This is a genomic window from Streptomyces sp. LBL (assembly GCF_029893585.1).
Classification (GTDB): domain Bacteria; phylum Actinomycetota; class Actinomycetes; order Streptomycetales; family Streptomycetaceae; genus Streptomyces.
This window is the reverse complement of sequence record NZ_JARXYX010000021.1, coordinates 1-57,671: the sequence shown is the minus strand read 5'-3', so window position 1 is coordinate 57,671 and position 57,671 is coordinate 1. Positions and strand designations below refer to the sequence as shown.

Genomic DNA, 57,671 nt, shown 5'->3' with positions numbered 1-57,671 from the left:
CAGCGCGCTGAGCGAGATGTTGCGGTTGATGGTGTCGATGAGGTTGAGGCCGTAGTGCTTGCGGTCCTCGGTGACGTACGCGATGCCGTGCTTGATCGCCTCGGGGACGGACTTCGTACGGATCTCCGTGCCGTCCTTGAGGACCTGGCCCCCCGTGTACCGGCCGTAGGTCCGGCCGAAGACGCTCATCGCGAGTTCGGTGCGGCCGGCGCCCATCAGGCCCGCGATACCGACGATCTCTCCGCGCTTGACGTCGATCGACACGTCGTCGACCACCTTGCGCAGCTGGTCGATCGGGTGGTGCACGGACCAGTTGCGGATCTCGAGAGCCGGTGCCGAGCCCACCTCCCCTTCGTACGCGGTCCGCTCGGGGAAGCGGTGGTCGAGGTCGCGGCCCACCATGCCGGAGATGATCCGGTCCTCGGTGGTGTCCGCCGCCTTCACGTCGAGGGTCTCGATGGTCTGCCCGTCCCGCAGGATCGTCACCGAATCGGCGACCTTGCGGATCTCGTTCAGCTTGTGGGAGATGATGATCGAGGTGATGCCCTGCTTCTTCAACTCAAGGATTAGATCCATGAGTTTGCCGCTGTCCTCGTCGTTCAGAGCCGCGGTCGGCTCGTCGAGGATGAGCAGCTTCACCTTCTTCGACAGCGCCTTCGCGATCTCCACCAGCTGCTGCTTGCCCACGCCGATGTCGGCGACGCGGGTCTCCGGGTGGTCGGAGAGACCGACCCGGCGCAGCAGTTCACTGGCGTGCTTGAGCGTGTCGCTCCAGTTGATGAGCCCGCGGGTGGCGTGCTCGTTGCCGAGGAAGATGTTCTCCGCGAGGGAGAGATAGGGCACCAGGGCCAGTTCCTGGTGAATGATCACGATGCCGCGCTGCTCGCTGGCCCTGATGTCCTTGAACTCGCAGACGTCTCCATCGAAGAGGATCTCGCCCTCGTACGTGCCGTGCGGGTGAACGCCGGAGAGGACCTTCATCAGGGTCGACTTTCCGGCCCCGTTCTCCCCGCAGATGGCATGGACCTCGCCCTGTCGGACGGTCAGCGTGACGTCCGACAGCGCCTTGACGCCGGGAAAGGTCTTGACGATCGAGCGCATTTCCAGGACGGGTCCCGCCATGGTCGTGCCTTCCAATCTGTTGCTGCCAGTGGGCGCCGTCGGTTACTTGAGGTCGCCGGCCTGGTAGTAGCCGGAGTCGACGATCTCCTTCTGCCAGTTGCCCTTGTCGACGCTCACCGGCTGCAGCAGGTACGCGGGCACGACCTTCACACCGTTGTCGTACGTCTTCTCGTCGTTGACCTCGGGCTTCTTGCCGTTGAGCACCGAGTCGACCATGTTCGTGGCGACCTTGGCGAGCTTACGGATGTCCTTGAAGACGGTCTGCGTCTGCTGGCCCGACTTGATCGACTTTACCGAGGCTTTCTCGGCGTCCTGGCCAGTGATGACGGGCAGCGGCTTGCTCCCCGAGCCGTAGCCGTCCGACTTCAGCGCCGAGATGATGCCGATCGAGATGCCGTCGTACGGCGAGAGGACCGCGTCGACCCGGCCGCTCTTGTAGGTGCCGGTCAGGATGTCGTCCATGCGCCGCTGGGCGGTGGCGCCGTCCCAGCGCAGCGTGGTGACCTGGGTGAGCTCGGTCTGGCCGGACTTGATCACCAGCTTCTTGCTGTCGATGTACGGCTGGAGCACCTTCATCGCACCGCCGAAGAAGTACTTGGTGTTGTTGTCGTCGTTGGAGCCGGCGAAGAGCTCGATGTTGAACGGGCCCTTCTTGGAGCCGTCCTTCAGGCCGAGCTTCTCGGCGATGTAGCTGCCCTGGAGCTCGCCGACCTTCTCGTTGTCGAAGGACGCGTAGTAGTCGACGTTCTTCGTGCCGAGGATCAGGCGGTCGTAGGAGATCACCGGGATGTTGGCGTCCTTGGCCTGCTGGACGACGTTGTTGAGCGACTTGTTGTCGATCGACGCGATGATCAGCGCCTTGACGCCCTGCGTGATCATGTTCTCGATCTGCGAGACCTGCTGGTCGGGCTCGTCCTCGGCGTAGACCAGCTTGGTCTTGTAGCCCTTGGCCTCCAGATCCTTGACGACGTTCTTGCCGTCGGCGATCCAGCGCTCGGAGGACTTGGTGGGCATGGAGATGCCGATGGTCGCGCCCTTGTTGCTGGTGCCCCCCTTCTCGTCGCTGCCGCCCTCGCTGCTCTGGCCGCAGGCGGACAGAGTCATGGCGAGTGAGGCGGAGGCGGCTATCGCGGCGAGTGCGGCTCGACGGGTACGCATGATCATCATCCTTGATGTCGGGACGGGCTCGGTCCGGCGCCACGGGCACGCTCCGTGGCGCCGATGGCTAGGAAGACCGAGAGAAAGGGTGTGTGGGATTGTGTGCGCCCACGTCGCCTTTTGTGAAGGGGCTTTGTCCGGAACGTTATGAGGGAGTTTCGAACCTGTGCAGCGCGCCCGGCAGTCGAGAGCCGAGCGGCGCCATGTCGCCGTCCGCTCCGTGCCGTTGGAGCAGGTCCAGAGCGAGCCGCCCGCGCCGCACCCGTTCCCGGGCGCTGGACAGCGTCACATCGCGCATGTGGTGCCCGTACGGGTAGATCGCCGGGGCCTTCGACAGGCCGAACTTCAGGTAGAGCGGCGCACCGCGCCGGATCAACTCGGCGACCTCGTACATCCGCACATAACCGCCGAGATCGTCAGGTGCCTCAATGTACATGTCCATGGGAGCGGCGGACACCCGCCGGATCTCGGTGAGGTGATCGAGCGTCAGATCGCTGGGCACGTTGACCGAGTCGGCGCCCAGGTTCTCGTAGACCGCGTACGCGGCCGGGTTGACGGGCCCGATGAGGGCGCTCACCTTGAGGGTCGTGTCGGCCGGGATGATCCCGGCCAGACGCGCCCGGTGCAGCGTCCACAGCACGCCCTCGTCGGCGACGAGGAGGCACTTGACGCCCAACTCCGTTGCCCGGACGGCGTCTTCGACACAGCCGGCGACCGCGTCGTGGCCGCGGGCCCGCAGACCCCCACCGCGTGAGTCGGTCCGGGTCGAGCCGCCGATGTCCCAGGTGCCGCGGGGGCCGGTGAACAGGCAGAGCTCGATGTCGCGTTCGGTGGTGGCCTCGACCATCTCGGTGATCTCGGCGTCGGTCAGCATCCACACGCCGCTGCCCTGGCTGATCCGGTGGATCGGCACGTCGAGGCGCGAGGACTCCTTGAGGATGACGGCCAGCGCCTCGGGACCCTCGCACGAGGGGATCTCGGTGCGCCAGCGGCCGCCACCGGGGAAGGTGTGCGGCGAGGCGTCGGCGGGGTCGAGGGCGGGCGCACCCAGCCCGAGGGCGATGAGCGCCTGCTCACCGGGCCTACGGGCCGCTGTGGTGGAAGCGTCGGTCACAAGCTGTCCTTAGGGTTCGGTAGGTCGGACGAAGTTCGCGGCTCGGGTTACGGAAAAGCTGGTGGTACGCCGGTCCGGGGGCCGTCAGGTACCCCACGGACCGGCGCACGTCTTGGAGTGCGGGAGCACCCTGTCCAGGGCGCAGCCGCATCCCGTCCACGGGCGCGGGAGCACCCTGTCCAGGGCGCAGCCGCATCCCGTCCACGGGCGCGGGAGCACCCTGTCCAGGGCGCAGCCGCATCCCGTCCAGGGGTGCAGCAGCGCTCCGTCCACGGGCGCGCTCCGCACCCCGTCTACGGGCGCAGGAGCACGCCGTTCAGGGGCGCAGCCGCACCGTCCGGGGGCGCAACAGCACCCGCCTAGGGGCGCAGCACCACCCGTCTAAGGGCGCAACAGCACCTTCCCGACCTTCGGATCACCGGACCCGACCAGCTCGATGGCGCGCGGGAACTCGGCCAGCGGCAGCTCGTGCGTGACCAGCGGCAGCGGATCGAGAAGTCCGGCCCCGAACACCCGTACCGTGTGCGCCCAGGCGTCCGGCGGTGCCCCGAAGACGGTGTGCACCTCAAGCTGCCGTACGACCAGGTCCGTCGGGTCGAGACCCTCGGCGCCCGGCGCCGGGATGCCCGTCAGGACCAGGCGACCGCCGCGCCGGAGCAGAGCGGCGGCGGTGCGTGCGGCGGACGCGGACCCGGCGGTCTCGATGACGACGTCGAAGTCGTCGGGGAGTTCCTGGTCCTTCGTGCGGAAGTCCGTGGCGCCGAACTGGCGTGACAGCGCCGCACGGTCGTCCCGGGTGCCCACCACCAGCAGCTCGGCCGGCGAGCCGGCCTTGAGGAACTGCACGGCGAACATCCCCAGCGTGCCGGTGCCGACCACGGCCACCCGCTCGCCCGGCAGCGCGTTCGCCTTGATCGCGGCGGCCGCGATGCAGGCGGCGGGCTCCAGCAGGGCAGCCGCCGTCAGGTCGGCATCCGCCGGCAGGGCGTGCAGGAGACGCGCCGGGAGAGTGAGCGTGGCGGCCATCGCGCCCGGCTGGGTGAACCCGGTCTCCTCGTACCCCGCCGTGCACAGCGTCGTCTCGCCCGCATGGCAGCGGTCGCACACCTGGCAGTTGCGGAAGCCCTCCCCGACGACCTTGCGGCCGGCCAGGGACGCGGGCACCCCGGCGCCCACGGCTTCAACGGTCCCGGACCACTCGTGGCCGGGCGTGAGCGGGTAACGCACGTACCCCTCGGGCCGGTTGCCCTGGTACACCTCGCGGTCGCTGCCGCAGATGCCCACCGCGTGAACGCGTACCAGCGCCTCGCCGGCCTCCGGCTGCCGGGGCGTGTGCCCGGTGAGCCGATGCTCACCGGGTGCCTCGATGACGACGGCGGCGGGGGTGCTCACTTCTGGGCGCCCTTCGGCTTGCGCTGCTCCCAGCCCTCGGCCCACAGGTCGAAGCGGGCCTGCTGCTGCGGGAACTCGGCGGCGGCGTCGACGTCCAGCTCGACCCCGAGACCGGGCTTGTCGGACAGGTGGAAGTACCCGTCGATCACCTCGGGCGCGCCCTTGACGACCTTCTTGATCTCCGCGTCGGCGAAGTCGTTGAAGTGCTCCAGGATCTTGAAGTTCGGCGAGGAGAAGCCGACCTGGAGGGAGGCGGCGGTGAGCACCGGGCCGCCGACGTTGTGCGGGGCGACCAGCACGTAGTGGGTCTCGGCGGTGGCGGCCAGCTTCCGGGTCTCCCAGATGCCGCCGATGTGGCCGACGTCCGGCTGGATGATGTCGACGGCCTGGCTCTCGAACAGCTCACGGAACTCGATGCGATCGTGAATCCGCTCACCGGTGGCGACCGGGATGTCGACCTTCGCGGCGACCTTCTCCAGCGCCTTCAGGTTCTCCGGCGGAACCGGCTCCTCCAGCCACGCGGGCTTGAAGGGCGCGAGGTCCTTGGCCAGCCGGACGGCGGTGGCGGGGGAGAAGCGGCCGTGCATCTCCAGCATCAACTCGGCGTCCGGACCGATCGCGTCGCGCACGGCCTCGATGAGGGAGACGGCGTACAGGCTCTGCTCGTGGTCGAGCTCGAAGTGCCCGGTGCCGAACGGGTCGATCTTGAGGGCCTTGTACCCGCGCTCCATCACGCCCTGTGCGGCCTTGTGGTAGGCCTCGGGGGTGCGCTCGGTGGTGTACCAGCCGTTGGCGTACGCCTTCACCTTGTCGGTGACCTTGCCGCCGAGCAACTGCCACACCGGCACGCCGAGGGCCTTGCCCTTGATGTCCCAGCAGGCCATCTCGATCACGGCGATCCCGGACATCACGATCTCGCCGGCCCGCCCGTAGTCGCCGTACTTCATACGGCGCACCAGGTCTTCCGTCGCGAACGGGTCGGAGCCCACGATGTGGTTGGCCGCGGCCTCCCGCAGATAGCCGATCAGCGCGTCGGTGTGGCCCAGCATCCGGGTCTCGCCGACTCCGGTGAGTCCCTCGTCGGTGTGCACCTGGACGTACGTCAGGTTGCGCCACGGCGTCCCGACCACGTGTGTGCTGATTCCGGTGATGCGCACGACAGTTGCCCCTTGCTGCGTCGTCTGCTGCTTCGTCTTTTTCGTCTGCTGCGTCGACTCGATGGTGTCTGTTCGAGATTTCGTCACGCGTTCGAAATGCTGGCGTGACAGTAAGGACGATGTGAGGGGGGTGTCAATGGGTCCAGCGCATAACGGTTTCGATACCCCTTTCGGCACGGCTTTCGACACGGCTTCCGGTGGCGGCTCAGCGGCGGCTCGGGTGGCGGCTCCGGGGGCGGTTTCGGCGCCATGTCCGGCCCTGTCCGGCCTGACCACGCGTGACCGCACGTGATCGCGCCGGAACGCTCGGTTCCCTACACAACATTCACAGCTGCGACTAGGAACGTCGCCTGAGCGGCACTTAATCTTCCCGCGTCATGGATTACTGCCACCCGTGCCGCAGGCACCTCAACGGCGCCCTCGCCTGCCCGGGATGTGGCGCCCTGGTTGACCATCTCCGCGCATCCGCGACGCAGACACCTGCGGTCGCGTACGAGGCCGGCGGGGCGTACGAGGGCGGGTACGAGGGCGTCTCCCAGGGGGGCGACTCCCGGTCCTACAGAGGCGAGTCCGGGTCCTATGGTGACGGGCCCGGGTCCTACCGTGACGGCGCGACGTCCTACGTTGATGGGCCGGCGTCCTACGGCGGCGAGTCCGCCTCTCACGGTGACGGGCCGGCGTCCTACGGCGGCGAGTCCGCCTCTCACGGTGACGGGCCGGCGTCCTACGGCGGCGAGTCCGCCCCTCACGGCGGCGAGCCCGCCTCGCACGGGAATGAGCCCGCCGCGCACGGGAACGACCGCGAGGGGGACGGTGAGGGCCCGGCAGAGCCCCTGGGGGGGCGGCCGGGCGGCGCGCAGGCGGGCGCGCGGGCGCGGCGGCCGGGTGGCCGACGCACCCCGGGAGCCCGCGGGCCTCGACGACGCCGGGCACCACGAGGACTCCGCCGACCACCACGAGGACTCCGCGGACCGCTACGACGACGCCGAGGGCGACCTCGACGGACCGGCGGCCGGTGCGAGCCGCCGCGATCGCAAAGCCGCCGCGCACCGACGCCGACGGCGCCGGACTCTGCTGATCACCGCGGGCTTCCTGCTGGCGGCCGGCGGGCTCAGCCTCGCGGAACTCGGCATGGACGCACCGAGCTCGTCCCCGAAACCGGCCGTGGCCGGCGACGAGGCGGCCGACGTCGCGGCCTCTCCGGAGGTGGGCGGGACGGCGAACCCGTCGAACGGCACCCCGGGCACCGGAAGCGGAGCCGCGAACTCGCCCTCCCCGGACTCCTCGGCGTCACCCTCGGCCTCCGACTCGAAGGACGAGGGTGACGATAAGGACAACAAAGACGACAAGTCCGATAAAGAAAAAGACGCCGACGCGCCCACCAAGGACCCCCGGTCGACGCCGACCGGTACCGCGCCGGTCGCCTCCCCGACGCCCCCGCGGCAGTCGACGCCGACCCGGAACCCGACCCCCACGGCCGACCCGACAACGTCGAACCCGAGCCCGGATCCGACGCCGTCCCAGCCGTGTGACCGGTTCCTGTGGTGGTGCACGTAAACGGTTCGCTATAGCGAATTAGTCCATCTGTCCATCGGTCCGTCAGGTCATCAACCGATTCTGTTCCGGGCCTCGGTGTCGGCGGTGAGCACGCGGCGCAGCAGATGCCGCAGCGACTCGCGTTCGTCGTGGGAGAGGCCGGCCAGGGGCTCCCGGGCGAAACGCAGGCCCTCCCGTAGTTCGCGGGCCACGCGGCGGCCCTCTTCCGTGGCCGCCGCCAGCTTCACCCGGCGGTCCCCGGGGTCCGTGCGCCGCTCCACCAGGCCCCGTGACTCCAGCCGGTCCACGATCCCGGTCACGTTGGACGGTTCGCACTTCAGCCTCTGCGCCAGTTTCCGCATCGGCAGCGGCTCCAGAGACAGCAGGCTGAGCAGTCGCGCCTGCGCCCCGGTCAGCGCGTGCTCGGCCGCGGCGTCCTCGTAGTCCTCGTGGAAACGGGCCACGACGTCACCGATCAGCTCGACCACCTCCATGGTCTGGGCGTCGAGACGGCGGGTCTTCTCGGGTGCGGCCATGAGATGCAGGGTACCCCGTTACTTGACAGCCTGAAATATTCAAGGGCATGGTTGTTTCAGATACTGAAGCATTCGCGAGGAAAGGCCACAACCCCATGACCGACGCCCCCACCCCCACCCTCCCCTCAGTGGGCCGCGAATGGCGTCTGCTCAGCCGTCCCGTCGGCTGGCCCGAGCCTGAGAACTTCGAGCTGGCCGAGGCGGAGGTCAGGCAGCCGGGTCCCGGTCAGGTGCTGGTGCGCAACGAGTACCTCTCCGTCGACCCGTACATGCGCGGCCGCATGAGCGCCGCCAAGTCGTACATCGCCCCCTTCGAGCTGGGCAAGGCCATGCAGGGCGGCGCGGTCGGCGAGGTCATCGCCTCCGCGGCCGAGGGCATCGCCGTGGGCGACCGGGTGCTGCACTTCGGCGGCTGGCGCGAGTACGCGACCTTCGACGCCAAGCAGGCCGTCAAGGTCGACCCCGAGGCCGCCCCGCTCTCCACCTACCTCGGCGTCCTCGGCATGACCGGCCTCACCGCCTACGCCGGCCTGCTGCGCACCGCCTCCTTCAAGGAGGGCGACGCGGTGTTCGTCTCCGGCGCGGCCGGTGCCGTCGGCAGCCAGGTCGGCCAGATCGCCAAGCTCAAGGGCGCCTCCCGGGTCATCGGCTCGGCCGGCTCCGACGAGAAGGTCAAGATCCTCGTCGAGGAGTACGGCTTCGACGCGGCCTTCAACTACAAGAACGGCCCGGTGAGCGAGCAGCTGCGCGAGGCCGCGCCGGACGGCATCGACGTCTACTTCGACAACGTCGGCGGGGACCACCTGGAGGCCGCCCTCGGGTCGCTGAACCAGGGCGGCCGGATCGCGGTCTGCGGGATGATCTCGGTCTACAACAGCACCGAGCCCGTCCCCGGTCCGAAGAACCTCGCCCGCCTCATCGCGACCCGCGGCCGTATCGAGGGCTTGGTTGTCAGCGACCACTACGACCTCCAGCCTGAGTTCGTCCAGGAGGTCGGCCCCTTGGTCGCCTCGGGCGCGCTGAAGTACCGCGAGACGGTCGTCGAGGGCATCGAGAACAACCTGGAGGCCTTCCTCGGCGTCCTGCGCGGCGAGAACACCGGGAAGATGATCGTCAAGCTGTGACCGTCTCGGTCGTGAACGACCGAAAGGGAACGGCCGTGACCTTGCTCCCTGAGTGAGCGGCCGGCCAGGCGGCGCCGGGCTGATCGGGTGCTCTTCTTCCGCAGTTCGGCGCGTTTGCGGGCTTGCCGTCGGCGATGTCGTGAGAGGCGCCGCCGGCTGCCCGGCCAGGAGGTCGACCTGTGCGTCGCCTCGGCACGATCCCCGCCGACCGCCTGGGGCTGGAGATGCTCCGGCTGTTCGACGAGCCGGTGGTGTCGGCCGTGCCGCTCGGCCGTCCACTGGCCGGTCGCGCCTCGTCGACCACGGCGAAAACAGTTGGACACGTCGTGGAAGCTCCACGACCATCGCGCTGTGACAGACAAAGTTGAGAACCTGGCCCCGGCACCCACGAACCCGAAGTCCGTGCGATGTGTCGAGTTGTCGAGCACGGCCATGAGCGCCTTGCTGAAGGACGACCTGGATCGTGCCAGTGCCGTGGCAGGTGTCGCTCTCACCGAGTACTTCGTCACCGACAAGGCAAAGTGGGTCTGGCAGTATCGGGTCAATCAGCTGGCCTCGAACCCAGGTTGCGCCGGATGGCTCACTCAGATCGTGGTAGCCGAGCCGGAAGGGGCCGTCGTGGGGTACGCGGGGTTCCATGGGCCGCCGGATGAGGCGGGCATGGTGGAGCTCGGTTACTCGGTGGTCCCCGTCCACCGTCGTCAGGGCTACGCCAGGGCGATGCTGACCGCGTTGGTGCAGCGGGCCGTTGCCGAAGCCGGAGTCAGGACCGTGCGGGTGACGATCAGTCCTGACAACGCCGCATCCCTGGCCACGATTTCCGGGTTCGGCTTCGTGAAGGTCGGAGAGCAGTGGGACGAGGAAGACGGCCTCGAACTCATATTTGAAATTCCTGTCTGATCAGACTGCTGCTGGAAGCGGCCGGCCTCCCCAGCGGATGCCCTTCAGGGTCCTTTGTCATTGGTTGTCGCGTCGCCGCCGGGTTCAGGTCGCCGCCGGTTCAGTTCCCCAGGGCGGCTGCGTGCAGCGCCTTCACCAACCGCTCGTTCTCCGGTGCCGCCCCGCCCGGGAAGACCATCCGGCGGCGGGTGTAGCCGTAGGCCAGGCCGCTGCGCGGGTCCGCGAAGGCCTGGGAGCCGCCCGCGCCGCTGTGGCCGAAGGAGCCGACGCCCAGGAACGGGTACCAGGTGTCCGCCGTCGCCTGGAAACCCAGGCCGTACGACTTGTGGGCCCGGGCCACCAGGTCGTACCCGACGGAGTGGATCTGTCCGACCTCGGCGACGGTGTCCGGCTTCAGCAGCGGCCCGCGTCCGTCCACGTCGCTGATCGCCGCCGCGTACATCCCGGCGAGTCCGCGCGCGGCGGCGACCCCGCCCGCCGACGCCGGCCCCTTCGCGCGCACGGCACGGGAGTTGACGTACTCCTCCGGACTCCCGGGCTCGGGTACATGCGTGTTGAACGCGATCGACGACAGCGTGTGCGGCCCCCTCGGTACCGCGTCGAGCACGACCTGCTGCGCCGCCGTCGGAGCCAGCGGCTGCGCGGAGCGGTACCGGGGCTCCAGCGCCGCGGGCAGCCCGAGGAAGAAGTCCAGCCTGTGCGGCACGCGGATCCGCTCCTCGTACACCTCCTGGAGCCTGCGGCCGGTGGCCCGCCGTACGACCTCACCGGTGAGCGCGCCGATGACGAGGGCGTGGTAGCCGAAGGCCGTGCCGGGGCGCCAGAACGGCCGCTGGTCCGCGAGGCGTTCGGCCATCGTCCGGTCGTCCGCCAACTCCTGCTGCGAGAACCCCGCGTCCAGCCCGACCAGACCCGCCCGGTGCGCGAGTAGATCGCGCAGCGTCAGGGCGCCCTTGTCCTCCGCCCCGAACTCCGGCCAGTAGTAGGTGACTTTGCGGTCCAGCTCCAGCGTGCCGTCCTGCACCAGGAGCGCGGTCACCAGATGGGCCGCCCCCGTGGTCGACGAGAACACCCCGTAGAGGGAGCCGCCGTCGACCCCGTCACCGGCCCACAGGTCGACGACTTTGCGGCCGTGTACGTACGCGCACACCTGGCCCTCGTAGTCCGGGAGTTCCCCCGCGACGAAGGCCACGAACTCCTCACGTACCGCCTCGAAGCCGTCCGCTACGGTGCCGTGGATCTCCTGCGTCATCCGCTCTCCTCACCTGAACCGCTGCCCACGTGTCCCACAGTGGACAACGCGCGTGCGACCTGCGCGAACTCCCCCTCGGGGTGGCCCCGGAAGAGGGGGTCGGTGCCGAACAGGACGGGTCCCGGTCTTGCAGGAACGGTTCTTCTGCTGCGCACACGTACCTCCTGAGGGGCTTCCTGAGATCGGTACGGCGAGAGGTACCTGTTCGACTCATCCGCAACAAGAGGGACTGCGTGCCGCGATGCCCCGGACGGCACCTCCCGACGGGGCCGGACCGGGCATCCCAAGACTGCCGGGCCAGGCATGCCAAGGGTGACGTGGCCCTCGGTAGAGTCTTCCCATGCGCGATCTTGGGGCGGGATTCAAGTACCTCCTGAAGGGCCAACGCTGGGTGGCCCGGCACGGGAAGCAGTACGGCTTCGGTCTGCTCCCGGGCCTGATCACCCTCGTCCTCTACGCGGCGGCACTGGTCGCGCTGGCCCTGTGGGGCGAGGACTTCGTCGCCTGGGCCACCCCCTTCGCCGACGACTGGTCCAGCCCCTGGCTCGGCCTCTTCCGCGGCTTCCTCACCGCGGTCCTGTTCGCCCTCGGCCTGCTCCTGTCCGTGGTCACCTTCACCGCGGTCACGCTCCTCGTCGGCCAGCCGTTCTACGAGAACCTCTCCGAGAGGACCGACCGGGACGTCTCCCCGGACGGCACCGCCCCCGAGTCGGGGCTGCCGCTCTGGCGCGAGCTGTGGATCTCGGCCCGCGACAGCCTCCGTATCGTCGTACGTGCCGCCCTGTGGGGTGTCTTCCTCTTCGCCTTCGGCTTCGTCCCGTTCGTCGGGCAGACGGTCGTCCCGGTGATCGGCTTCTTCGTCACCGGGTTCTTCCTCACCGAGGAACTCACCGCGGTCGCCCTGCAGCGCCGCCGCGTCGAACTCCGCGACCGTCTCGCCCTCCTGCGCACCCGCAAGACCCTCGTCTGGGGCTTCGGCACCCCGCTGGCGGTGGCCTTCCTGGTGCCGTTCGTCGCCGTCTTTCTGATGCCGGGAGCGGTCGCGGGCGCCACGCTGATGGCCCGCGACCTGCTCGGCGAGGAGATCACCGACGGTCAGCACGACGATGACGAGAACACCGCCGAGGGCGTCACTCCGCTTTAAGTACGCACAGCAAAAGCGTTCCCTTGCCTACTTCCGGTCGACGAGGGGAGTGAACTCATCGACGTAGATCTTCGGTACCTGCGGAACCGGACCCATGCCTTCCGAGCCGATCACCGCGTCATCCCGCCTGGTTTTTCCCGGAGGGACGTCCTGAAGCCAGAACCGGTTGTGCGCGGTCCAGCCCTCGCCGTCAGCGATGCTGATCTGGACCGGGTACGTCGCTTTCCGCTGGTAGGTATTGGCCACCTCGATCTCGGTACGCACACCGCTGCTCTCCGGTGTGGCGCGCACGATCAGGTCTCCGTACTCCAGGACACGTGTACGGCCTTCGGAGTGCACCGAAGCCACAGGTGATGGACGCACGTGCGGACTGCTCTGCTCCGCGCTCGGAGTCGGCGACCGCCGCGACGCGGGGGTGTTGTCAGCGGCGTCGTCCGTACATCCGGCGGCCAGCACACACGCCGCCATCAGGCACAGCGCCCGGACCATGAACGGTCCGGGCACCACCACGTCAACCCTCACTGGACGGAAGCTGCCAGCTGCTTGCGCGCGGCGGCGATTTCCTTGCCATGCTGCATCCTTGATGCTGGTCGGCCGGCTGTTGTTGTCGGCGATCTGTCCGTCCTGGATCACAGACTCCACATCGGACCAGATCTTTACCAGATCCGTCTGCTTTTTGCAGTCGATGTCGTCGACCGCCAGAGCGATGGACTCCTGCGACGGCTCCTCATCGTTCGTGACACCCTGGTCCATCGCCTTGTACGGATCGGCAAGTCCCGCGTGTCCCTTGCCGTCGATACACGAAGACCACGCAGCAAGGGCCTTGATGACCTTGTCTTCCTTCATCGACTGCACCAGGCTGTCCCCGGCGAGCTGCGCCACGAAGGTCGGGTCGACTTCCTTCACACCGAGTTGATCCTTGAACCAGCCGACACAGCCCCCCGTCTTCAACTTCTTCCCGTTGTACTCCGCCCGAGCGGGCTTGGTGCCCTGACTTCCTCGGGAGTCTTGGGCGGTTCGGGCTTTGTGTGGCCGGTCAGGACCTCCACCTCGACACCGGACAGATCACGCAGGGTCTGTTCGGTGTGTTCCTGCAGCGCCGGGGGGATTTGGTAGCCGTACTTCTCGGCAGGGAGGAGCAGGCACTGACCAGGAGAGCTGAAGCGGTCAAGACTACTAGATGATCAATTCCAAGGGGTGCCCGCGGAAACGAGAGCGAGGGTGTTCAAGATCGTTGTGTGACGAACATGTAGGTCCGCAATCGGAATGTCCTGTTCCAGCGTGGTGACCTGCACTTCATCCGTCGTCTCATTCGAGGGACACGGCACTTCCGTCTCACGATCTTGTCCCTTGGCTTGTTGGCCCCTCAGTCGGACCGGCGCTGATCATCCGGGACCTGCTCCTGCACGGCCGTCCGCCGTCCGCCGTCCGCCCGGAAGATCCGCGAGCGCATCGTGCCCCTCATACTCGCCAGGCGTGAGCCGGACGCGCCTGGCGGCGGTGGCTGTGCTGTGAGTGGTTCACTGAGCGGGAATGGCGGAGCCGGTCAGGGGTCAGAGCCTGGCCAGGGTGCCACAGCTCTCGCCCCGCTACACGGCATGTCAGTCCCATGAGGCCGTGGTCTGCTCTCTGTGCCGTCCACGGCGCACATTCGCGCAGTCGTGACGGTGGTGTAGGAAGACCAAGGCGGTTGGAGTGTCGGGACTGCGATAGCGTGCCGATCTGAGCAGGGAGGGAGATTCCATGTCTCATGCGGATGTTGTCAGGTCGTCGTGGATCAGGATCGTCCGGTGGTTGGAGGAGAACGCCCCCGCCAGTGCGCAGGCGCTCAATCCCCCGGCCACCGAGGCCGATGTCCGAGAACTGCGCGATTCCCTGGGATTCCAGGTCCCCGAGGTATTGGAAACGTGGCTGCGGCTCAACAACGGCAGCACCGCGAAGGATTCCAGAATCTCGCTTCCGGCCGCCCGTCCCGCGGGTACCAGTCGGCGAAGTCCTCGTCGCACCACAGCCCGTCCAGCCGGTCCGCACCCGTATCGCCGTCGTACCACCCGGATTGCTCGCCCGCGCGACCTGTGCAGTCAGAGGCGGAACCTGCTCACCGGAACGCGGGCGGAGGGACAACGGGCACCTCGACAACTACAGCATCGGTCAACGGAACTACCCGAGCATGCCCGTTGGCCAGGCTGCCGCGCCGCGAAACTCCAAGATCCCCGACAGAATCAAGCTCAGTGCGCCGAGAAGAGCTGGTGGAGTGGCACCACCGCCAGCGCCCCGGCCGGCACCGCGTCGATCAGCCAGGTGGTGCCCCCGGCATAGCGGCATTCGAGGCCGTGAGCGGCCGGGTCGTGGACCGACAGCAGTACGGCGGGACCGTGTCGCCGTCCGGCGAGGATCGCCGTTCGTGGATCGGTGGTGAGGTGGACGGTCTTGCGTGCCATCGGCCGTAGGCCTTGCCGGAGTTGGAAGATGTCGTGCAGGTTCACCGACGCCGTAGCATGGTACAGCACTCCGTCCGGTGTCCCGACTGCGTGGTCGTCGGGTGCGGACCTGGTGTGGCCGTAGCGAGCGCGGATCAGGTCGTCCCAGACCTCGAAGCGCGGCTCATCCAAGGCCTGGGCGACGGCCAGCACCTCTGCGGACGACGCGGGCTGCCCGGCCTCCGAGAGTGCGGACAGGAGGTCGTCGAGCCGCGCCCAGCCCTGCGGGTCCGTTGTCAGGTTCGGGTTGTGACGCAGTTGGTAGGCAAGGGCCTTACTGATTCGCCGCTTGCGTCCGAGGTTGAGCTCCTGCAATGGCGCGCCCCCTGGGGCGCCGCGCCGCTCGGCCCAGGCGTCGCGCAGGGTGACGGCCACCTCGTGGACGGAGCCCCACTCCGGGTGGGTACTGATTTCGTCCAGCATGGCCTCGCCGTGCCGGCGGAGCGAGGGGTCGCCGGTTCGATCCGTCAGACACCGCACCGCCCTGACGACCAGTGAGGCGCGGTAGACGGCCCAGATCCGTTCGACCTCCGCGTCGTCATACGGTTCACCGGTGCACTCGCGCAGCGCTTCGACGTACCTTTCGAACACCTCACGGCGAAGGTCCCAGGACCCGGGTGATAGGGCCGGCACGTCGTCCGTCAGCTGGGCCAGTTCACACCCGACCGGTTCGTGGCCCGTCGCCTCCAGGTCGATGGCGACGATCCTTCCGTCGTCGGTGATGAGCCAGTTGAACGCGTGAGCGTCCCGGCGGGGAAGCGTCGGTGCGTCGGCCAGCAGCGTCCACCAGCTGTCGAAGGCCTGGTCGACCAGTTTGCCGGCGCCCTTGGGGAAGATGTCGCGGAGCCACATCCGCACCCGACCGCGCACCTTGGCGCGGACCTTGGTGGGCATGGCATCGCCTGGCCGGGGAGCGGCGTGGATGTAGGCGAGGAAGGCGGCCGCCTGCTTGAGCAGGTCCGCGGAGGCGTCTTCCGTTTCGGGGGAGAGCAGCTCGGCGAGGACCGTTCCGTGCTCGAACCGTCGGACAGTGATCACGTTCACGTTGGACGCGAGGCCCGAACGGCTGCTCAGCTCGTTTGCGTCCAGGGTGGTGATCAGGTCACTGGTGCGGAAGCGGATGTCGGCGCTCATGCGGGCGAGAGTGGTCTGCACGGCCTGCGCGGTACGGGTGTCGCGTTCGACGTTGTCCGTGTGCGTGGGCTTGAACACCAGGGTCGACGAGGCGAAGCCCAGGTGGTCCTCGACGGTGACCACGTTGCTGCGGCCGCCGAGGTTGCGCCGGGTCACGTCCGGACTGGTCATCGCGCGGGTGGCCGCCCGAGTGTAGTAGAAGCCCGCGTCGCCGTCGGCGAGTGCCCGGGCCCAGGAAGCGGGATCCGGGACGAGGCTGGCCAGCCGGGCTTCCAGCGTGGCGCGGTCGGCAGGACTGACGCTCCGCCCGAGTTCGGCCTCCCGACCCAGAACGACCAGGGGGACACACGTCGACGGGTCGTAGGCAGCCTCCTGCACGAGCCGTACCACTCCCTCGGTCCAGTGCTGGGGCGAGACGCCCAGCGCGGCCACGTGGAGCAGGTCGTCGGCGTACCGCATCCGGCTCGGTGTGTCCGTCAGAGCGTTGCCTGCCGTGCCGCCCCCGAGGAGGTCGAGGACCGTACGGCGCAGTTCGAGCCGGGTCGGGGTCGGATACTCGACGAACTGTGCGCACGCCCGGTGCCAGTCGGCGAGAAGGCGCCTGACTAGCGGCTCCCCTGAGCCCTTGAACCGCTCGTTCAGGGCTCCGAGGACCAGATCCGGGAGCGACGACGCCGGGGCCCCAGCGCCGACGAACCGCTGCACCTGCTGGTCGAACCCGAACTGGCTCGGCAGACCGCGCAGCGTGAGCCGGACGGTCGCGGACTCGGGAACCGTGCGTGCCTGGGTGACAACGGTTAGCAGGAGCGTGTGGCGCACCGCCTCACCACTGACGAAGTTTCGGATGGTGTCGAGGGTGGTGGCAGCCTGATCGAGGTAGTGAGCGGTCCTTGCGTCCATCGGGCGCCCGTCGGCCAGCCGCAGCCACGCCTCGGCGATGTGCAGTCGCCAGGTGGTGCTCTTCTCGGCGTCGGCGAACTCCCGGTGCGCCTCGATGATCTGGCCCAGGTACCTGCGGTCGCCGGTGCTGTCGTGCAGGCGCAGGAAGCCCTCCAGCAGGTACGGCACGGCGTCGGTGACCTTGTTGCCGTCCTCTATCGAGCGTCGGATCAGCCCGGCGGACCGTGACAGCTCAGCCGTGCTGACCGACTCGAACCTGCTGACCAGCACCGGGCCTTGGCCGAGCCGTCCGCTGAACTGGTGACGAGCGTTCACGCTGGTCAACTCGCTGTCGCTCACCACGGCGTCCAGGTACACCTCGGCCAGGCGCAGTGCCCGGGAGAACACCGTGGGCCGCTGCCAGGTCACGTCGAGCGCGTGCTGGTGCAGCTTGGTGGCGATCCGCTGTCGGACCACGTGAAGCGTCTTCGCGAAGTGCATTCCGGGTGGAAGTCTCTGCGTCGTCGCGGCCGGCTGACAGAAGACGTACTCGAACACCAGTAGCTCCAGCAGCGGGCGGCTGTCATCGCCGAGGAACTCCTGCCAGAGTCCGAAAATACGGCGGGCCGGCGTCTGCGGGTTCACTACGGTCGATACCCACGGTGCTCCGCGGAGTCGGATCCACTCGGAGAAGGTTTCGTCGAGCGAGCACCCGAGCCAGTGCAGCAGGCTGACGAGCTCGGGACAGTGCTCCTCCACCGCGAGGCGGATCTCCACCTCGGAGAAGCCGGACACCGGAGGCGGCGTCCGGCGCGCAAGATCCAGCGGCGTGACTTTCCGATCCGCGTTCACCCCGGTGAGTCTAAACGCTGCCCCTGACAGTTCGTCGGATGGGCAGCGTGCCCGCCGCCAGTGAGAGCGTCAGCGGGCAACAGCGTGGATCCGGCGGCATGTTGACGGCGTGGGCCGGTCGGTGAAGCTTGGGGAATCCGTCGATCCGGCAAAAGGGCGTCCTGGTATACGCGTAGGGTTACGTCCGACCTCGTACGCGTGAGCTCCGGGCTGCTTCCGGGCAGGGCAGGGCTGATTCAAAGTCGCGGTGATCTTGTTGGCGTCAGCTGATGCCCAGGAGCTTGAGCGGTCGGGTGAATGGTTCGCAGGACGCCTCGCGGAGTCCAGCGGCGCGGCAGAGGCGGGCGCCCGCCCGGCCCGCTAACTCCTTGACCACGGAGTTCAGTTGGTTGGTCAGGCGGTTGGTGCGGCGCTGGTAGCGCTCCACGACGCCGGGGACCTGCTCGCGGAACGTCTGCCGCGGGCAGTCGAGAACCGGGCACACCAGGCGGCGGACCCGCACCGAGACGACGATCCGCCGTCCGTCCACCGGCAAGTCTGCGAGCACCCGCCCATGAAACCCGTGCACCCGCGCTGTTCGCGTCCCGCACGCGGGGCACGGCACCGGATCGTCCCGGGTCCGCGCCGACACCCGGATGACCTCACCCTCGCCCGTCACCCCCTCGATGACCAGGGCCGACAATCCTGAAAACACCACCGCCACAAGCTCATTGACATCGCGCACACCATGCCAACGACAACCGTCACCCTTCGTTACCACCGATTACGGGCCAGAGCCCTTCCCGGGTCAGCACCAGATTGGGGTCCACGTCCAATCCACACCGCGTCAACAGATCAGCCGCGCTCAGTCCTCGCGCGAACAGCACCCAATATCCGAGATCCACTTCTTCTGTTGTCGCCAGCCATCGAATCCCGTCCAACGTCTCGCCGTCATCGCAAGTGGACCGCAGAGCGCATGCAGCGCAGCGGACGCCAACGATGTCGCCTCCGCCGCGCGTATGCATAACTACCCCAGGCCCCGCCCCTTGGCCGCCACCGTCAGGATCGACCGCACCTGGGCGATGATGTCCAGCCGGTTGCGTACGAACCCCGGGTCGGTCACCGTTCCGGTCGCCGGGTTCGTGTTGCCGGTTCCGAACTGCAGTACGGGCGTGTGCACGTGCCCGCCCGGCAGCACGTCGTGCAGCCCCAGCCGGTCCCGCAGCAAGGTGGCCCGATAGGCGATCTCGTTGGACAGATAGTTCCCGCCGCCGCCCGCGCGGGCGATCGACCCGGGCGTCGGCCCGTCCGGCCGGACGACCGGCGTGGTGCCGCCCGCCGGGATCTCGGTCACCTGTGTGTTGTCGTACACGGGGAACCGTCCGGTGTCCGCGGCGACGATCTCCGCGTACGGCAGGGTCGTCGTCGTCCACTGCGGCTGCGAGGCCGGGTCGCGGACCGGGACGGTCCCGGTCACGCCGATGGCGTCGTTGTCCCCGGAACCGCCCCGCCAGGCCCCGTTGGTCCGCTCCACGTCGAAGCGGCCCACCCGCCCCTGGCTCACGGTGGTGAAGAGGTCCACCTTCCTCAGATACGGCCGCAGCGCCCGCTCCACCGTCCCGTCCGTGAAGTCCTTCCAGCGCACCGGGAAGACGACGGTCTCGATCCGCGCCGGCCCGTCCGCCGTCTCGATCACCGTGCCGTCGAGCGCGAGCGCGGTGGCCCCGGACGGGTTGGAGATGCGGATGTCCTGGTCCAGCGTGAACGGATCGAACCCGGTGACCAGGATCCGCTTCAGCTTCCTGCCGTGCGGATAGTGGACGGTGGTCTGCCCGCGCGAGGTCCGCTCCAACGTGTCGACCAGCGCGGCCCGTCGGGTGTCGGACAGTCCGAAGCCCGGCGTCCAGGTGCGCGCCTGACGGGTCATCGTCAGCCGCGCCCAGTACAACGGCCGATCGTCGTCCCGGCTGAGGTCCCCTCCCTGGGGCCCCCGCCCCTGCGCCCGCTCCACGGCCCGTCGCCACAGCGCCGAACCCTCGCGTAGGACGAGCCGGCGGGCCTCGGCGTACGAGCCCGCCGAGCCCAGTTCCCGCGCGAACTCCGCAGTCAGGGCGTCGAACCCGGACCGCCGGAGGATCTCCTGCGGCACCGCCCCGTCGAGCCGCCGCTCCTCGACGGTGGGGGAGGACGAGGCGGAAAGCGAGGGGGTGAGCGCGGCCCCGGTCGCCGGGTCGGTTGCCGCGTCGGCCGTGGGGGCGGCCAGGCCCGCCAGGAGGGTCAGCGTGAGGACGCCGATCCGAACACGTAGAGAAGTCAAGGCAGTTCAGGCCCTTCTGTCACCGTGGGGGAAGCGTTGCTCCCGAACCGCCGCAGTATCCCGTGACAGAAGTGGTCTGCGCCATGTGTGCGCCATGGGGCGTGACTCCGGCGGCGGAAATCGTCAGCGGGCGCCGGAGTGTTCATCCCTGATGCACGATGGACGCACCGCACGGACGCGTCAATGAGGAGGCACCGCCATGGCGGCACCCTTGCGCACCACCCCCGTCGACGAGACCCGCGAGGCCGCCGTCGAGGCCGCCCTCCGCACGCTCGACCTGGACGCCAAGACCCGCCTCCTGGCCGGCCAGGACATGTGGTCCCTGCCCGCCCTCCCGGAGATCGGCCTGCCGTCCCTGGTCATGTCGGACGGCCCCATCGGCGTCCGGGGGGTGCGCTGGACCGCCGACGACCCGTCGGTCGCGCTGCCCTCGCCGACCGCACTGGCCGCCACCTGGGACCCCTCACTCGCCCGCCGGGCAGGGGTGCTGCTCGCCCAGGAGGCCCGCCGCAAGGGCGTCCACGTGCTGCTCGCACCCACCGTCAACCTGCACCGCTCCCCGCTCGGCGGCCGTCACTTCGAGGCCTACAGCGAGGACCCGTACCTGACCGGACGGATCGGCGCGGCCTATGTGACCGGCGTCCAGTCCGGCGGCGTCGGCACCACCGTCAAGCACTTCGTCGTTAACGACGCCGAGACCGACCGGTTCACCGTGAACAACCGGGTCTCCGAGCGCGCCCTGCGCGAGCTGTATCTCGCCCCCTTCGAGGCGATCGTCGAGAACGCCCACCCCTGGGGCATCATGACCGCCTACAACTCGGTCAACGGCCCCACGATGACCGAGCACCACCACCTGGTGAACGAGATCCTGCGCGGCGAATGGGGCTTCGACGGCTTCAACGTCTCCGACTGGACCGCCGCCCGGGCCACCGTCGGCGCCATCGAGGGCGGCCTCGACGTCGCCATGCCCGGCCCGCAGACCGTGTACGGCGAGGCCCTCGCCCGGGCCGTCCGGGACGGCGAGGTGGCCGAGGCCAAGGTCGACACGGCTGTCCGCAACGTCCTGCGGCTCGCCGCCCGCCTCGGCATCCTCGCGGGCGCCGATCCGGTCGTCACCGAACTGCCCCGGACCGTCGACGGTGAGTCGCTGGCCCGAGAGATCGCCCGCCGCTCCTTCGTCCTCGTACGCAACGAAGCGCGCAACGAAGCGCGCAACGAAGCGCCCGGCGGGGGGCGGGACAGGAAGCGTGACGGGGAGCCTGCGGGGGAGCGTGTCCTGCCGCTGAAGCCGAACGGGACCGTCGCCCTCATCGGAGCCGCCGCCCGCGACGCACGCGTCCTCGGCGGCGGCTCCGCCACCGTCTTCCCGGCGCACATCGTCTCCCCGCTCGACGGCCTCACCGCCGCCCTGCCCGACGGCTCCCTCACCTACGGCGTCGGCGCCGACCCGAACACCGAACTCGCCGTCGCCGACAAGGGCTTCGAGCTGCACGCGGTCTGCCGCGACACCGCCGGCACGGTCATCGGCACCGGCCCGGCACCGAACGGCCACGTCCAGTGGATGGGTGACGACCTGCCCGAGGGCGTCACCCACGCCGCCCTCCACACCGTCGAACTCACCGGCACCTTCACCCCGCGCGAGTCCGGCCCGCACACCTTCGGCATCAAGGGCCTCGGCGCCTTCACCCTGCGCGTCGACGGCACCACCCACTACGACGACGTCCAGCGCCCCACCTCGGACGACCCGTTCCTCACCTTCTTCGGCGCCCCGGAACCCCGCGCCCAGGTCGAACTCACCGCGGGGCGCCCGGTCGAGGTCTCCCTCACCCACGTCGTCCGGCTCCCCGAGGGCCTCCCGCTGAGGGTCGTCTCCTTCACCCTCGCCCACCAGGAGCCCCAGCGCGATCCCGACGAGCTGATCGCCGAGGCCGTGGCCGCCGCCCGCGCCGCCGACACGGCCGTCGTCGTGGTCGCCACCACCGAACGCGTCGAGTCGGAGGGCTTCGACCGCACCGACCTCACCCTCCCCGGCCGCCAGGACGACCTGGTCCACGCGGTCGCCGCCGCCAACCCCAACACCGTGGTGGTCGTCAACTCCGGCTCCCCGGTGGAACTCCCGTGGCGCGACGAGGTCGCCGCCGTCCTGCTGAGCTGGTTCCCCGGCCAGGAGGGGGGCGCCGCCCTCGCGGACGTCCTCACCGGCGCTGACGAGCCCGGCGGCCGGCTGCCCACCACCTGGGGCTCCCTGACCGACGCCCCGGTCACCCAGGTCGTCCCCGACAACGGGGAACTCCCGTACTCCGAGGGCGTCTTCATCGGCTACAGTGCCTGGGAGAAGGAGGGGAGGACCCCCTCGTACCCCTTCGGCCACGGTCTCGGCTACACCGACTGGACCTACGAGTCCGTCGAGGTGCGCGGCACGAGCGTGACGGTCCGCGTCCGCAACTCCGGTACCCGCCCCGGTCGTGAGGTCGTCCAGGTCTACCTGGCCCCCGTCGAGCCCGACGCCGAGCGCCCGGCCCGCCGTCTGGCCGGATTCGCGGGAGTGGAGGCCGCGCCCGGCGAGATCGTCGAGACCACCGTGGAACTGCCCCGCCGCGCCTTCGAGATCTGGAACGAGAAGACCGGTTCGTGGTCATATGTGAAGGGTTCGTACGACATCCAGGCGGGCCGCTCGATCTCCGACCGCCGGCTCACCGCGACGATTGACGTCTGACGCACCGTGACGATTGACGTCTGACGCACCGCGACGATCACCGTCTGATCCGGGAACCTCTCCCACAAGCAGCCCCGGCCCGGAACCTGACCCCCGGGCCGGGGCTTTCACGTTCGCCGGGCGAGGCGCGGCTCGGTCACGCCCTCTTCCCCGTGACCGTCCGATAGGCGATCTCCGCCAGCCGCGCCTGGCCGTTCACGCTCGGGTGGAACCAGTCCCAGTGGCTCAGCTGGCCGGTGCCGAAGCGGTAGTCGTACACCGCGCCTCCGTCGAAACGGCAGTGGCGGTCCTTGGCGCAGACCGACTCCAGCACCTTGTTGTAGTCCTCGACCCGCTTCTCCACGGTGTCCCGCCGCCCGGTGGCCGCCGCGTCCAGGGCGTCCGCGTCGCCCAGCATCGACGGGCAGATGCCCAGCTTCCACACCTGCTTGCCCAGCGGGTTCGTCCGCCCCTCGGACCACAGCCGCTTCAGGCTCGGCACGCTCGCCACGTACACCTGCGCCTTGGGCGCCGCCCTGCGCAGCGTGCTCATCGCGTCCTCGAAGTCGGCACGGAAGCCCGTCACCGAGGTCATCGCCGCCGTGCTGGCCCGGCAGGCGTCGTTCGCCCCCACCATCACCGCCACCAGGTCCGGCCTACGCGCCGCCGCCTGGCCCATCTGGCCGGGCAGGTCCGCCATCCGCGCCCCGGTCACGGCGTAGTTCCAGCTCCGCTCGGCCGCCTTCGCCCGCCCCAGCAGCCGTACGGCGAGACTGTCGACCTCGGCGCTGCCACCGGTCGCCCAGGACACCTCGGGGCAGTCCGTCAGCACCGCGCACGCGTCGAAGCCGCGGGTGATGGAGTCGCCGACGGCCGCGACGGAGGCCGGACTGCTGTCCCACGTCGGCGTCGGGGACGGCTTCGCCTTCTGTGCGCCGGCGCCGCTCGGGCCCGGCGCGTCACCACCGACGGCATCACAGCCGGCGACCCCCAGAACGGCCACCGCCGCAGCGGCGAGAACGGTACGCGAGCGATGGCCCAGCTTCCGCATCCGGTGGTGATCCCCTCGGTCGACGGTCACGGCGGCGACGGATTCCCCCATCCTGATCCCCCACTGCCCTTCCCCCATAACAACGCGCGCGAGTTCCCGACCACGCTCCGTCGAACGTTTCCCACCCGTACTGGCGTCCTGTCGGGTGAATGGTGGGCGTTTCGGGGCAACGGGACCGACGGTACGTCACACTCCTCGCCCCGCCGCACGGTAGCCTCGCCATCAACGCGGCTGCCCGCCACCGCCGCCGTGCCAGCCTGCAAGACTGTCCCGCTCTGCCCGGAGGTCCCGGTGACGACACGTGGAGTTCTGTACGTGCACTCCGCGCCGCGCGCGCTGTGCCCGCACGTCGAGTGGGCCGTCGCCGGGGTGCTCGGCACACGCGTCAACCTCGACTGGATCCGGCAGCCCGCCGCGCCCGGCACCTGGCGCTCCGAGTTCTCCTGGCAGGCCGAGGCCGGCACCGCCTCCCAACTGGCCTCGGCGCTGAGGGGCTGGCAGCTCATCCGCTTCGAGGTCACCGCCGAGCCCTGCCCCAGGGCCGAGGGCGAGCGCTACAGCTGCACCCCCGACCTCGGTATCTTCCACGCCGTCACCGGCATCCACGGCGACATCCTCATCCCCGAGGACCGCATCCGCGCGGCTCTGCAGCGCTCCCAGCGGGGCGAGACCGACCTGGAGGCCGAACTCGCCAAGCTCCTGGGCAAACCCTGGGACGACGAGCTGGAACCGTTCAGGTACGCGGGCGAGGGAGCGCCGGTCCGCTGGCTGCACCAAGTGGTGTGAGTCCATGGCTGGTGTGAGTCCACGGGACGCGAAGCCCCCGACAGACGTGAAGGGTCCCCACCAGCCGGCGGGGACCCTTCACGCTCGTACGGACGCTACGGACTCTACGGACGCTTCTCAGACCGAACGGAACGCCAACACCACGTTGTGACCGCCGAACCCGAACGAGTCGTTCAACGCGGCGATCCGGCCCTCGACGGGCAGCTTGCGCGCCTCGCCGCGCACGACATCCGCGTTGGCCTCGGCCTCGGGGTCGAGGTTCTCCACGTTGATGGTCGGCGGAGCCACCCGGTAGTACAGGGCGAGGATCGTCGCCACCGACTCCACACCGCCGGCGCCGCCGAGGAGGTGACCGGTCATCGACTTGGTGGCGGAGACCGCCATGTGGTCGGCGTCGTCGCCGAACACCTTGCGCAGGGCCTTCAGCTCGGCCACGTCACCGGCCGGCGTCGACGTCGCGTGCGCGTTGACGTGCACGATCTCCGCCGGGTCCAGGTCGGTGCGGTCCAGCAGGTTCTGCAGGGCGTGCGAGATGCCCCGCCCCTCCGGCTCCGGCTGCACGATGTCGTGGCTGTCGGCGGAGATGCCCTGCCCGACCGCCTCGGCGTACACCCGCGCCCCGCGCTTGGCGGCGTGCTCGGCGGACTCCAGGACGATCACGCCGGCGCCCTCGCCCAGGACGAAGCCGTCGCGGCCGGTGTCGTAGGGACGCGAGGCGCCCTCGGGGTCGTCGTTGTTCTTGGACATCGCCATCATGTTGCCGAACGCGGCGATCGGCAGCGGATGGATCGCCGCCTCCGTGCCGCCCGCGACGACGACGTCGGCGCGGCCCGTGCGGATCATCTCGATGGCGTAGCCGATGGCCTCGGCGCCCGACGCGCACGCGGAGACCGGCGTGTGCACGCCCGCCCGGGCGCCCACGAGCAGGCCCACGTTGGCCGAGGGGCTGTTCGGCATCAGCATGGGGACGGTGTGCGGGGAGACGCGGCGGACGCCCTTCTCCTTCAGCACGTCGTACTGGTCGAGCAGGGTCGTCACGCCCCCGATGCCGGAGGCGATGACCGTACCGAGCCGGTCGGGGTCGACGATCCCGTCGGACCCGACCTCCCCGGCCTTGCCGGTGAAACCGGCGTCCTTCCATGCTTCCATGGCCGCGACCAGCGCGAACTGCGCCGAACGGTCCAGGCGGCGGGCCTGCGGCCGCGGAATGACCTCGGTCGGTTCCACGGCGATCTGAGCGGCGATGCGGACCGCCTGCGCGGCGGCCCACTCCTGCTTCAACGGCGTGACGCCGGACTTGCCGGCGATCAGGCCCTCCCAGGTAGAGGCTGCGTCGCCACCCAGCGGTGTGGTTGCGCCGATACCGGTGACGACCACGGTGCGATTGGTCGAGCTCACGGGAATTCTTTCTCCAACGGATCGGGATTCAGGATTCAGCGGCGCCACCGCCGGGTGGCGGGGCCAGGCAGCCGGCCTGAGCGGTGGCTCAGGCCTGGTTCTTGAGGATGTAGCTGGTCGCGTCGCCGACGGTCTTGAGGTTCTTGACGTCCTCGTCGGGGATCTTGACGTCGAAGCGCTCCTCGGCGGCGACGACGACCTCGACCATGGACAGCGAGTCGACGTCCAGGTCGTCGGTGAAGGACTTGTCCGGCTGGACGTCCTCGACCGGGATGCCGGCGATCTCGTTCACGATGTCGGCGAGACCGGCGACGATCTCTTCCTGAGTGGCGGCCATGTCAGGCGCTCCTTCGTAGTAATCCACAGGGTGTGGCGGTGTTTCGTGTTCCGCACCGGATCCGATGATGATCCGGCACGGCGTGCCTAGGGGAGGGTAACGACCGTCGCGGCGTACACGAGACCCGCCCCGAAGCCGATGACGAGCGCGGTGTCGCCGCTCTTCGCCTCGCCGGTCGCCAGCAACCGCTCCATGGCGAGCGGAATCGAGGCAGCCGAGGTGTTGCCGGTGGTGCGTACGTCACGCGCGACCGTGACGTGCTCCGGCAGTTTCAACGTCTTCACCATCGAGTCGATGATCCGCTCGTTGGCCTGGTGGGGAATGAAGACGTCCAGGTCGTCCGGGGTGATCCCGGCCGCGTCCAGCGCCTGCTGGGCGACCTTCGCCATCTCGAACACGGCCCAGCGGAACACCGCCTGGCCCTCCTGCGTGATAGCAGGGAACTTGATGTTGCCCTTGCTGTCGAGCGGGAGCTTGGAGACATCGCCGGCGTGGAACTCGGTCCACGGCACGGTCTGCTTGATCGTCTCGGACTTGTCGCCCTCGGAACCCCACACGGTCGGACCGATGTGCGGCTCCGCGGAGGGGCCGACCACGACCGCGCCGGCGCCGTCGCCGAACAGGAAGGCCGTGGCCCGGTCCTCCAGGTCGGTCAGGTCGCTCAGCCGCTCCACGCCGATGACGAGGACGTACTCCGCCGAACCCTCGACGATCATGCCCTTGGCGAGGGTGAGGCCGTAGCCGAAACCGGCGCAGCCCGCCGAGACGTCGAAGGCGGCGGCCTTGTTCGTGCCGAGCTTGTCGGCGATCTCGGTGGCGACGGCGGGGGTCTGCTTGAAGTGCGAGACGGTCGCCACGATGACGCCGCCGATCTGCTCGGCGGAGATCCCGGCGTCGGCGATCGCCTTGCCGGACGCCTCGATCGACATCGCGGCGACGGTCTCCTCGTCGTTCGCCCAGTGCCGCGTCTCGATGCCGGAGCGCGAGCGGATCCACTCGTCGGACGAGTCGATCGTCTCGAGGATCACCTCGTTCGGCACGACCCGGGTGGGGCGGTAGCCGCCGACACCGAGGATCCGCGCGTACGGGGCGCCCTTGCTGGGCTTGATCTTCGACATGCTCTCCAGGCTCCTTGTCAGGCGCCCGCCGCGTCAGCGGCAGGTGCAGCAGTCGCTGCGATGAGTTCGCGAGCAGCGTCGAGGTCGTCGGGGGTCTTGAGCGCCAGCGTCCGCACGCCGGGCAGCGCCCGCTTGGCGAGACCGGTCAGCGTGCCGCCGGGGCACACCTCGATCAGCGCGGTCACGCCGAGCTCCTTGAAGGTCTCCATGCACCGGTCCCAGCGCACCGGGTTGGCCACCTGGCCGACCAGCCGCGTCAGGACCTCGGCGCCGGTGGCGACGGTCTGTCCGTCCTTGTTCGAGACGTAGGCGAGCTTCGGGTCGGCGGGTGTCAGGGACTCGGCGGCCTTCGACAGCGCGTCGACCGCGGGGGCCATGTGGTGCGTGTGGAAGGCGCCGGCCACCTTCAGCGGGACGACCTTGCGGACACCCTCGGGCTTGTCCTCGTTCAGCGCGGCGAGCTGCTCCAGCGTGCCCGCGGCCACGATCTGGCCGGCGCCGTTGACGTTGGCCGGGGTCAGGCCCAGCTTCTCCAGGTGCGCGACCGTCACCTCGGGGTCACCGCCGAGCAGCGCCGACATACCGGTCTCGGTGACGGCGGCCGCCTCGGCCATGGCCAGGCCACGGGTGCGCACCAGCCGGAGGGTCTCCTCCTCGGGGAGCACCCCGGCGAGCGCGGCCGCGGTCAGTTCGCCGACGCTGTGCCCGGCGATCGCGCCGACCTTGCGGGGCAGGTCCGCCGGGTCGTCGAAGAGCGTGTACGCGCAGGCCAGTCCGGCCGCGACCAGCAGCGGTTGCGCCACCGCGGTGTCGCGGATCTCCTCCGCGTCCCCGTCGGTGCCGTAGCGGATCAGGTCGAGCTGCACGGCGTCGGACCACGCCTCGAGGGCGCCGCGGACACCGGGGAGTTCGAGCCAGGGAGTCAGGAAGCCGGGCGTCTGGGCGCCTTGGCCGGGAGCGACGAGTACGAGCACTCTCACACTCTCTCTTGTGGACGGCCACCGCCGCCCGTGGGGACAGGGACGAAGAACGGGAGGGGGTTTTGTGGACCCCCGACAAAAGCCTAGGACTGGGGATCGCCGTCGGCCAGCCGCCCCAGGATGAGCGCGATACGCAACGTGAACGCCGAACGCACATCGGAGGGCGACCAGCCGGTGACGTCAGTCACACGTCGGAGCCGGTAGCGCACGGTGTTGGGATGAACGAAGAGCATACGCGCGGCGCCCTCCAGACTGCTCGCCTGTTCAAGATAGACGGAGAGTGTCTCCAGGAGCGCCGACCCGGCCTCTTCCAGTGGTCTGTAGATCTCCTCCACCAACTGCTCACGCGCGCCCGGGTCACCGGCCATCGCGCGCTCCGGCAGCAGATCGTCGGCCAGCACCGGCCGCGGGGCGTCCTGCCAGGCGGAACACGCCTTGAGCCCGGCGGCGGCGGCCTGCGCGGACCGGATCGCGGCGAGCAGATCGGGCACGACGGGCCCCGCGACGACCGGCCCCGCCGCATAAGGGCCGATCAGCGACTTGGCCACGGCGAGGGGGTTGTCGCTGCCGCCGGCGATGACGACGAGCCGGGTACCGAGCACCCCGGTCAGGACCTGGAGCTTGGCGTGCCGGGCGGCCCGCCGGATGGCTTCGACGGTCAGCTCGCTGTCACCGTCGGGCGCCGTCCCCAACACCACGCACACATGCTCGGGCGAGTTCCAACCCAGCGCGGCGGCCCGGGACACGGCCCCCTCGTCGGCCTCGCCGCTCAGCACGGCGTTCACCACGAGCGACTCCAGCCGGGCGTCCCAGGCGCCGCGTGCCTCGGCGGCCTGGGCGTACACCTGGGCGGTCGCGAAGGCGATCTCGCGGGCGTACACGAGCAGCGCCTCGCGCAGGACGTTCTCGTCCCCGGGGGCCGCCACCTCGTCGATGGCCGACTCCATGACCTCGATCGTGGTGCGCACCATCTCGACGGTCTGGCGCAGGGTGATGGCCCTGGTCAGCTCGCGGGGCGCGGTCCCGAAGACGTCGGTGGAGATGGCCTGGGGGGCGTCCGGATGCCGGAACCACTCGGTGAACGCGGCGATACCGGCCTGGGCGACCAGTCCGATCCAGGAACGGTTCTCCGGGGGCATCGCCCGGTACCACGGCAGCGTGTCGTCCATGCGCGCGATCGCCTGCGCGGCGAGACTGCCGGACGACTTCTCCAGCCGCTTCAGAGTCGCGGGGTGCGAGTGGACGGGCACTGCGGCGCCGGGGCGGTGGGTCTCTGGTTCGGGCACGGGACAAGACTGCCTTATCGGGACGGCGGAGCGCGTGGCCGGGTGGGGCGAGGACTACCGTGGTGTCCGTGATGGACGTACGGCGCGCGACGGAGCGCTTCCGAGGCGGCGACCCGGAGGCCGGCATCGAGTCACTGCACGCCTTCTCCTTCGGCCCGCACTACGACCCCGACAACCTCCGCTTCGGCGCGCTGATCGCCTGCAACGAGGAACGCCTCGCCCCCGGCGCCGGTTTCGACGAGCACCCGCACAGCCACACCGAGATCGTGACCTGGGTGACCGAGGGCGAGCTCACCCACCGCGACTCGACCGGCCACGAGACGATCGTGCGCCCCGGCGACGTGCAGCGCCTCAGCTCGGCGGCCGGCGTCCGGCACGTGGAGCGCAACGACGGCCCGCTGCCCCTGACCTTCGTCCAGATGTGGCTGGCCCCGCTGGAGTCCGGCGGCGACCCGGCGTACGAGATCGTCCCCGGCATCGCGGACGCCACGCCGTACGCCGTCCCGGCGGCCGGCGTGATGCTCCACGTACGGCGCCTGGCAGCGGGGGAGCGGACGGCGGTGCCGGACGGGGCGTACGTGTACGCGCACGTCGTACGCGGTGAAGTGAGCCTGGACGGCGAGGTGCTGGGGCCGGGTGACGCGGCACGGATCACGGACGCGACGGACCTGGAGGCGGTGGGGGTGACGGGCGCGGAGCTGCTGCTGTGGGAGATGTCACGGTGACGCGGTCCGTGACCACCACGTGATCCAGGGGCCGCAGGCCGACCGCCGTGGCCCCGCCGCCAGGCGGGTTGTAACGCGGCGGTCGGCCTCGCGCGCCTTCGTTCGAACGGGCCCGCTTTCTAACGGAGCCCGTCCACGAAGACCCGCCAGGCGTCCGGGCGGACGAGCAGCGCGGGTCCGGTGGGGTTCTTGCTGTCGCGGACGGGGACGACGCCGGGGAAACCGTCGGCCACCTCGACGCAATCGCCGCCGGTACTTCCGCTGTAGCTGGACCTACGCCACCGCGCGTGCACTGACCAGGAGGTCCCCTCAGCCCCGCAACTCCGCGAGCACCGCGTCCGTGAACGCCGGCCACACCTCGACCGCCCAGGGCCCGAAAGCGCGGTCGGTGAGGGCCACGCAGGCCGCCTGCGCGGCGGGGTCGATCCACAGGAACGTACCGGACTGGCCGAAGTGTCCGACGGTGCGCGGGGAGGAGGTGGCCCCGGTCCAGTGGGGGGACTTGCCGTCCCGGATATCGAAGCCGAGCCCCCAGTCGTTCGGGTTCTGGTGCCCGTATCCCGGCAGCACGCCCTTCGTCCCCGGGTACTGGACCGTCATCGCCTCGGCGACCGTACGCGGGTCGAGCAGCCGGGGTGCCTGGATCTCGGCCGCGAACCGTACGAGGTCGTCCACCGTGGACACGCCGTCCTTCGCCGGAGAGCCCTCCAGCGCCGTGGCCGTCATCCCGAGCGGCTCCAGCACCGCCTGCCGCAGGTACTCGGCGAACGGGATCTCCGTGGCCTTGGCGATGTGGTCCCCGAGCTGCTCGAAACCGGCGTTGGAGTACAGCCGCCGCTGCCCGGGCGGGGCCGTCACCCGGTGCTCGTCGAAGGCCAGCCCCGAGGTGTGCGCGAGCAGATGCCGGACCGTGGACCCGGGGGGCCCGGCCGGCTCGTCGAGGTCGATCGCGCCCTCCTCGTACGCGACGAGGGCGGCGTAGGCCGCGAGGGGCTTGGTGACCGAGGCCAGCGGGAAGCGGTGCCCGGCCGGGCCGTGGGAGCCGAGCAGCGTCCCGTCGGCGCGGACGACGGCCGCCGAGGCGGTGGTAACCGGCCAGTTCTCGATCAACGCGAGGCTCTGCAAGGGCATGTGGATGAGCCTAGGCGGCTCAGAGCTGCAGGCTCATCGCGGGGTCCGGCTTGCGGACGAAGCCGAGAGAGGCGTACAGCGGCTCGGCCTCGGCGGACGCGGTGAGGAGGACCTGCCCGGCTCCCCGCTCGCGGAACCATTGGAGCAGTTCGTCCATACAGGCGCGCGCGTAACCGCGGCGGCGGGCGTCCGGGTCGGTGGCGACGCTGAAGACGTACCCGGCCTTCCCGTGCGGATTCGCGGCCTTACCGATCCGGTAGTCGACCGTCCCGACCACCAGGGCGGCGAGCGCTCCCGGCCGCTCGGGATGGTCGACGACGAAGGCCGCGAAGTCCTCGTCCCGCGCGAGGCGGTCCCGCAACACCGGTGACGCAGGCACGTGCCACTCGGTGCCGGGGTCCGAGCCGGACAGCGAATCGATCATCACCTGACGCAGCCGCAGCACTTCCTGCGCGTCCTCGGCCGTGGCACGACGTACGAGACTCATACCCCGCACGCTAACCAGTGCGCCCGCGTCGTGTCCCGTCGATTTCTTACCGGATCCGCTTGCTTCGAGTGCACTCCAAGGCCATAGCGTTGAGGCTATGACGGTGATGGAGACCACGGGTACCAGGACCGACAGGTGTGCCGCCCCGCCGCACCCGCACAGACGTCCGGAAGGCCAGGACAGCTACACGATCAGCGAGGTCGTCGCGGTCACCGGCCTGACCGCGCACACCCTGCGCTGGTACGAGCGCATCGGCCTGATGCCGCACATCGACCGCTCGCACACCGGTCAGCGTCGCTACAGCAACCGCGACCTCGACTGGCTCGACCTGGTCGGCAAGCTCCGGCTGACCGGCATGCCGGTGGCCGACATGGTGCGCTACGCCGAGCTGGTGCGCGAGGGCGACCACACCTACGGCGACCGCTTCGAGCTGCTGAAGGCGACCCGCGAGGACGTCCTCGCCCGGATCGTGGAACTTCAGGACACGCTCGCGGTCCTCGACACGAAGATCGGTTTCTACGCGGACGCCGGGCGGGCCCTGGCGTCGGAGAGGTCTCGATGACCAACGGCAGGATATCCGCGGTACGGCTCGGCGACGCCGGCCCCGAGGTGGGTGTGCAGGGCCTCGGCTGCATGGGGATGAGCTTCGCGTACGGCCCCACGGACGCGGACGACGCCAGGGCCACCCTGGAGCGGGCGCTGGAACTCGGCGTGACCCTGTACGACACGGCGGACGCGTACGGCGTGGGCGAGAACGAGCGGTTCCTGGCCCCGTTCTTCAACGCGCACCGCGACGAGGTCGTGATCGCCACCAAGTTCGCCCTGGCGATCCCGCCGGACGACCCGACCCGGCGGATCATCCGCAACGACCCGCCGTACATCCGCCAGGCCGTCGAGGCGAGCCTCAAGCGCCTCGACGTCGACGTCATCGACCTCTACTACATGCACCGGCGTGATGTGAACGTGCCGATCGAGGAGACCGTCGGCGTCATGGCCGAGCTGGTGCGCGAGGGCAAGGTCAAGTACCTGGGCCTGAGCGAGGTCACGGGTACGGAGCTGCGGACCGCGCAGGCCGTCCACCCGATCGCCGCCGTGCAGTCGGAGTGGTCGCTGTTCAGCCGGGACATCGAGGCGGGGGTCGTACCGGCCGCCCGGGAGCTGGGTGTGGCCCTGGTGCCGTACTCCCCGCTGGGCCGCGGTTTCCTCACGGGCTCCTTCGCCAACGCCGAGAAGGATCTGACCGCCGGCGACTTCCGCCGCCAGCAGCCCCGCTTCACCGGCGAGAACGCCGCCGCGAACGCGGGCCTGCTGGAGTCGGTCCGCACGGTGGCCGAGGCCCACGGGATCTCGCTCGGTCAGGTCGCCCTGGCCTGGGTCCAGCAGCAGGCACAGGCGCACGACCTGCCGGTGGTCCCGATCCCGGGCACCCGCAAGGTCAGCCGCATCGAGGAGAACACGGCGGCCACCCGGGTCGTCCTCGGCGAGCAGGACATGACGCTCCTGGAGCCGATCGCGGCACAGGTGGCGGGCGACCGCTACGCGGACATGACGTTCACGTCCGCCGGACGCGAGTAGTTACAACTGCGCCAGCAACTCCGCCTTCTTGACGGAGAACTCCTCGTCGGTCACCAGTCCCGCCTGGTGCAACTCACCGAGGTGACGGATGCGTTCGGCGATGTCGGCGGGGTCGCGGCGCGCGACGGCCGCCGTCGGGACCGCTGCCACCGCGGAGCGGTCCCGCACGGCCGCCAGGACCGCCGCGGCGAAGGGCAACGACTCGTGCACGGGCCCGTATCCGAGCCCGAAGACGACCGCGGCGGGATCCTGGTCGGGCTGTGCGGGCCGTGGGGGCTGTGGGGGCTGTGCGGGTACGGCCTGGGTGTCCGTGTCCCGACGCAGCAACCGCAGATGTCCCTCGAACACCTCCGGTGACCGCCACTCCACCCCGCTCAGCTCGGACACGGCGAAGCTCTGGTCGCCGGCTTTCCACTTCGCCGACGACGCCCCCGTCCAGGACCAGCGGAAGCGCACGGTCCGCCCGTCGAAGGACGCCTTCCCGTCGTACGCCTTGAACTGCAACGGCACCTCGGGCGCCGCTATCAGAAACCGTTCGGCCGGCCCGTCGTCCGCCTCGGTCAGCCGCGCCCGCAACTCGTCGGCGTAGTACTCGGCGAGCGTCTCGCGCTCGGACGGCAGCACCAGCCGGTACGGATCGCCGCCCTCCTTCAGCTGCCCCGCGGCAGCCTCCGTCAACGGGTCGGCGCCGGGGCGCGGTTCGGCACGCAGGACGACCGTTCCGCGTCGGCCGGGGGTGAGCGTCACCCCGGAGAGCGCCGCCAGGGGAACACGCCGTTCCCCCAACGCCTGGAACAGCTTGGGTGTTCGAATCCCCCGTTCGTAGCGGATGAGCACGGAGTCGGAGTCGAACTCCCAGGCGGCATGAAATCCGGCCAGTACGTCACCCATGCGGCTCATCGTATGCGGCACGAGCTCCTTCGTCCCCTCCCCGCGCAGACCGCGGTTCTTGCGCCGCTACGCGCGTCCGGCCGACGCCGTACCGGACAAACCCGTCCGACAGGCTTCCGTTTCGCCCGCGCAGTGCACCGAGGGGTACGCGCCGATGCCGATCTCGGCGAAGTTCAACAGGCTCTCCGTGCCCGGCACGAAGTAGCCACTGTGCCCGCCCGCGCCCCGCGCCGACAGGATGCGGGCGCCGAACCCGGAGGACATCGGGTCGGCTCCGTGGCCGAAGCCGCCGACCTCCATGTACGGAACGTCCTGGATCCAGTCGTGGGCGTCCCGCATCGCCCACACCTGCGCGGAGGTGCGCAGTCGGGAGGCGTTCGGGACACGCATCCCGGGGCTGCCGGCCACCGCGATGTCGGCCACCCGCTCCGGCAGGGTGTGCGCGGCCAGGCCGCACACCACGGAGCCGTAACTGTGGCAGAAGAGGGAGACCGGGGAGCGGCCGGGCAGGGCCCGCACCAGCGCGTTCAGCCGGACCGCGCCCTCCGTCGCGCGTTTCGCGGTGGCGGAGTCGATGCCGAGTCCGGCGGGTGCCGTGTAGTCGGCCCAGGCGATGACCGCCGTACGCGTCGTCGGGCTCGCCGAGCGCTCGGCCCGGTGGAGGGCGTCGGCCATGCCGACGGGCGCCGAGTATCTGCGGTTGGTGCGCTGGAAGGTCAGCAGGTCGGTGTCGACGCCGGGGACGACGACGGAGACCCGTTCGGCCTTGGTCAGGTCGCCGAACACCTCCGCGATCCGGCCCGAGCCGTCCGGGTCGAAGGCCAGGATGTGGCGGCTCTTGGTGAGCAGCGACTCGTAGCGGTGCATGCGGCGGCCGGCGCCCTGCTGGCCGTCCGGTGTGAGCCGTGGGTCGTGCATGCGTTTCCGCTCGACCCTGCGGGCCTGTCCGAGCGCGATCCGGTTGGCGCGGTAGCGCAGGTCGACCGGGGCGCCGTTCATGTTGCCGACCGCGAGCGGATAGCGGCCGGCGAGGGTGGCGCGCTCCTGGGCGGTGAGGGAGGCGAAGAAGCGGGCGAGACGCCCGGGGTTCGTGTCCGGGTCCGGCAGCGGGTGTCCGTGGAGGCGCCCGTGCTCCCACTTCGAGAGCGAGTCCTGGAGTGCGGTGCCGCCCGGATGGGAACGCAGCGCGGTCCAGCCGGTGGTCGACAGCATCACGAACACCACGGCCAACGCGAGCAGTGCGCGCCAGACGTTCAGTTGCGGGGAGGTATCGAAGGAAGTCACTGAAAGGACACACTAGGAGAACGAGAGGGTCTCGCGTGACCCAAGTGGCGTGAATCACGTTTGGACAAAAGGGGTGCTGCGGGGGCAGGGTCAGTCGCTTCGCCAGTTTCCCGTCAGCGCCGGTCCCACCAGTTCGAGATAGCGCTCCGTCAGTTCCCGGATGGCCGCCAGGCTGAAGTCCTCGCCGGTGCTCCACTGCCGTTCGGTGACCCGGATCACCGCGCCGAAGACGGCCACCATGAGGCGCGGGCGGGGATCGTCGTCCACGTCGAGACCCTCGCGCTCGGCGAGCATGCGCGCGATCCGCTCCTCCGACTCCGCCGAGCGTCGCAGATGGGCGGCGAGCAGGACGGGGGTCGACTCGATCACCCGGTACATGCGCAGATAGAGCTCGACCGGGACGATCTCCTCGATGGCCTCGGTGACCGTGTCCCAACCCTCCAGCACGGCCCGGCGCAGTGCCTCCAGCGGGACCTCGTGTGCCGGACGGTTCCGCACCGACTCGACGAAGCGCGTCTCGGCGATCTCCTGGAGGGAGAGGGCGGCCTCCTCCTTGTTCGCGAAGTAGCGGAAGAAGGTCCGCTGCGACACCTCCACCGCCTCGGCGATGTCGTCGACGGTGGTCTGCTCGTACCCCCGGGTGGTGAACAGTTCGAGTGCCGCCCGCAGCAGCGCGTCCCGGGTGCGCTGTTTCTTGCGCTCGCGCAGTCCCGGCGGTGACGCGGTGTCCATGGGTGTCTCCTTCGAACCGTGCACCTGAGAACTGTGCATCTTTGAACCACGCACCTGTGAACCGTGCACCCGGCTCAGGCTGTGATCAAGTTTCGTGACAGTTACCGACTTGTGAATCGGTTTGTCAATTGTCAGAGGCTGTCATTAACCTCGAACGCATGACTAGTCAGACCACCATCGACACGACGGGGCCGGAGGACAGGACACCGACGTCCCCGTCGGACCGGGCCCCCGCCTCAGGGCTGCGCGGCCACCCCTGGTTCACCCTCATCACCGTTGCGGTCGGGGTCATGATGGTGGCCCTCGACGGCACCATCGTCGCCATCGCCAACCCCGCCATCCAGCAGGACCTGAAGGCGAGCTTCGCCGACGTCCAGTGGATCACCAACGGATACTTCCTCGCCCTCGCGGTCTCCCTGATCACCGCCGGCAAGCTCGGTGACCGCTTCGGGCACCGGCAGACCTTCCTGATCGGCGTGGTCGGTTTCGCCGCCGCCTCCGGCGCCATCGGGATGTCCAGCAGCATCGCGCTGGTCGTCACCTTCCGCGTCCTGCAGGGCCTGTTCGGCGCCCTGCTGATGCCGGCCGCGCTGGGCCTGCTGCGGGCGACCTTCCCGGCCGAGAAGCTCAACATGGCCATCGGCATCTGGGGCATGGTCATCGGCGCCTCCACCGCCGGCGGCCCGATCCTCGGCGGTGTGCTGGTCGAGCACGTCAACTGGCAGTCGGTGTTCTTCATCAACGTGCCGGTCGGCATCATCGCCGTGGTCCTCGGCGTACTGATCCTGCTCGACCACCGCGCCGAGAACGCGCCGCGTTCCTTCGACATCGCGGGCATCGTGCTGCTGTCCGGTGCGATGTTCTGCCTGGTCTGGGCCCTCATCAAGGCTCCGGCCTGGGGCTGGGGCGACGGCAAGACCTGGGCCTTCGTCATCGCGTCCGTGGTCGGCTTCGCCCTCTTCGCCTTCTGGGAGACGAAGGTCAAGGAACCGCTGATACCGCTGGCGCTGTTCCGCTCCGTCCCGCTGTCCGCGGGTGTCGTCCTGATGGTGCTGATGGCGATCGCCTTCATGGGCGGCCTGTTCTTCGTGACGTTCTATCTCCAGAACGTGCACGGTATGAGCCCCATCGACGCCGGACTCCATCTGCTCCCGCTCACCGGCATGATGATCGTCGGCTCTCCGCTCGCCGGCGCGATGATCACCAAGCTGGGCCCGCGGATCCCGCTGGCCGGCGGTATGGCGGCCACCGCGATCGCCATGTACGGCATGTCCACGCTGGAGACGGACACCGGCAGCGCCGCGATGTCCCTCTGGTTCGCCCTGCTGGGCCTCGGCCTCGCGCCCGTCATGGTCGGCGCCACCGAGGTCATCGTCGGCAACGCCCCGATGGAGCTCTCCGGTGTGGCCGGCGGTCTCCAGCAGGCCGCGATGCAGATCGGCGGCAGCCTCGGTACGGCCGTCCTGGGTGCCGTGATGGCCTCCAAGGTGGACGGCGACCTCGCGGGCAACTGGAAGGCCGCGGGCCTTCCGCCGCTCAGCCCGGCCCAACTCGATCAGGCCTCGGAAGCGGTCCAGGTCGGTATGGCACCGGTCGCCCCCAACACCCCGGAGCCGATAGCCGCGAAGATCGCCGACGTCGCGCACGACACCTTCATCTCCGGAATGAGCCTGGCGTCCCTGGTCGCCGCCGGAGTCGCCGTCGTCGCCGTCCTGGTCGCGCTGCTCACCAAGCGCGGCGAGAACGCGGAGGCGGGAGCAGGCGTCGGACACATCTGACGCCGGGCGGCCCGGGCGCGGAACTCCGGGGGCCCGCGGGCGAAACTTCCGGAGGACCGCGCGGAACTCCGGGAGCAACGCACGGAACCCCGACTCCCGGAGGCGCGCGCGGAGTTCCCGTAGGAACGGGCGGAGTTCCCCTATCAGGGTGACAACGCTAAAGATCCCTCGCCCCCGGTACGCGCCGCAGGTCACAGTGGGTCAAGTCCTCCGGTACGGCACATTCCCCAGGCATGTTCGGGGAGTTCGTACGCCGAGGAGGGCGACCGGTGCTGCGGCGCGCTGCTGGAGGGGGGCGGCGCGCCGCAAGGCCGGGGTATGGGGAGACACAGCGTGGGTACTCGCGTCATCGAACCCGGGAACGAACCGAATCAACCGAGAGATTCAGGGAGTTGACGATGGCGGGCTTCGGACAGGGAACGCGCAGGTACCCCCGCTCACGTGGCCGGACGTGGTCACGGACCGGGCCGGATCGCGCGACGCTCGGAATCATCGGAGTCGTCTGCGCCGTCGCCGGATTCTTCGCGCTGGGGATCATCCTCGGCCCGGTGGCGATCGTTTGCGGCTGGCTCGCCATGGGCCGTGCCTGGACAGGCACGCGCTCGATGCCGGCCCTCGTCGCCGTGGTCCTGGGCGCTGTCGACACGCTTCTGGCGATCATCTGGCTCGCCGGAGCGGCCACCCCTGGGACGGGCCTGTTCTGACCCGGGGGATGTGAGAGCAGGGCCCTCGGTTGGGACGACCGGGGGCCCACTCATGTCCCCCTCCCGCGACGCCGGTCAGCTCTCGACGGGTGTCTTCCGTGACGCGGGTCAGCTTTGGACGGGTGTCGTCCGCGATGCCGGTGTGGTCTCGACGGGCTCTTCCGCCACGCCGGTCAGATCGACGGGCGTCTTCCGTGACGCGGGTGAGCTCTCGACGGGTGTCGTCCGCGACTCCGGTGAGGTCTCGACGGATGTCGTCCGCAACGCCGCGACCTCGGCCCGCAGCGCCCGTACCTCGGCCGTCAGCTCCCGGATCGCCTCCGTCTGCCGCTGCTCCTCGACGTCGTCCTTCTCGAACCGCTCGATGAACCAGGCGGCGATGTTCGCGGTCACCACACCCAGCAGGGCGATCCCGGACAGCATCAGCCCGACGGCGATGATCCGCCCCAGTCCGGTGGTCGGCGCGTGGTCCCCGTACCCGACGGTGGTCATCGTCGTGAAGGACCACCACACGGCGTCCCCCAGCGTCCGGATGTTCCCGTGCGGCGACTCCCGCTCCACCGAGAGCACGGCCAGCGAGCCGAACATCAGCAGGCCGACCACGGCCCCCGCGACATAGGTGGTCACCCGGATCTGGGAGGCCATCCGCGCCCGCCGCCCCACCAGCATCAGCGTCGAGACGAGCCGCAGCAGCCGCAGTGGCTGGAGCATCGGCAGCACCACCGCGCACAGGTCCAGCCAGTGCGTACGGACGAACACGCGCCGGTCCGGAGTGAGCGCCAGGCGCACCACGTAGTCCGTCGCGAACGCCCCCCACACCACCCACTCGACCACCGTGCACGCGACGGTCACGGACCGCCCGGCGGTGGTGTCCACGATCGGTACCGCGTAGGCCACGGCGAACAGCACGGCGAAGGCCAGCAGAGGCCGCTGCGTCCACTGCTCCCACCGGTCCTGCGCCGACAGTTCCTTCATGCCCGCATCGTAAAGAATAAGTAAGAGGAAAGAACAAGTAAGAGGGCGGAGCCGTCAGGCCCCGCCCTCTCACTCGCTCGTCAAGCCGGGCGCGGCGCTACGCGTCGCCGCCCGCCGCACCGGGATCGGCGGCCGACACGTCGAGCAGCTGGTACCGGTCGATCGCCTGCTTGAGCACCGACCGGTCGACCTTGCCCTCCCTGGCCAGCTCGGTCAGCACGCCCACCACGATCGACTGCGCGTCGATGTGGAAGAACCGCCGGGCCGCGCCCCGGGTGTCCGCGAAGCCGAAGCCGTCGGCGCCCAGCGACTGGTACGTCCCGGGCACCCACCGCGCGATCTGGTCCGGAACCGACCGCATCCAGTCGGAGACGGCCACGAACGGACCGTCCGCGCCGGTCAGCTTCCGGGTCACGTACGGCACCCGCTGCTCCTCCTCGGGGTGCAGCAGGTTGTACTCCTCGCAGGCCACGGCCTCGCGCCGCAGCTCGTTCCAGGAGGTCGCCGACCAGACGTCGGCCTTCACGTTCCACTCCTCGGCGAGGATCTTCTGCGCCTCGACCGCCCACGGAACGGCCACACCCGACGCCATGATCTGCGCCGGGATGGACCCCGAGGTGCCCTCGCTGAAGCGGTGGATGCCCTTGACGATGCCTTCGACGTCCACGTTCGCCGGCTCGGCCGGGTGCCGGATCGGCTCGTTGTAGACGGTGAGGTAGTAGAAGACGTCCTCGCCGTGCGGGTGCTCCTCGGAGCTGCCGTACATCCGGCGCAGACCGTCCTGCACGATGTGCGCGATCTCGAAGCCGTAGGCAGGGTCGTACGCCACACAGCCCGGGTTGGTGGAGGCGAGCAGCTGCGAGTGGCCGTCCGCGTGCTGCAGGCCCTCGCCGGTCAGGGTCGTACGTCCGGCGGTCGCACCCAGGACGAATCCGCGCGCCAGCTGGTCGGACATCTGCCAGAACTGGTCGCCGGTGCGCTGGAAACCGAACATCGAGTAGAAGACGTACACCGGGATCAGCGGCTCGCCGTGCGTGGCGTAGGCCGAACCCGCCGCGATCAGCGAGGCCGTGCAGCCCGCCTCCGAGATGCCGTCGTGCAGCATCTGGCCCTGCGGCGACTCCTTGTAGGCGAGCAGCAGGTCCCGGTCCACGGACTCGTACTGCTGGCCGAGCGGGTTGTAGATCTTCGCACTCGGGAAGAAGGAGTCCATGCCGAACGTGCGGTATTCGTCCGGTGCGATCAGTACGAACCGCCTGCCGAGTTCCTTGTCCCGCATGAGGTCCTTGAGCAGTCGTACGAACGCCATGGTGGTGGCGATGGACTGCTGGCCGGAGCCCTTCTTCACGGTCGCGTACGTCTTCTCGCCCGGCAGCGTGAGCGGCTTCGAGCGCACCACACGCGTCGGGACGTAACCGCCGAGGCCCTTGCGACGGTCGTGCATGTACTGGAGTTCTTCCGAGTCCGGGCCCGGGTGGTAGTACGGCGGCGCGCCGCTCTCCAGCTCCTGGTCGGAGATGGGCAGGTGCAGCCGGTCGCGGAAGCCCTTGAGGTCGTCGACCGTCAGCTTCTTCATCTGGTGCGTGGCGTTGCGGCCCTCGAAGTTCGGGCCCAGCGTCCAGCCCTTGATGGTCTTGGCGAGGATGACCGTCGGCTGGCCCTTGTGCTCCACGGCAGCCTTGTACGCCGCGAAGATCTTCCGGTGGTCGTGACCACCGCGCCCCAGGTGCAGGATCTGGTCGTCGGTCATGTTCTCGACCATCGCGCGCAGCCGGTGGTCGTCACCGAAGAAGTGGTCACGGATGTAGGCGCCGGTCTCGGTGGCGTACGTCTGGAACTGGCCGTCCGGCGTGGTGTTCATCCTGTTGACCAGCACACCGTCGCGGTCCTGGGCCAGCAGCGGGTCCCAGGTGCGGTCCCAGACCAGCTTGATCACGTTCCAGCCGGCCCCCCGGAAGATCGACTCCAGCTCCTGGATGATCTTGCCGTTGCCGCGCACGGGACCGTCGAGCCGCTGCAGGTTGCAGTTCACGACGAACGTGAGGTTGTCCAGGCCCTCGCGGGCGGCGATGGACAGCTGGCCGAGCGACTCCGGCTCGTCCATCTCGCCGTCCCCGAGGAACGCCCACACGTGCGACTTCGAGGTGTCGGCGATCTCGCGCGCGTGCATGTAGCGGTTCATCCGCGCCTGGTAGATCGCGCCGATCGGGCCGAGACCCATCGAGACGGTCGGGAACTCCCAGAAGTCCGGCATCAGCCGCGGGTGCGGGTAGCTGGACAGCCCGTACGGCGCCTTCGACTTCTCCTGGCGGAACGCGTCCAGGTTCTGCTCGCTCAGACGGTCCAGCAGGAACGCGCGGGCGTAGATGCCCGGCGAGGCGTGACCCTGGAAGAAGACCTGGTCGCCGCCGTCGCCCTCGTCCTTGCCGCGGAAGAAGTGGTTGAAGCCGACGTCGTAGAGCGAGGCGGAGGAGGCGAAGGTGGCGATGTGGCCGCCCACGCCGATGCCGGGGCGCTGGGCGCGGGAGACCATCACGGCCGCGTTCCAGCGGGTCGCGTTCAGGATCTTGCGCTCGATCTCCTCGTTGCCCGGGAAGAACGGCTCGGCCCTGGTGGGGATGGTGTTGACGTAGTCCGTGCTGCGCATCTCGGGCACGGCCACGCGCTTCTCGCGGGCCCGCTCGATCAGGCGCAGCATCAGATAACGGGCCCGCTCCCGGCCGCGTTCGTCGACGGCGGCGTCGAGGGAGTCGAGCCACTCCTGGGTTTCCTCGGGATCGAAGTCAGGAACCTGACTCGGAAGGCCGCCAATGATGATCGGGTTGCGATCGGGTCCGGAAGCCACGCTGTTCCTTACCTGTCAGAGGGCTGCATTTCCCTGGGGTTCGCTGAGTTTTCGGTATACCTGCACCGTTCCCCATCGTGTACCTCGGCGCGGCAAACGTCACCTCTACTGTGGGGTAACCCGACCTTGGTCCAGCAGCTGCTCCAGGGCTCGCTCCCCCGCGGTGTCCGCACGGATGGTTCCCAAACGCAGCATCGGGGCGGCGGGGTGTGGGCTGCGTCACGCCCCGGGCCGTGGCAGTGTGCCGTAAGTTGCGGCGACACGGCCCGGAACGTCACCGTTTCGGCGGTCTCCAGGGCCGGGTACTTGCGCGATCCGCCCCGCCCGTGTGGACTACGGCCAATGCTTCGCGCACGCGCGTGGCTAAGACTCCCCCCAAGCCCCGAGCGGGCTCGGGTGGACCCCCATCCAAAACATGATCAGGAGGCAACCCGTGAGCGCGACCGCGGACCACGCGGAGGAACGGACTAACCCTGCCGGCAGGCTGGGTTTCCAGCCCGAGCAGGTGGTCCAGGAGATCGGCTACGACGACGACGTAGACCAGGAACTCCGCGAGGCCATTGAGGAAGTCATCGGCAGCGACCTTGTGGATGAGGACTACGACGATGTAGCCGATGCCGTGGTGCTGTGGTTCCGCGACGAGGACGGCGACCTGACGGATGTGCTGGTGGACGCCATCACGTACATCGAGGAGGGTGGCTCGATCCTGCTGCTGACGCCGAAGACCGGCCGGGACGGATACGTGGAGCCGAGCGACATCTCCGAAGCCGCGACGACCGCCGGGCTCTCCGCGTCGAAGAGCGTCAGCGTCGGCAAGGACTGGAGTGGCAGCCGGCTGGTGACGCCCAAGGCAGCGAAGTCGAAGAAGTAACCCTGGAACGCCGGACGGGCTGGCACCACCGCCAGCCCGTCCGATGTCCTGCGGTGATCCGTCAGAAGGGCCCTAGGGTGGATGCCACCCGAACAGCCCAGCGAAGGGACATCCAGGAAAATGGCGATCCAGGTCGGCGACAAGGCCCCCGACTTCGAGCTCAAGGACAACCACGGCGCGACCGTGAAGCTGTCCGACTTCCGCGGCAGCAAGAACGTCGTGCTGCTGTTCTACCCCTTCGCCTTCACCGGCGTGTGCACCGGCGAGCTGTGCGAGCTGCGTGACCACCTGCCGCAGTTCTCCGACCGCGACACCCAGCTGCTCGCCGTGTCGAACGACTCCATCCACACCCTGCGCGTGTTCGCCGAGCAGGAGGGCCTCGAGTACCCCCTGCTGAGTGACTTCTGGCCGCACGGCGAGGTCTCCCGCGCCTACGGCGTCTTCGCCGAGGACAAGGGCTGCGCGGTGCGCGGCACCTTCGTCATCGACAAGGAGGGCGTCGTGCGCTGGACCGTCGTCAACGCCCTGCCGGACGCCCGTGACCTGAACGAGTACGTCAAGGCGCTCGACACCCTGTGATTGTTCGGGTGCGGGGACTGCGGGGTGCGGGAACCCGTCACTAGGATCGAACCGTTGATCCGACATCCGACGCATTACGGGGCTCCCTGCCCCTGGACACCAATGGAGGACCTGTGGGAGTCAGCCTCAGCAAGGGCGGCAACGTATCGCTGACCAAGGAGGCCCCGGGCCTGACCGCGGTCATCGTCGGTCTGGGGTGGGACGCCCGTTCCACCACCGGTACCGACTTCGACCTGGACGCCAGCGCGCTGCTGGTGAACCCGGCCGGCAAGGTCGCCAGCGACGCGAACTTCGTCTTCTTCAACAACCTCAAGAGCCCCGAAGGCTCGGTCGAGCACACCGGCGACAACATCACCGGTGAGGGCGAGGGCGACGACGAGCAGATCAAGGTCAACCTCGCCGGCGTGCCCGCCGACGTCGACAAGATCGTGTTCCCGGTCTCGATCTACGACGCCGAGAACCGTCAGCAGTCCTTCGGCCAGGTGCGCAACGCGTTCATCCGTGTGGTGAACCAGGCCGGCGAGGCGGAGATCGCACGGTACGACCTCTCCGAGGACGCGTCGACCGAGACCGCCATGGTCTTCGGCGAGCTCTACCGGCACGGCGCGGAGTGGAAGTTCCGTGCCATCGGCCAGGGGTACGCCTCGGGCCTGCGCGGCATCGCCCAGGACTTCGGCGTCAACGTCTGAGCAGTGCCAGTGCCTCACCGTCCGGCGCCGCACGGTGTGCGTGCGGCGCCGGACGCGCAGGACAAGCAGAGCAGCAGCACCGTCTCGGGGAGGGACCAGCACATGGGCGTCACGCTCGCCAAGGGAGGCAACGTCTCCCTGTCCAAGGCCGCACCCGACCTCACCCAGGTGATGGTCGGGCTCGGCTGGGACGCGCGCTCCACCACCGGAGCCGACTTCGACCTCGACGCCAGCGCCCTGATGTGCACCGACGGGCGCGTGCCGGGCGACGAGTGGTTCATCTTCTACAACCAGCTCAAGAGCCCGGACGGCTCGGTCGAGCACACCGGCGACAACCTCACCGGTGAGGGCGAGGGCGACGACGAGTCGATCCTGATCGACCTCTCCAAGGTGCCGGCCCGCTGCGACAAGATCGTTTTCCCGGTCTCCATCCACGAGGCCGACGCGCGCAACCAGACCTTCGGGCAGGTCAGCAATGCCTTCATCCGGGTCGTCAACCAGGCCGACGGCCAGGAACTCGCGCGCTACGACCTCAGCGAGGACGCCTCCACCGAGACCGCGATGATCTTCGGCGAGGTCTATCGCTACCAGGGCGAATGGAAGTTCAGGGCGGTGGGGCAGGGGTACGCGTCGGGGCTGCGGGGCATCGCTCTAGACTTCGGAGTCAACGTTTCGTAAAGCCGGTTGCGGCGCGGGGGAGACCCGTACATACACGATGGGGTAGCCAGTGCTTCTGAAAACCTTCGGCTGGTCGTTCGCGGTCACCGCGATCGGCCTGGTCGCGGCGGTCCTTTACGGGGGGTGGACCGCCTTCGGAATCGTGGCGATCCTCTCCGTTCTCGAAATCTCCCTCTCCTTCGACAACGCGGTGGTCAACGCCGGGATCCTGAAGAAGATGAGTGCCTTCTGGCAGAAGATCTTCCTCACGGTCGGCGTCATCATCGCCGTCTTCGGCATGCGACTGGTGTTCCCCGTCGTCATCGTCGCCATCAGCGCCAAGATCGGCCCGATAGACGCCGTCGACCTCGCGCTGAACAACAAGGACCAGTACCAGCAGCTGGTCACCGACGCCCACCCGTCGATCGCGGCCTTCGGCGGCATGTTCCTGCTGATGATCTTCCTCGACTTCATCTTCGAGGACCGCGACATCAAGTGGCTCTCCTGGCTGGAGCGGCCGCTGGCCAAGCTCGGCAAGGTCGACATGCTGTCGGTCTGCATCGCCCTGATCGTGCTGCTCGTCTCCTCGATGACCTTCGCGGCCCACGCCCACCAGCACGGTGGCGCGCATGCCGACAAGGCGCAGACGGTTCTCATCTCCGGCATCGCGGGCCTGATCACGTACATGATCGTGGGCGGTCTCTCCGGCTTCTTCGAGGACCGTCTCGAAGACGAGGAGGAACGCGAGCACGCGCAGGAGGAAGCGGCCGAACGGGAGGGCAAGCCCCGCTCCGCCGTCACCCTGGCAGGCAAGGCCGCGTTCTTCATGTTCCTCTACCTGGAGGTCCTGGACGCCTCCTTCTCCTTCGACGGAGTGATCGGCGCCTTCGCCATCACCAACGACATCGTGCTGATGGCCCTCGGTCTCGGTATCGGCGCCATGTACGTCCGGTCGCTCACGGTCTACCTGGTCCGCCAGGGCACCCTCGACGACTACGTCTACCTGGAGCACGGCGCGCACTACGCGATCGGCGCCCTCGCCGTGATCCTCCTGGTCACCATCCAGTACCAGATCAACGAGATCATCACCGGTCTGATCGGTGTCGTCCTGATCGGCTGGTCCTTCTGGTCCTCCGTGCGCCGCAACAAGGCCCTCGCAGAGGCCGAGGGAAAAGCGGTGGCCTCGGACGAGAAGACTGAGGTGTCGTCCGGGGTGTGATCACCTTCTGAGTGAGGAACGCTCTGTGCGGGGCGGTGTCGGGTACGACTCCCGGTGCCGCCCCGTCGGCCGTCAAGGACAGCGGGTGCACGAGGGCCTGCGGTTCTTCAAGTGGAACGTGGGGGCGGGGATGGGCTTCTTCGACGGACTCCGGAGTGGGCGCGAGGCCGATTTCGACTCGGGCAACGCCGCCACCAACTCGATCGAACTGACCAAACGGCACAGCCAGGTCTCCCTCACCAAGCAGGGTGCGGCCACCGGGCATCTGCGCGTCAACCTGGCCTGGCGGATGCGGACCTCCGACGTGGGCGGTCTCCAGAAGGAGAGTCTGCTGCGGCATCCCTTCAGGGCGCTCAAGCCGCCGGAGGTCCTCGGACACAGCCAGAGCATGGTCAACGTCGACCTCGACCTGGGCTGCCTCTACGAGCTCCAGGACGGCACGAAAGGGGTCGTACAGCCGCTCGGGGGCTACCTCGGGGACGCCAACGTGGCGCCGTACGTGAAGCTCAGCGGGGACGACCGGTTCGGGTCCGCGTCCGGGGAGACGATGTACGTCAACCTCGACCACCGCGATGCCATCAAGCGGCTGCTGGTCTTCGTCTACATCTACGACCAGACGCCGGCGTTCGACCGTACGCACGCGATCGTCACGCTGTATCCCAGCAACGGGCCGCGGATCGAGATACATCTCGACGAGCGGCATCCCCAGGCCCGGTCCTGTGCGGTGGTGATGATCGAGAACGTGAAGGGGGAGCTGATGGTGCGGCGTGAGGTGAGGTTCGTGTACGGCTTCCAGGCGGAGCTGGACCGGCTGTACGGGTGGGGATTGCAGTGGGGGCGCGGCTACAAGACCAAGGCCGAACGCTGACGCCGGGTGCGCTGACGCTGCGCCCGATCCGGTGCGCCCAAGGGCTCGGGACGCGGGGCTCGGGGGCTCGGGTCAGGCAGCGACCGCGGGTCCCTGCGGCTGCTGGCGCAGTTCCTCGCGCACCTGGGGTGCCGAACCTGGCGGTGCTGTACCTGAGGAGGGTGCACCTGAGGTGGTGCGCCCTGAGGGTGTCGCTGCTAGCGCCCGATGAACTGCGGGCCCTGTGGTGGCAGGCGGAACTCCGGGTCCGGGGCCGTCGGGGGGTAGCCGTACGCCGGCTGGCTTGTCGGGTGTGGGTAGCCGTAGGCCGGCTGGACCGTGGCGGCGGCGGCCGCGGGCTGCTGGGGGTAGCCGTAGGCCGGCAGGGCGGGTACCGCTGTCGGCTGTTCCGGAGGCAGCGGCTGGGAGGAGATGTCCGACGCATGCTGTGTCGCGGCGCTCGCCTGGGACGGAACCGGGACGATCGCGGTCGCCGTGTTCTCCGGCGCCACCTCCGGCCCCTCCGCCATGCCCTCCGACTCGTCGACCGAGATGCCGTAGTTGGTCGCCAGGCCCTGCAGACCGTTGTCGTAGCCCTCGCCCAGGGCGCGGAACTTCCAGCCCTCGCCGCGCCGGTACAGCTCGCCGCAGATCAGGGAGGTCTCCTCGCCCGTCGTCGGCCTGATGTCGAAGGTGGTCAGCGGCTCGCCGTCGGCGACCGAGGCGTCGTAGAGCAGAATGCACAGGCCCTGTACGCGGTCGAAGGTGACGCCGTCCGCCGAAGCGACCAGCAGAATGTGACTGACGTCGGACTCGACACCGGCGAGATCTGTCTGGATGGTGTCGGTGAGGCCCTCGGCGACGCGTTTCTTGCCGAGCCGCCAGACCTGGCTGGAGGGGTGCCGGGGCTGGTTGTAGAAAACGAAGTCCTCGTCGGATCGCACCCGACCGTCGGGGCCGAGGAGCAGCGCCGAGGCGTCGACGTCCGGAACCCCCTGCCCGGGCACCCAGCGCAGCACCGCGCGTACCGTGGTGGCTTCGAGCGGGACGTTCGACCCCTTCAGCATCGCGTGCGTCATGCGGTCATCCTGCCCTCTCGGTCCTGGTCACGACAACGCGGGGTGCCGGTTCGCCGGAGGTTTCGTACCTCGTCGAGATGGCTGTGTTCGCTTGCGTTACCAGAAATTCACGCCCTTCGGGAACCCTCGGCATGGACGTCTACGTACTATTACCGGCCACCTGTGAACCGATTGCAGGGGGCGCTCGACCAGCACGGGGGAGTTTCATGCGTCATTTCGGGCATATCGCCCCTGAGGTGCGGCATCGCCTCTTCCACCAGGAGCCCGGCGCGTTCACCGCGGACTCCCCGGCCCGCCTGCTGTCCGCGGCGCTGGGCGCCACCCTCTACAGCCCGGCCACCCGGCCACGGCTCGCCGACGACATCGTCAAGCAGACCGAACGCGGCGTGGTCTCGATGGTGCTGTGCCTGGAGGACTCGATCGGCGACGAGGACGTCGCGGACGCCGAGGAGAACCTCGTACGCCAGTTCGCGGACCTCGCCGGACGCGGCCTGCCGGACCTGCCGCTGCTCTTCATCCGGGTACGGGTGGCCGAGCAGATCCCCGATCTCGTACGGCGGCTCGGTCCGGCCGCCCACCTGCTGTCCGGGTTCGTGATGCCGAAGTTCACCGAGGAGCGCGGCATCCTCTTCCTGGAGGCCCTGCAGAGCGCGGAGGCCCACAGCGGGCGGCGGCTGTTCGCCATGCCGGTCCTGGAGTCGCCCGAGCTGATGTACCGCGAGTCCCGCGTGGGGGCTCTGGAGGGCATCTTCCGCGCGGTCGACAAGTACCGGGAGCGGGTGCTGGCGCTGCGCCTGGGCGTGACCGACTTCTGCTCCTCGTACGGGCTGCGCAGGCCCCCCGACATGACCGCGTACGACGTCCAGATCGTCGCCTCCGTGATCGCCGACGTGGTGAACATGCTGGGGCGGGCCGACGGCACCGGGTTCACGGTGACCGGGCCGGTGTGGGAGTACTTCCGCGTCCAGGAGCGCATGTTCAAGCCGCAGCTGCGCCGCAGCCCCTTCCTGGAGGGGCAGGCCGAGGAACTTCGTGAGGCGCTCATAGAGCACTCCATGGACGGGCTGCTGCGCGAGATCACCCTCGACCAGGCCAACGGGCTGCTCGGCAAGACCTGCATCCACCCCTCCCACGTACTGCCGGTGCACGCACTCTCCGTGGTCAGCCATGAGGAGTTCAGTGACGCCCAGGACATCCTGCGGCCCGAACGGGGCGGCGGCGGGGTGCTGAGGTCGGCGTACACGAACAAAATGAATGAAGTGAAGCCGCATCGCGCCTGGGCCGAGCGGACCCTGCTGCGCGCCGAGGTGTTCGGTGTGGCCAACGAGGACGTCGGCTTCGTCGAACTCCTCGCCGCCGGGATCCCGACCTGAACCGGTTCCTTCCCACCGGTTCCATCTCACCGGCTCTTTCCCACCGGTTCCATCTCACCGGCTTCTACTCAAGGGACGTATGAACATCGCAGTGAACAACGGGGTGTGGTCCGGCAGCTGGGTCGCCGAGCGGCTCGGCGTCGAACTCGTGGGCGATGACAAGCTGACCGACCTGCTGGGGCTTGCGCTGCGCCGTAACCCCAAGCGGGCCCATCTGCTCGTCTCCCATGTGCTCGGCAAGCATGTACCGCAGTCGCCGTCGGTGGTGTACGGCTACGGCTTCGCCCTGGGTCGGCGCGTCCGTGAGCTGCTGGGCGCCGACGAGGAGGCCGGCCGGGCGGTCGTCCTCGGGTACGCGGAGACCGCCACCGGGCTCGGCCACTCCGTCGCGGACGGCCTGGGTCTGGCCCCCTATCTGCACTCCACCCGCCGCCCGGTCCCGGGCGTGGCCTCGGCGGGCGGTTTCGAGGAAGCCCACTCCCACGCCACCTCCCATCTGCTGCTGCCGGAGGACGCCGCGTTGCTGGCGGGCGACGGGCCGCTGGTACTGGTCGACGACGAGTTCTCGACCGGCAACACGGTCCTGAACACCATTCGTGATCTGCACGAACGCTATCCGCGGCGGCGCTACGTGGTGGTCGCCCTGGTCGACATGCGCTCGGCAGCCGACGCCGGCCGGCTGGACGTGTTCGCCCAGGAGATCGGCGCCCGGGTGGACCTGGTGGCGGCGGCCTCGGGGACCGTACGGCTCCCGGAGAACGTGCTGGAGAGGGGCCAGGAGCTGGTCGCCCGGCACGAGTCTCCGGCAGGGGAGCCCCGGGCGGAGGGGCCTCGGGCGGCAGGGGAGTCTCCGGCAGGGGAGTCTCCGGCACAGGAGTCTCCGGCAGGGGAGCCCCTGGCGAAGGGGCCCTCGGCACAGGAGCCCTTGGCAGGGCGGAGTGCGGAACCCTGCGGCCGTGTCGCTCGGGTCGACCTGTGCTGGCCGCGTGGCCTGCCCGACGGCGGGCGGCACGGCTTCACGCCTCGGCATCGCATACGCCTCGACAACGCCCTGCCCGCCATGGCCGCCCGGCTCGCCGAGGCCATCCCCGACAACGCCCGGCGCGTCCTCGTGCTCGGCTTCGAGGAGCTGATGTACGCGCCGCTGCGGCTCGCCCGTGAACTGGAGCAGGTCACGGACGCCGAGGTGCGCTACTCGACCACGACCCGCTCGCCCGTCCTCGCGGTCGACGACCCCGGCTACGCGATACGCAGCCGCCTCGTCTTCCCCGCCCATGACGACCCGGCCGACGGACCCGGCGAGCGTTACGCGTACAACGTGGCGGGCGCCGGCTTCGACGCTGTCGTCGCCGTCGTCGACTCGGTCGCGGACACCCCCGCACTGCACGCGCCGGACAGTCTGTTGGCCCAGCTCGCCGCGCACGCTTCGCACGTCCTGCTCGCGGTCGTTCCTTCCTACGTCCCCGAGTCGCCGCAGGCCGCCGCCCTTCCTGGAGAGAGACCCGCCATGCTGCCCGAGCCCCTCCGCGGCCCCGCCTTCTCCTCGTACCCGCCCGAGGAGGTCGGCTGGCTGCTCCAGGACCTCTCGGACGTGACGCTGGAGGCGCCGACCGAGGAACGCGAGGAGGCCATCCAGAGCGGCGGCGCGCACTACGCCGAGTCGCTGCCCGTGGAGTACCAGCCCAGCGAGCAGTACCAGGAGCTGTTCCACGCGGCCCTGGAGGCCTCGGCTGAGCGGCTGGCGCGGGCGGTGGGCGCGGTCACCGAGCTCGTGCTGGCGGAGTCTCCCCGCTCTCGGATGCGCCCGAGCGGTGAGGTCCCCGTGCCCGGGCCGGTCCTCGTCTCGCTGGCCCGCGCGGGCACCCCGATCGGTGTGCTGATGCGCCGCTGGGCCCAGTTCCGGCACGGCCTCGACCTGCCGCACTACGCCGTCTCCATCGTGCGCGGCCGGGGTATCGACGCCAACGCGCTGCGCTGGCTCGCCGCCCACCACGACCCCCGTGACGTGGTCTTCGTCGACGGCTGGACCGGCAAGGGCGCCATCACCCGCGAACTCGCCGACGCCATCAAGGAGTTCGAAGCAGGGGGCGGTGCGGCCGGCTTCCGCCCGGAGATCGCGGTCCTCGCTGATCCGGGCTCCTGCGTACGGACCTACGGCACCCGCGAGGACTTCCTCATCCCCTCCGCCTGCCTCAACTCCACGGTGTCCGGCCTGATCTCGCGAACCGTCCTGCGTGCCGACCTGGTCGGCCCGAACGACTTCCACGGCGCGAAGTTCTACCGCGAACTCGCCGGCGCCGACGTGTCCATCGCCTTCCTGGACGCGGTCACCGCGCGCTTCCCGGAAGTCGTGGAGGACGTGGACATGCGGGCCAAGGAGTTGCTGTCCGGCGACCGCGCCCCGACCTGGGAGGGCTGGGCGGCCGTCGAGCGGATCAGCGAGGAGTACGGCATCCACGACGTCAACCTCGTCAAGCCCGGCGTCGGCGAGACCACCAGGGTGCTGCTGCGCCGGGTGCCCTGGAAGATCCTGGCGCGGGCCGGCGCGGGTGCCGACCTCGACCATGTCCGACTGCTGGCCGAACAGCGAGGTGTCCCGGTGGAAGAGGTCGCCGAACTTCCGTACACCTGCGTGGGGTTGATCCACCCGAAGTACACGCGGGGCGCGACGGGCGTCGACGGCAAGGCGGTGACGGTCTGATGTCGGTGCTGGTGGCGAGTGACCTCGACCGCACGCTCATCTACTCCGCGGCGGCCCTCGCCCTGACCATGCCGGACGAGGAGGCGCCCCGGCTCCTGTGCGTCGAGGTGCACGAGAGCAAGCCGCTGTCCTACCTGACGGAGACGGCCGCCGGGCTGCTCTCGGAGCTCGGGGACGCGGCGCTCTTCGTACCGACGACGACCCGCACGCGCAGGCAGTACCAGCGCATCAACCTGCCGGGCCCGCCGCCCACGTACGCGATCTGCGCCAACGGTGGCCACCTCCTGGTGGACGGCGTCTCCGACCCCGACTGGCACGCCCGCGTGACGGCTCGGCTCGCCGAGGAGTGTGCCTCGCTGGACGAGGTGCGCGAGCACCTGATGGCCACGGCCGATCCGTTGTGGGTGCGCAAGCACCGGATCGCCGAGGACCTCTTCGCCTACCTGGTCGTCGAACGCGAACTCCTCCCTGAGGACTGGGTGAAGGAACTCGCGGTCTGGGCGGAGAACCGGGGCTGGACGGTCTCCCTTCAGGGCCGCAAGCTCTACGCCGTCCCGAAGCCGCTCACCAAGAGTGCCGCCGTGCACGAGGTCGCCCGCCGCACCGGCACCGCCCTCACCCTCGCCGCCGGTGACTCCCTGCTCGACGCCGACCTCCTCCTCGCCGCGGACCAGGGCTGGCGTCCCGGGCACGGCGAACTGGCCGACGCCGGCTGGACCGCCCCGGCGATCAGTGCGCTGCCCGAGCGGGGGGTGCTGGCCGGGGAACGGATCCTGCGGGAGTTCTTGCGGGTGACACGGCAGGGGACGGTCTGAGGATCGGCGCCTGGAGCGCCAAGAACGCGGCTACGGGTGCCGACGCACGTCCCGCCCCCGCCTGCGACGGCCCGATCCCGGGCGCCGCAGCAGGAGTACACCGACGAACACCCGGGCCGCAGGACGGCCACGGCATGGGCCACAGAACGGCCACGGCATGGGCCGCCGGGCAGGGGAGCGTCGGGTGGGGGCCTTTGTCGAGCGGTTGTCAGCCGCAGCAGCCTCCGCCGCAGCAGCCGCCTCCACCGCCGCTCGCCCGGGGCGCCGACGCCGGGGCGGAGGCCGAGCCGCCGACCGCCACCGTGGACAGGAGCTTCACCGTGTCGTCGTGACCGGCGGGGCAGGCGGCGGGAGCGGAGGAGTCGGCCATCGGACGGCTCAGTTCGAAGGTGTCGCCGCAGGTCCGGCAGCGGTACTCGTAGCGGGGCATGCGATCAGGGTAGCGGGGCACCTCGGGCCACGCGTGTGACCAACGCCACAAGACCGCCATGTTCCTTACTAGCCGGTATGTGGTTGTTCGGGTCAACTTCTTATATGAAGAAACTGCGAAGGTAGTTGGTAGTTTTCGGTCGTGACCGGGACAGCGCAGCGCACGGGCCCGCCTACCGACCACCGCCGCCCGCGTCGTCGACGGGCGGCATGGAAACGGCCCCCGTGGGCGGCGTTACGCCGCTTCCGCCCCGCCTACCCGCGGCCGGGCCGCACCGACTGGCGCCGCTGGGTCCCTTCCCCGCGCCAGTCGCTCGGGGTCGCCCTGGCCACCGTCGGCATGACCGGGCTGTTCCTGGGCATCGCCTACGCGGCCACGGACGTACCGGAGAACCTGAACAGCTACGCCACCCAGCAGGACAACGTCTACTTCTGGTCCGACGGCACCCCCATGTCCCGCACCGGCTGGGTGCGGCGGCAGGCGATGCCGCTGAAGGACATACCCGAGGACGTGCGCTGGGCGGTGCTCGCGGCGGAGAACGAGAGCTTCTACTCCGACCCCGGCATCTCCTTCAAGGGGCTGACCCGCGCGCTGTGGCGCACTGTCGGCGAGGGGGGCACCGAGGGCGGCTCGACCATCACCCAGCAGTACGTCAAGAACGTCTACCTGACGCAGAACCAGACGCTCGGCCGTAAGTTCAGCGAGGCGATGATCTCCCTCAAGCTCGACAACAGGATGAGCAAGGACCAGATCCTGGAGGGTTACCTCAACACCAGCTGGTTCGGCCGTGGCACGTACGGCATCCAGCGCGCCGCGCAGGCTTACTACGGCAAGGACGTCACCCACCTGAACGCCAGTCAGGCCGCCTTCCTCGCCTCCCTGTTGAAGGGCGCCGGAATGTACGACCCCACCCTCGGCAAGGCCAACCACCGGCGTGCCGTGGAGCGTTGGTCCTGGACCCTCGACCGGATGGTCAAGATCGGCAAGCTGTCGTCGGGCGAGCGGGCCAAGTACACGACGTTCCCCGAGCCGCTCACGTCGGCCCGCGTCTACGACACCGGAAAACAGAGCGACTACCTGGTGGAGTTGGCGCAGCAGTACGCCAAGAAGTCCGCGCACATCTCGGACAAGCAGTTCGACCTCGGCGGTTACCAGATCTACACGACCTTCGACCACAAGCGGGAGGCCGCTCTCGTGGACGCCGTGGCCAAGGCCCGCGAGCAGGCGAAGAAGGACGACCCGAAAGCGGCGAAGGCCGTGCACTACGGTGCCGCGTCCGTCGCCACCGACGGCCGGATCCTCGCCGTCCACGGCGGACCCGACCACCGTACGCAGGGCTACAACGAGTCCAACGCCAGTACGGTGCAGGCTGGTTCGGCGTTCCTGCCGTTCGTCTACGCGGCCGGTCTCGAACACGGGGTCCACAAGACACGCGGTGGTCCCGCCACGCCGGTCACCCCGCAGACGCTCTATGACGGCGACGACGGTGTCCCCGTCACCACGCCCGAGGGGCCGTACTGGGACCGCGGCGGCAAGACGGTCGCCGGCCGTAACGACGGCAAGAGGTCGTACGGGCAGATCACCCTCGGCACGGCGCTCGCCGCGTCCGTGAACACGCCGTTCATGCAACTCGGCATGGACACCGGCCTGGACAAGGTGAGCCAGACCGCCGAGGCGGCCGGACTGCTCGCCTCCAGCATGGGGCCGCAGGTGCCCGCGCTGTCCGTGGGCAGCTCCACACCGAGCGCGATCCGGATGGCGAGCGGCTACGCGACCTTCGCCGCGGCGGGGAAGCACACCGAGCCGTACTCGGTGCGCCGTGTCACCCGCAACGGCTCGACGGTCCGGCTGGACACCCCTATCGCGCGCCGGGCGGTAGGCGCCCAGGTGGCCGAGGAAGTCTCCGAGGCGCTGACCGACTCCCTGCGCGCCGCCCATCCCACCGTCCCCGCCCTCGACGCCGCCGGGAAGCCCGGCACCACCGAGGACGACACCGCCGCCTGGTACGCCGGCACCGCCGCGTCCGTGTCGACCGCGGTCGTCGTCTACCGCATGGACCTGGCCAAGTCCCTTGAGCCGCTGCCACTCAAGGGCCTGGACGGCAGCTCAACCGACAGCGTCCCGTACGCCCTCTGGTCCGGCGCCATGGGTTTCGGCTGACCCCGAGGCCCGCACCACCCCCCCCACCACGCCCCCCGCGCAGAATGAGTACCGCATGCCTCGCATGAAGACATCTACCGGCAGGCGCCGCAGATCGCGCCCCCGCCGCCAGGCCAGGCCGGAGTTCCTGACCCTCGCCGCCTTCCTCGTCGTGGCCTCCCTGGTCGGGGGCTTCCTGGCCCTGACCCGCCCGGACCACACGGCGCCCACCGCCTCCACCGGAACGAACAAGACCCGCGAGGCCGCTCGCAAGGAGAGCGCGAAAACCGAGTGGGACGGGAAGACCAAGGTCCTCGGGGACGGCTCCACCTCCTACACCGGCCCGCAGAAAGGGCAGTTGAAGGCGGAGCCGCTCAAAGCCGGCGAGAAGCCGCCCCAGTTCGTCGTCTTCTCCTGGGACGGCGCGTTGCAGGGCAGCGACGGTCTCTTCTCGCACTACCGGGAGCTGGCGAAGAAGTACGACGCCCATATGACGTTCTTCCTCACCGGTATCTACCTGCTGCCGAAGGACAAGGCGACGCTCTACCAGCCGCCGCAGCACCCGGTGGGCTCCGCGGCGATCGACTTCGCGACCGACGACCACATCCGCACCACGCTGGAACAGCTCAGCCGGAGCTACGAGGACGGCAACGAGATCGGCAGCCACTTCAACGGTCACTTCTGCGGCAAGAAGGGCGGCGGTGACTGGAGCGTCGCCGAGTGGAAGAGCGAGATCGACCAGTTCTACGCGTTCGTCGAGAAATGGAAGACCAACACCGGCTACCAGGACATCGCCCCGCTGCCCTTCGACGTCAAGAAGGAGGTCACCGGCGGTCGCGCCCCCTGTCTGGAGGGGCAGAAGAACCTGTTGAAGGCCATGAAGAGCTACGGCTGGCGCTACGACGCCAGCTCCTCCGGCGACTTCCAGATATGGCCGACGAGGAAGAACGGCGTCTGGGACTTCCCGCTCCAGATGCTCCCCTACGAGGGCGGCACCTACCAGGGCCTCTCGATGGACTTCAACTTCCTCTACAACCAGTCCGACGGCGAGACCGACGGCAACCCCGCCGACTACCCGCAGTGGGAACAACAGACCGTCGAGTCCTACATGTCCGGCTTCAACCGCGTGTACTACGGCAGCCGGGCCCCGCTGTTCGTCGGCAACCACTTCGAGAACTGGAACGGCGGCATCTACATGAAGGCCGTCGACCAGGTCATCGAGAAAGTCTGCACGAAGAAGGACGTCAAGTGCGTGTCCTTCAAGGAGCTGGCCGACTGGCTGGACGTGCAGAAGCCGGAGACCTTGGCGGGGGGGGGGGGGGGGGCGCGCCCCCCCGCCCCCCCCCCGGCGGGGGGGGGGGGGGGGGCACCCCCCCCCCCCCCCCCCCAAACCCACCGCAAAAAACAATATCAGGGAG

48 protein-coding genes and 1 pseudogene (1 of these 49 running past the window's edge) are annotated in these 57,671 nt (G+C 69.5%); 22 read left to right on the top strand and 27 right to left on the bottom strand.

Features of this window, described 5'->3' with window-relative positions:
• The 5 genes from mmsA to M2271_RS24695 form a co-directional block, all read right to left on the bottom strand.
• Positions 1–1,122, bottom strand: partial view of a multiple monosaccharide ABC transporter ATP-binding protein gene (mmsA, locus tag M2271_RS24715; RefSeq protein ID WP_280889509.1) — the 5' portion only. The gene continues 429 nt to the left of window position 1, outside the view; 1,122 of the gene's 1,551 nt are visible here — the first part of the coding sequence; it begins with the start codon at positions 1,120–1,122; its stop codon lies off the left edge, out of view.
• 42 nt (positions 1,123–1,164) lie between these two features.
• The gene (gene chvE / locus M2271_RS24710; protein ID WP_280889508.1) at positions 1,165–2,286 is read right to left on the bottom strand and encodes a multiple monosaccharide ABC transporter substrate-binding protein; all 1,122 of its coding nucleotides are present in this window, start codon (positions 2,284–2,286) and stop codon (positions 1,165–1,167) included.
• Between the two features lie 139 nt (positions 2,287–2,425).
• Positions 2,426–3,394 carry a hypothetical protein gene (locus tag M2271_RS24705; RefSeq protein ID WP_280889507.1) on the bottom strand — a complete coding sequence of 323 codons (969 nt, stop codon included), beginning with the start codon at positions 3,392–3,394 and terminating at the stop codon, positions 2,426–2,428.
• A gap of 381 nt (positions 3,395–3,775) precedes the next feature.
• Positions 3,776–4,786, bottom strand: coding sequence for an alcohol dehydrogenase catalytic domain-containing protein (locus tag M2271_RS24700; RefSeq protein WP_280889506.1), 1,011 nt, complete (start codon positions 4,784–4,786; stop codon positions 3,776–3,778).
• On the bottom strand, positions 4,783–5,943 hold the full coding sequence (locus tag M2271_RS24695) for a mandelate racemase/muconate lactonizing enzyme family protein (RefSeq protein WP_280889505.1): 1,161 nt from the start codon (positions 5,941–5,943) through the stop codon (positions 4,783–4,785). Before M2271_RS24695 ends, M2271_RS24700 begins: the two co-directional genes overlap by 4 nt.
• 885 nt (positions 5,944–6,828) lie before the next feature.
• On the opposite strand from M2271_RS24695, the gene M2271_RS24690 reads away from it, so the two are divergent.
• Complete coding sequence (locus M2271_RS24690; RefSeq protein ID WP_280889504.1) at positions 6,829–7,500, top strand: hypothetical protein; 672 nt, start codon at positions 6,829–6,831, stop codon at positions 7,498–7,500.
• A 50-nt stretch (positions 7,501–7,550) separates the two neighbouring features.
• Here M2271_RS24690 and M2271_RS24685 read toward each other — a convergent pair whose 3' ends face one another.
• Positions 7,551–8,015: a MarR family transcriptional regulator gene (locus M2271_RS24685; RefSeq protein ID WP_280889503.1), complete on the bottom strand. Its 465-nt coding sequence runs from the start codon at positions 8,013–8,015 to the stop codon at positions 7,551–7,553.
• A 95-nt stretch (positions 8,016–8,110) separates the two neighbouring features.
• Between M2271_RS24685 and M2271_RS24680 the strand changes: the two genes are divergently transcribed.
• Together M2271_RS24680 and M2271_RS24675 are read left to right on the top strand one after the other, a co-directional pair.
• Positions 8,111–9,139, top strand: a complete 1,029-nt coding sequence (locus M2271_RS24680; RefSeq protein WP_280889502.1) for an NADP-dependent oxidoreductase — start codon at positions 8,111–8,113, stop codon at positions 9,137–9,139.
• 432 nt (positions 9,140–9,571) lie between these two features.
• Positions 9,572–10,039: a GNAT family N-acetyltransferase gene (locus M2271_RS24675; protein WP_280889625.1), complete on the top strand. Its 468-nt coding sequence runs from the start codon at positions 9,572–9,574 to the stop codon at positions 10,037–10,039.
• Positions 10,040–10,139: 100 nt separating this feature from the next.
• Here M2271_RS24675 and M2271_RS24670 read toward each other — a convergent pair whose 3' ends face one another.
• Positions 10,140–11,291 carry a serine hydrolase domain-containing protein gene (locus M2271_RS24670; RefSeq protein WP_280889501.1) on the bottom strand — a complete coding sequence of 384 codons (1,152 nt, stop codon included), beginning with the start codon at positions 11,289–11,291 and terminating at the stop codon, positions 10,140–10,142.
• A 340-nt stretch (positions 11,292–11,631) separates the two neighbouring features.
• Here M2271_RS24670 and M2271_RS24665 point away from each other — a divergent pair, with 340 nt between their 5' ends.
• A complete protein-coding gene (locus M2271_RS24665; protein ID WP_280889500.1) occupies positions 11,632–12,435 on the top strand; it encodes an EI24 domain-containing protein in 804 nt (267 codons plus the stop codon).
• 27 nt (positions 12,436–12,462) lie between these two features.
• Here the strand turns inward: M2271_RS24665 and M2271_RS24660 are convergent, their stop codons facing one another.
• From M2271_RS24660 to M2271_RS24645, 4 genes and pseudogenes are all read right to left on the bottom strand, one after another.
• Positions 12,463–13,341, bottom strand: coding sequence for a hypothetical protein (locus M2271_RS24660; RefSeq protein ID WP_280889499.1), 879 nt, complete (start codon positions 13,339–13,341; stop codon positions 12,463–12,465).
• Positions 13,342–14,663: 1,322 nt separating this feature from the next.
• Positions 14,664–17,780 carry an RNA 2'-phosphotransferase gene (locus tag M2271_RS24655; protein WP_280889498.1) on the bottom strand — a complete coding sequence of 1,039 codons (3,117 nt, stop codon included), beginning with the start codon at positions 17,778–17,780 and terminating at the stop codon, positions 14,664–14,666.
• A 328-nt stretch (positions 17,781–18,108) separates the two neighbouring features.
• A pseudogene (locus M2271_RS24650) lies at positions 18,109–18,474 on the bottom strand (transposase family protein); the annotation flags it as partial.
• Positions 18,475–18,786: 312 nt separating this feature from the next.
• Positions 18,787–20,076, bottom strand: a complete 1,290-nt coding sequence (locus M2271_RS24645) for a pyroglutamyl peptidase (protein ID WP_280889497.1) — start codon at positions 20,074–20,076, stop codon at positions 18,787–18,789.
• 199 nt (positions 20,077–20,275) lie between these two features.
• Here M2271_RS24645 and M2271_RS24640 point away from each other — a divergent pair, with 199 nt between their 5' ends.
• Positions 20,276–22,792 carry a glycoside hydrolase family 3 C-terminal domain-containing protein gene (locus M2271_RS24640; RefSeq protein ID WP_280889496.1) on the top strand — a complete coding sequence of 839 codons (2,517 nt, stop codon included), beginning with the start codon at positions 20,276–20,278 and terminating at the stop codon, positions 22,790–22,792.
• A 136-nt stretch (positions 22,793–22,928) separates the two neighbouring features.
• Here M2271_RS24640 and M2271_RS24635 read toward each other — a convergent pair whose 3' ends face one another.
• The gene (locus M2271_RS24635; RefSeq protein WP_280889624.1) at positions 22,929–23,822 is read right to left on the bottom strand and encodes an SGNH/GDSL hydrolase family protein; all 894 of its coding nucleotides are present in this window, start codon (positions 23,820–23,822) and stop codon (positions 22,929–22,931) included.
• Positions 23,823–24,113: 291 nt separating this feature from the next.
• On the opposite strand from M2271_RS24635, the gene M2271_RS24630 reads away from it, so the two are divergent.
• The gene (locus M2271_RS24630) at positions 24,114–24,608 is read left to right on the top strand and encodes a DUF3145 domain-containing protein (RefSeq protein WP_280889495.1); all 495 of its coding nucleotides are present in this window, start codon (positions 24,114–24,116) and stop codon (positions 24,606–24,608) included.
• 117 nt (positions 24,609–24,725) lie between these two features.
• On the opposite strand, the gene M2271_RS24625 is transcribed toward M2271_RS24630, so the two are convergent.
• The 5 genes from M2271_RS24625 to fasR all read right to left on the bottom strand — a co-directional run bounded on the left by M2271_RS24625 (position 24,726) and on the right by fasR (position 29,727).
• Positions 24,726–26,006, bottom strand: a complete 1,281-nt coding sequence (locus M2271_RS24625) for a beta-ketoacyl-[acyl-carrier-protein] synthase family protein (protein WP_280889494.1) — start codon at positions 26,004–26,006, stop codon at positions 24,726–24,728.
• A gap of 88 nt (positions 26,007–26,094) precedes the next feature.
• Positions 26,095–26,343 carry an acyl carrier protein gene (locus tag M2271_RS24620; protein WP_280889493.1) on the bottom strand — a complete coding sequence of 83 codons (249 nt, stop codon included), beginning with the start codon at positions 26,341–26,343 and terminating at the stop codon, positions 26,095–26,097.
• An 86-nt stretch (positions 26,344–26,429) separates the two neighbouring features.
• Positions 26,430–27,461 (bottom strand): ketoacyl-ACP synthase III, encoded by a 1,032-nt coding sequence (locus M2271_RS24615; RefSeq protein ID WP_280889492.1) that lies wholly within the window; start codon positions 27,459–27,461, stop codon positions 26,430–26,432.
• A gap of 17 nt (positions 27,462–27,478) precedes the next feature.
• Positions 27,479–28,435, bottom strand: coding sequence for an ACP S-malonyltransferase (locus M2271_RS24610; protein WP_280889491.1), 957 nt, complete (start codon positions 28,433–28,435; stop codon positions 27,479–27,481).
• A gap of 89 nt (positions 28,436–28,524) precedes the next feature.
• On the bottom strand, positions 28,525–29,727 hold the full coding sequence (gene fasR, locus M2271_RS24605) for a fatty acid biosynthesis transcriptional regulator FasR (RefSeq protein WP_280889490.1): 1,203 nt from the start codon (positions 29,725–29,727) through the stop codon (positions 28,525–28,527).
• 71 nt (positions 29,728–29,798) lie between these two features.
• On the opposite strand from fasR, the gene M2271_RS24600 reads away from it, so the two are divergent.
• Complete coding sequence (locus tag M2271_RS24600) at positions 29,799–30,452, top strand: pirin family protein (protein WP_280889623.1); 654 nt, start codon at positions 29,799–29,801, stop codon at positions 30,450–30,452.
• A 119-nt stretch (positions 30,453–30,571) separates the two neighbouring features.
• Here the strand turns inward: M2271_RS24600 and M2271_RS24595 are convergent, their stop codons facing one another.
• The 3 genes from M2271_RS24595 to M2271_RS24585 form a co-directional block, all read right to left on the bottom strand.
• On the bottom strand, positions 30,572–30,685 hold the full coding sequence (locus M2271_RS24595) for a DUF397 domain-containing protein (protein WP_280889489.1): 114 nt from the start codon (positions 30,683–30,685) through the stop codon (positions 30,572–30,574).
• 76 nt (positions 30,686–30,761) lie between these two features.
• Positions 30,762–31,583 (bottom strand): serine hydrolase domain-containing protein, encoded by an 822-nt coding sequence (locus M2271_RS24590; RefSeq protein ID WP_280889488.1) that lies wholly within the window; start codon positions 31,581–31,583, stop codon positions 30,762–30,764.
• A gap of 19 nt (positions 31,584–31,602) precedes the next feature.
• Positions 31,603–32,070 carry an N-acetyltransferase gene (locus M2271_RS24585; protein ID WP_280889487.1) on the bottom strand — a complete coding sequence of 156 codons (468 nt, stop codon included), beginning with the start codon at positions 32,068–32,070 and terminating at the stop codon, positions 31,603–31,605.
• A 97-nt stretch (positions 32,071–32,167) separates the two neighbouring features.
• On the opposite strand from M2271_RS24585, the gene M2271_RS24580 reads away from it, so the two are divergent.
• Positions 32,168–32,632 (top strand): MerR family transcriptional regulator, encoded by a 465-nt coding sequence (locus M2271_RS24580; RefSeq protein ID WP_280889486.1) that lies wholly within the window; start codon positions 32,168–32,170, stop codon positions 32,630–32,632.
• Positions 32,629–33,645, top strand: a complete 1,017-nt coding sequence (locus tag M2271_RS24575) for an aldo/keto reductase (RefSeq protein WP_280889485.1) — start codon at positions 32,629–32,631, stop codon at positions 33,643–33,645. Before M2271_RS24580 ends, M2271_RS24575 begins: the two co-directional genes overlap by 4 nt.
• Here the strand turns inward: M2271_RS24575 and M2271_RS24570 are convergent, their stop codons facing one another.
• The 3 genes from M2271_RS24570 to M2271_RS24560 all read right to left on the bottom strand — a co-directional run bounded on the left by M2271_RS24570 (position 33,646) and on the right by M2271_RS24560 (position 36,552).
• Positions 33,646–34,545 carry a DUF4429 domain-containing protein gene (locus M2271_RS24570; protein ID WP_280889622.1) on the bottom strand — a complete coding sequence of 300 codons (900 nt, stop codon included), beginning with the start codon at positions 34,543–34,545 and terminating at the stop codon, positions 33,646–33,648.
• Positions 34,546–34,602: 57 nt separating this feature from the next.
• Positions 34,603–35,820, bottom strand: a complete 1,218-nt coding sequence (locus M2271_RS24565; protein ID WP_280889484.1) for an alpha/beta hydrolase — start codon at positions 35,818–35,820, stop codon at positions 34,603–34,605.
• Positions 35,821–35,910: 90 nt separating this feature from the next.
• Positions 35,911–36,552, bottom strand: a complete 642-nt coding sequence (locus tag M2271_RS24560; protein WP_280889483.1) for a TetR family transcriptional regulator — start codon at positions 36,550–36,552, stop codon at positions 35,911–35,913.
• A gap of 158 nt (positions 36,553–36,710) precedes the next feature.
• Here M2271_RS24560 and M2271_RS24555 point away from each other — a divergent pair, with 158 nt between their 5' ends.
• Positions 36,711–38,330 (top strand): MFS transporter, encoded by a 1,620-nt coding sequence (locus M2271_RS24555; protein WP_280889482.1) that lies wholly within the window; start codon positions 36,711–36,713, stop codon positions 38,328–38,330.
• Between the two features lie 398 nt (positions 38,331–38,728).
• The gene (locus M2271_RS24550) at positions 38,729–39,034 is read left to right on the top strand and encodes a small hydrophobic protein (protein WP_280889481.1); all 306 of its coding nucleotides are present in this window, start codon (positions 38,729–38,731) and stop codon (positions 39,032–39,034) included.
• A 108-nt stretch (positions 39,035–39,142) separates the two neighbouring features.
• Here the strand turns inward: M2271_RS24550 and M2271_RS24545 are convergent, their stop codons facing one another.
• Complete coding sequence (locus tag M2271_RS24545) at positions 39,143–40,009, bottom strand: potassium channel family protein (RefSeq protein WP_348539189.1); 867 nt, start codon at positions 40,007–40,009, stop codon at positions 39,143–39,145.
• Between the two features lie 97 nt (positions 40,010–40,106).
• The gene (aceE, locus tag M2271_RS24540) at positions 40,107–42,854 is read right to left on the bottom strand and encodes a pyruvate dehydrogenase (acetyl-transferring), homodimeric type (protein WP_280889480.1); all 2,748 of its coding nucleotides are present in this window, start codon (positions 42,852–42,854) and stop codon (positions 40,107–40,109) included.
• Positions 42,855–43,287: 433 nt separating this feature from the next.
• On the opposite strand from aceE, the gene M2271_RS24535 reads away from it, so the two are divergent.
• The 6 genes from M2271_RS24535 to M2271_RS24510 all read left to right on the top strand — a co-directional run bounded on the left by M2271_RS24535 (position 43,288) and on the right by M2271_RS24510 (position 47,737).
• Positions 43,288–43,725, top strand: coding sequence for a DUF3052 domain-containing protein (locus M2271_RS24535; RefSeq protein WP_280889479.1), 438 nt, complete (start codon positions 43,288–43,290; stop codon positions 43,723–43,725).
• Between the two features lie 120 nt (positions 43,726–43,845).
• Positions 43,846–44,304 carry a peroxiredoxin gene (locus tag M2271_RS24530; protein ID WP_280889478.1) on the top strand — a complete coding sequence of 153 codons (459 nt, stop codon included), beginning with the start codon at positions 43,846–43,848 and terminating at the stop codon, positions 44,302–44,304.
• A gap of 113 nt (positions 44,305–44,417) precedes the next feature.
• Positions 44,418–44,993, top strand: coding sequence for a TerD family protein (locus M2271_RS24525; protein WP_280889477.1), 576 nt, complete (start codon positions 44,418–44,420; stop codon positions 44,991–44,993).
• Positions 44,994–45,095: 102 nt separating this feature from the next.
• Positions 45,096–45,671: a TerD family protein gene (locus M2271_RS24520; protein ID WP_280889620.1), complete on the top strand. Its 576-nt coding sequence runs from the start codon at positions 45,096–45,098 to the stop codon at positions 45,669–45,671.
• A gap of 49 nt (positions 45,672–45,720) precedes the next feature.
• Positions 45,721–46,869 (top strand): DUF475 domain-containing protein, encoded by a 1,149-nt coding sequence (locus tag M2271_RS24515; protein ID WP_280889476.1) that lies wholly within the window; start codon positions 45,721–45,723, stop codon positions 46,867–46,869.
• Positions 46,870–46,999: 130 nt separating this feature from the next.
• Positions 47,000–47,737 (top strand): Tellurium resistance, encoded by a 738-nt coding sequence (locus M2271_RS24510; protein WP_280889619.1) that lies wholly within the window; start codon positions 47,000–47,002, stop codon positions 47,735–47,737.
• Between the two features lie 197 nt (positions 47,738–47,934).
• Here the strand turns inward: M2271_RS24510 and M2271_RS24505 are convergent, their stop codons facing one another.
• Entirely contained in the window at positions 47,935–48,795 is an 861-nt protein-coding gene (locus M2271_RS24505; RefSeq protein ID WP_280889475.1) for a TerD family protein, read from the bottom strand.
• A gap of 206 nt (positions 48,796–49,001) precedes the next feature.
• On the opposite strand from M2271_RS24505, the gene M2271_RS24500 reads away from it, so the two are divergent.
• The 3 genes from M2271_RS24500 to M2271_RS24490 all read left to right on the top strand — a co-directional run bounded on the left by M2271_RS24500 (position 49,002) and on the right by M2271_RS24490 (position 53,684).
• A complete protein-coding gene (locus M2271_RS24500) occupies positions 49,002–50,168 on the top strand; it encodes an HpcH/HpaI aldolase/citrate lyase family protein (RefSeq protein ID WP_280889474.1) in 1,167 nt (388 codons plus the stop codon).
• A 79-nt stretch (positions 50,169–50,247) separates the two neighbouring features.
• Positions 50,248–52,869: a phosphoribosyltransferase gene (locus M2271_RS24495; protein ID WP_280889473.1), complete on the top strand. Its 2,622-nt coding sequence runs from the start codon at positions 50,248–50,250 to the stop codon at positions 52,867–52,869.
• Positions 52,869–53,684: an HAD family hydrolase gene (locus tag M2271_RS24490; protein WP_280889472.1), complete on the top strand. Its 816-nt coding sequence runs from the start codon at positions 52,869–52,871 to the stop codon at positions 53,682–53,684. The genes M2271_RS24495 and M2271_RS24490 overlap by 1 nt, the downstream gene beginning before the upstream one ends.
• A gap of 208 nt (positions 53,685–53,892) precedes the next feature.
• On the opposite strand, the gene M2271_RS24485 is transcribed toward M2271_RS24490, so the two are convergent.
• Positions 53,893–54,114: a zinc ribbon domain-containing protein gene (locus M2271_RS24485; protein WP_280889471.1), complete on the bottom strand. Its 222-nt coding sequence runs from the start codon at positions 54,112–54,114 to the stop codon at positions 53,893–53,895.
• Between the two features lie 141 nt (positions 54,115–54,255).
• Here M2271_RS24485 and M2271_RS24480 point away from each other — a divergent pair, with 141 nt between their 5' ends.
• A complete protein-coding gene (locus tag M2271_RS24480; RefSeq protein WP_280889470.1) occupies positions 54,256–56,274 on the top strand; it encodes a transglycosylase domain-containing protein in 2,019 nt (672 codons plus the stop codon).
• A 64-nt stretch (positions 56,275–56,338) separates the two neighbouring features.
• On the top strand, positions 56,339–57,671 hold a 1,333-nt coding region (locus M2271_RS24475), incomplete at its 3' end, for a hypothetical protein (protein WP_280889469.1).

Coding starts and splice junctions, on each gene's coding strand:
- M2271_RS24670 (WP_280889501.1), bottom strand. CDS start 11,291: ATGACGCAGGAGATCCACGGCACCGTAGCGGACGGCTTCGAGGCGGTA.
- M2271_RS24550 (WP_280889481.1), top strand. CDS start 38,729: ATGGCGGGCTTCGGACAGGGAACGCGCAGGTACCCCCGCTCACGTGGC.
- M2271_RS24505 (WP_280889475.1), bottom strand. CDS start 48,795: ATGACGCACGCGATGCTGAAGGGGTCGAACGTCCCGCTCGAAGCCACC.
- M2271_RS24495 (WP_280889473.1), top strand. CDS start 50,248: ATGAACATCGCAGTGAACAACGGGGTGTGGTCCGGCAGCTGGGTCGCC.
- M2271_RS24560 (WP_280889483.1), bottom strand. CDS start 36,552: ATGGACACCGCGTCACCGCCGGGACTGCGCGAGCGCAAGAAACAGCGC.
- chvE (WP_280889508.1), bottom strand. CDS start 2,286: ATGATCATGCGTACCCGTCGAGCCGCACTCGCCGCGATAGCCGCCTCC.
- M2271_RS24635 (WP_280889624.1), bottom strand. CDS start 23,822: ATGCGGAAGCTGGGCCATCGCTCGCGTACCGTTCTCGCCGCTGCGGCG.
- M2271_RS24590 (WP_280889488.1), bottom strand. CDS start 31,583: ATGCCCTTGCAGAGCCTCGCGTTGATCGAGAACTGGCCGGTTACCACC.
- M2271_RS24520 (WP_280889620.1), top strand. CDS start 45,096: ATGGGCGTCACGCTCGCCAAGGGAGGCAACGTCTCCCTGTCCAAGGCC.
- M2271_RS24585 (WP_280889487.1), bottom strand. CDS start 32,070: ATGAGTCTCGTACGTCGTGCCACGGCCGAGGACGCGCAGGAAGTGCTG.
- M2271_RS24485 (WP_280889471.1), bottom strand. CDS start 54,114: ATGCCCCGCTACGAGTACCGCTGCCGGACCTGCGGCGACACCTTCGAA.
- M2271_RS24530 (WP_280889478.1), top strand. CDS start 43,846: ATGGCGATCCAGGTCGGCGACAAGGCCCCCGACTTCGAGCTCAAGGAC.
- M2271_RS24575 (WP_280889485.1), top strand. CDS start 32,629: ATGACCAACGGCAGGATATCCGCGGTACGGCTCGGCGACGCCGGCCCC.
- M2271_RS24685 (WP_280889503.1), bottom strand. CDS start 8,015: ATGGCCGCACCCGAGAAGACCCGCCGTCTCGACGCCCAGACCATGGAG.
- M2271_RS24680 (WP_280889502.1), top strand. CDS start 8,111: ATGACCGACGCCCCCACCCCCACCCTCCCCTCAGTGGGCCGCGAATGG.
- M2271_RS24555 (WP_280889482.1), top strand. CDS start 36,711: ATGACTAGTCAGACCACCATCGACACGACGGGGCCGGAGGACAGGACA.
- M2271_RS24570 (WP_280889622.1), bottom strand. CDS start 34,545: ATGAGCCGCATGGGTGACGTACTGGCCGGATTTCATGCCGCCTGGGAG.
- M2271_RS24675 (WP_280889625.1), top strand. CDS start 9,572: ATGAGCGCCTTGCTGAAGGACGACCTGGATCGTGCCAGTGCCGTGGCA.
- M2271_RS24615 (WP_280889492.1), bottom strand. CDS start 27,461: ATGTCGAAGATCAAGCCCAGCAAGGGCGCCCCGTACGCGCGGATCCTC.
- M2271_RS24640 (WP_280889496.1), top strand. CDS start 20,276: ATGGCGGCACCCTTGCGCACCACCCCCGTCGACGAGACCCGCGAGGCC.
- M2271_RS24600 (WP_280889623.1), top strand. CDS start 29,799: ATGGACGTACGGCGCGCGACGGAGCGCTTCCGAGGCGGCGACCCGGAG.
- M2271_RS24620 (WP_280889493.1), bottom strand. CDS start 26,343: ATGGCCGCCACTCAGGAAGAGATCGTCGCCGGTCTCGCCGACATCGTG.
- M2271_RS24510 (WP_280889619.1), top strand. CDS start 47,000: ATGGGCTTCTTCGACGGACTCCGGAGTGGGCGCGAGGCCGATTTCGAC.
- M2271_RS24545 (WP_348539189.1), bottom strand. CDS start 40,009: ATGAAGGAACTGTCGGCGCAGGACCGGTGGGAGCAGTGGACGCAGCGG.
- M2271_RS24665 (WP_280889500.1), top strand. CDS start 11,632: ATGCGCGATCTTGGGGCGGGATTCAAGTACCTCCTGAAGGGCCAACGC.
- M2271_RS24490 (WP_280889472.1), top strand. CDS start 52,869: ATGTCGGTGCTGGTGGCGAGTGACCTCGACCGCACGCTCATCTACTCC.
- M2271_RS24580 (WP_280889486.1), top strand. CDS start 32,168: ATGACGGTGATGGAGACCACGGGTACCAGGACCGACAGGTGTGCCGCC.
- M2271_RS24500 (WP_280889474.1), top strand. CDS start 49,002: ATGCGTCATTTCGGGCATATCGCCCCTGAGGTGCGGCATCGCCTCTTC.